This is a genomic window from Kitasatospora sp. NPDC086009, from assembly GCF_044540385.1.
Classification (GTDB): Bacteria; Actinomycetota; Actinomycetes; order Streptomycetales; family Streptomycetaceae; genus Kitasatospora.
The window spans coordinates 168679-224619 of the sequence record NZ_JBITSA010000015.1 but is presented as its reverse complement, the minus strand read 5'-3'; the positions used below and the strand labels follow the sequence as shown (position 1 = coordinate 224619).

Annotated in this window: 50 protein-coding genes and 1 pseudogene (2 of these 51 cut by a window edge); 28 read left to right on the top strand and 23 right to left on the bottom strand. The window is 74.4% G+C overall.

All coding sequences use genetic code 11. From position 1 onward, the window contains the following. Positions 1-1217, top strand: partial view of a phytoene desaturase family protein gene (locus tag ACIF6L_RS29890; RefSeq protein ID WP_396490617.1) — the 3' portion only. Its footprint begins 361 nt before the window's first position; the window shows 1217 of its 1578 coding nt (coding positions 362-1578); the start codon falls outside the window, past its left edge; the stop codon is at positions 1215-1217. A 19-nt stretch (positions 1218-1236) separates the two neighbouring features. On the opposite strand, the gene ACIF6L_RS29885 is transcribed toward ACIF6L_RS29890, so the two are convergent. After that, complete coding sequence (locus ACIF6L_RS29885; RefSeq protein ID WP_396490615.1) at positions 1237-2886, bottom strand: CocE/NonD family hydrolase; 1650 nt, start codon at positions 2884-2886, stop codon at positions 1237-1239. A gap of 443 nt (positions 2887-3329) precedes the next feature. Here ACIF6L_RS29885 and ACIF6L_RS29880 point away from each other — a divergent pair, with 443 nt between their 5' ends. Next, positions 3330-3596 (top strand): hypothetical protein, encoded by a 267-nt coding sequence (locus ACIF6L_RS29880; RefSeq protein WP_329491065.1) that lies wholly within the window; start codon positions 3330-3332, stop codon positions 3594-3596. Positions 3597-3668: 72 nt separating this feature from the next. On the opposite strand, the gene ACIF6L_RS29875 is transcribed toward ACIF6L_RS29880, so the two are convergent. After that, complete coding sequence (locus tag ACIF6L_RS29875; protein ID WP_396490613.1) at positions 3669-4652, bottom strand: alpha/beta fold hydrolase; 984 nt, start codon at positions 4650-4652, stop codon at positions 3669-3671. Positions 4653-4815: 163 nt separating this feature from the next. Between ACIF6L_RS29875 and ACIF6L_RS29870 the strand changes: the two genes are divergently transcribed. After that, positions 4816-5907 (top strand): methyltransferase, encoded by a 1092-nt coding sequence (locus ACIF6L_RS29870; RefSeq protein WP_396490611.1) that lies wholly within the window; start codon positions 4816-4818, stop codon positions 5905-5907. A 7-nt stretch (positions 5908-5914) separates the two neighbouring features. Here the strand turns inward: ACIF6L_RS29870 and ACIF6L_RS29865 are convergent, their stop codons facing one another. Next, positions 5915-6925: a LysR family transcriptional regulator gene (locus tag ACIF6L_RS29865; RefSeq protein WP_396490610.1), complete on the bottom strand. Its 1011-nt coding sequence runs from the start codon at positions 6923-6925 to the stop codon at positions 5915-5917. A 138-nt stretch (positions 6926-7063) separates the two neighbouring features. Here ACIF6L_RS29865 and ACIF6L_RS29860 point away from each other — a divergent pair, with 138 nt between their 5' ends. After that, positions 7064-8224 carry an iron-containing alcohol dehydrogenase gene (locus ACIF6L_RS29860; protein ID WP_396490608.1) on the top strand — a complete coding sequence of 387 codons (1161 nt, stop codon included), beginning with the start codon at positions 7064-7066 and terminating at the stop codon, positions 8222-8224. On the opposite strand, the pseudogene ACIF6L_RS29855 reads toward ACIF6L_RS29860, so the two are convergent. The 5 genes and pseudogenes from ACIF6L_RS29855 to ACIF6L_RS29835 form a co-directional block, all read right to left on the bottom strand. Further along, positions 8215-8448 (bottom strand): annotated as a pseudogene (locus ACIF6L_RS29855) (HEAT repeat domain-containing protein); the annotation flags it as partial. The gene ACIF6L_RS29860 and the pseudogene ACIF6L_RS29855 sit on opposite strands and share 10 nt — an antisense overlap. A 28-nt stretch (positions 8449-8476) precedes the next feature. Next, entirely contained in the window at positions 8477-9448 is a 972-nt protein-coding gene (locus ACIF6L_RS29850; RefSeq protein WP_359811502.1) for a hypothetical protein, read from the bottom strand. Further along, positions 9445-10746 (bottom strand): MFS transporter, encoded by a 1302-nt coding sequence (locus ACIF6L_RS29845; protein WP_396490630.1) that lies wholly within the window; start codon positions 10744-10746, stop codon positions 9445-9447. The genes ACIF6L_RS29850 and ACIF6L_RS29845 overlap by 4 nt, the downstream gene beginning before the upstream one ends. A 2-nt stretch (positions 10747-10748) precedes the next feature. After that, the gene (locus ACIF6L_RS29840) at positions 10749-12056 is read right to left on the bottom strand and encodes a discoidin domain-containing protein (RefSeq protein ID WP_396490606.1); all 1308 of its coding nucleotides are present in this window, start codon (positions 12054-12056) and stop codon (positions 10749-10751) included. Between the two features lie 680 nt (positions 12057-12736). Next, on the bottom strand, positions 12737-13462 hold the full coding sequence (locus tag ACIF6L_RS29835; RefSeq protein ID WP_396490604.1) for a TetR/AcrR family transcriptional regulator: 726 nt from the start codon (positions 13460-13462) through the stop codon (positions 12737-12739). Positions 13463-13606: 144 nt separating this feature from the next. Here ACIF6L_RS29835 and ACIF6L_RS29830 point away from each other — a divergent pair, with 144 nt between their 5' ends. The 5 genes from ACIF6L_RS29830 to ACIF6L_RS29810 all read left to right on the top strand — a co-directional run bounded on the left by ACIF6L_RS29830 (position 13607) and on the right by ACIF6L_RS29810 (position 17901). Continuing rightward, complete coding sequence (locus ACIF6L_RS29830; protein WP_396490603.1) at positions 13607-15343, top strand: amidase; 1737 nt, start codon at positions 13607-13609, stop codon at positions 15341-15343. A gap of 173 nt (positions 15344-15516) precedes the next feature. Beyond that, on the top strand, positions 15517-15927 hold the full coding sequence (locus tag ACIF6L_RS29825; protein ID WP_359811412.1) for a VOC family protein: 411 nt from the start codon (positions 15517-15519) through the stop codon (positions 15925-15927). A 169-nt stretch (positions 15928-16096) separates the two neighbouring features. Next, positions 16097-16648, top strand: coding sequence for a helix-turn-helix transcriptional regulator (locus tag ACIF6L_RS29820; protein WP_396490602.1), 552 nt, complete (start codon positions 16097-16099; stop codon positions 16646-16648). Continuing rightward, positions 16648-17313 carry a glyoxalase gene (locus ACIF6L_RS29815; protein ID WP_396490600.1) on the top strand — a complete coding sequence of 222 codons (666 nt, stop codon included), beginning with the start codon at positions 16648-16650 and terminating at the stop codon, positions 17311-17313. Before ACIF6L_RS29820 ends, ACIF6L_RS29815 begins: the two co-directional genes overlap by 1 nt. 174 nt (positions 17314-17487) lie before the next feature. Beyond that, complete coding sequence (locus ACIF6L_RS29810; protein WP_359811419.1) at positions 17488-17901, top strand: VOC family protein; 414 nt, start codon at positions 17488-17490, stop codon at positions 17899-17901. A 134-nt stretch (positions 17902-18035) separates the two neighbouring features. Here the strand turns inward: ACIF6L_RS29810 and ACIF6L_RS29805 are convergent, their stop codons facing one another. Then, positions 18036-18758 carry an SDR family oxidoreductase gene (locus tag ACIF6L_RS29805; protein ID WP_359811422.1) on the bottom strand — a complete coding sequence of 241 codons (723 nt, stop codon included), beginning with the start codon at positions 18756-18758 and terminating at the stop codon, positions 18036-18038. A gap of 95 nt (positions 18759-18853) precedes the next feature. On the opposite strand from ACIF6L_RS29805, the gene ACIF6L_RS29800 reads away from it, so the two are divergent. Beyond that, on the top strand, positions 18854-19789 hold the full coding sequence (locus ACIF6L_RS29800) for an AraC family transcriptional regulator (RefSeq protein WP_396490598.1): 936 nt from the start codon (positions 18854-18856) through the stop codon (positions 19787-19789). Positions 19790-19941: 152 nt separating this feature from the next. After that, complete coding sequence (locus ACIF6L_RS29795) at positions 19942-20307, top strand: hypothetical protein (RefSeq protein WP_396490596.1); 366 nt, start codon at positions 19942-19944, stop codon at positions 20305-20307. A gap of 34 nt (positions 20308-20341) precedes the next feature. Here ACIF6L_RS29795 and ACIF6L_RS29790 read toward each other — a convergent pair whose 3' ends face one another. The 3 genes from ACIF6L_RS29790 to ACIF6L_RS29780 all read right to left on the bottom strand — a co-directional run bounded on the left by ACIF6L_RS29790 (position 20342) and on the right by ACIF6L_RS29780 (position 23553). After that, positions 20342-21112 (bottom strand): hypothetical protein, encoded by a 771-nt coding sequence (locus tag ACIF6L_RS29790; protein ID WP_396490595.1) that lies wholly within the window; start codon positions 21110-21112, stop codon positions 20342-20344. A gap of 310 nt (positions 21113-21422) precedes the next feature. Continuing rightward, positions 21423-22754 (bottom strand): GH1 family beta-glucosidase, encoded by a 1332-nt coding sequence (locus ACIF6L_RS29785; RefSeq protein WP_396490594.1) that lies wholly within the window; start codon positions 22752-22754, stop codon positions 21423-21425. A 250-nt stretch (positions 22755-23004) separates the two neighbouring features. Next, positions 23005-23553 (bottom strand): RICIN domain-containing protein, encoded by a 549-nt coding sequence (locus tag ACIF6L_RS29780; RefSeq protein WP_396490592.1) that lies wholly within the window; start codon positions 23551-23553, stop codon positions 23005-23007. A gap of 249 nt (positions 23554-23802) precedes the next feature. Here ACIF6L_RS29780 and ACIF6L_RS29775 point away from each other — a divergent pair, with 249 nt between their 5' ends. The 3 genes from ACIF6L_RS29775 (at position 23803) to ACIF6L_RS29765 (ending at position 28635) form a co-directional block, all read left to right on the top strand. Further along, the gene (locus ACIF6L_RS29775; protein ID WP_396492610.1) at positions 23803-24642 is read left to right on the top strand and encodes a TIGR04222 domain-containing membrane protein; all 840 of its coding nucleotides are present in this window, start codon (positions 23803-23805) and stop codon (positions 24640-24642) included. A 271-nt stretch (positions 24643-24913) separates the two neighbouring features. Continuing rightward, complete coding sequence (locus ACIF6L_RS29770) at positions 24914-27772, top strand: AfsR/SARP family transcriptional regulator (RefSeq protein WP_396490589.1); 2859 nt, start codon at positions 24914-24916, stop codon at positions 27770-27772. A gap of 20 nt (positions 27773-27792) precedes the next feature. Continuing rightward, on the top strand, positions 27793-28635 hold the full coding sequence (locus ACIF6L_RS29765) for an MBL fold metallo-hydrolase (protein WP_396490587.1): 843 nt from the start codon (positions 27793-27795) through the stop codon (positions 28633-28635). A 104-nt stretch (positions 28636-28739) separates the two neighbouring features. On the opposite strand, the gene ACIF6L_RS29760 is transcribed toward ACIF6L_RS29765, so the two are convergent. Both ACIF6L_RS29760 and ACIF6L_RS29755 read right to left on the bottom strand, forming a co-directional pair. After that, positions 28740-30203, bottom strand: a complete 1464-nt coding sequence (locus tag ACIF6L_RS29760) for a S8 family peptidase (protein WP_396490585.1) — start codon at positions 30201-30203, stop codon at positions 28740-28742. 189 nt (positions 30204-30392) lie between these two features. Continuing rightward, positions 30393-31220: an SAM-dependent methyltransferase gene (locus tag ACIF6L_RS29755; RefSeq protein ID WP_396490583.1), complete on the bottom strand. Its 828-nt coding sequence runs from the start codon at positions 31218-31220 to the stop codon at positions 30393-30395. Between the two features lie 411 nt (positions 31221-31631). On the opposite strand from ACIF6L_RS29755, the gene ACIF6L_RS29750 reads away from it, so the two are divergent. Next, on the top strand, positions 31632-32189 hold the full coding sequence (locus tag ACIF6L_RS29750) for a sigma factor-like helix-turn-helix DNA-binding protein (protein WP_352293922.1): 558 nt from the start codon (positions 31632-31634) through the stop codon (positions 32187-32189). Next, entirely contained in the window at positions 32186-32887 is a 702-nt protein-coding gene (locus tag ACIF6L_RS29745) for a hypothetical protein (RefSeq protein WP_396490582.1), read from the top strand. Before ACIF6L_RS29750 ends, ACIF6L_RS29745 begins: the two co-directional genes overlap by 4 nt. A gap of 172 nt (positions 32888-33059) precedes the next feature. Here ACIF6L_RS29745 and ACIF6L_RS29740 read toward each other — a convergent pair whose 3' ends face one another. Both ACIF6L_RS29740 and ACIF6L_RS29735 read right to left on the bottom strand, forming a co-directional pair. Further along, positions 33060-33848 (bottom strand): ABC transporter permease, encoded by a 789-nt coding sequence (locus ACIF6L_RS29740; protein ID WP_396490581.1) that lies wholly within the window; start codon positions 33846-33848, stop codon positions 33060-33062. Next, positions 33845-34822 carry an ATP-binding cassette domain-containing protein gene (locus ACIF6L_RS29735; RefSeq protein ID WP_396490579.1) on the bottom strand — a complete coding sequence of 326 codons (978 nt, stop codon included), beginning with the start codon at positions 34820-34822 and terminating at the stop codon, positions 33845-33847. The genes ACIF6L_RS29740 and ACIF6L_RS29735 overlap by 4 nt, the downstream gene beginning before the upstream one ends. 641 nt (positions 34823-35463) lie before the next feature. On the opposite strand from ACIF6L_RS29735, the gene ACIF6L_RS29730 reads away from it, so the two are divergent. Beyond that, a complete protein-coding gene (locus ACIF6L_RS29730; protein ID WP_396490577.1) occupies positions 35464-36315 on the top strand; it encodes a universal stress protein in 852 nt (283 codons plus the stop codon). A gap of 42 nt (positions 36316-36357) precedes the next feature. On the opposite strand, the gene ACIF6L_RS29725 is transcribed toward ACIF6L_RS29730, so the two are convergent. Next, positions 36358-38241 (bottom strand): amino acid transporter, encoded by a 1884-nt coding sequence (locus tag ACIF6L_RS29725; RefSeq protein WP_396490629.1) that lies wholly within the window; start codon positions 38239-38241, stop codon positions 36358-36360. 421 nt (positions 38242-38662) lie between these two features. On the opposite strand from ACIF6L_RS29725, the gene ACIF6L_RS29720 reads away from it, so the two are divergent. The 3 genes from ACIF6L_RS29720 to ACIF6L_RS29710 all read left to right on the top strand — a co-directional run bounded on the left by ACIF6L_RS29720 (position 38663) and on the right by ACIF6L_RS29710 (position 40394). Next, complete coding sequence (locus ACIF6L_RS29720; protein ID WP_396490575.1) at positions 38663-39340, top strand: TetR/AcrR family transcriptional regulator; 678 nt, start codon at positions 38663-38665, stop codon at positions 39338-39340. Positions 39341-39502: 162 nt separating this feature from the next. Further along, positions 39503-39697: a DUF1918 domain-containing protein gene (locus ACIF6L_RS29715; protein WP_329491028.1), complete on the top strand. Its 195-nt coding sequence runs from the start codon at positions 39503-39505 to the stop codon at positions 39695-39697. Positions 39698-39746: 49 nt separating this feature from the next. Further along, complete coding sequence (locus ACIF6L_RS29710) at positions 39747-40394, top strand: DedA family protein (RefSeq protein WP_380389935.1); 648 nt, start codon at positions 39747-39749, stop codon at positions 40392-40394. Between the two features lie 16 nt (positions 40395-40410). On the opposite strand, the gene ACIF6L_RS29705 is transcribed toward ACIF6L_RS29710, so the two are convergent. Beyond that, positions 40411-41154 (bottom strand): PIG-L deacetylase family protein, encoded by a 744-nt coding sequence (locus tag ACIF6L_RS29705; protein WP_329491026.1) that lies wholly within the window; start codon positions 41152-41154, stop codon positions 40411-40413. A gap of 278 nt (positions 41155-41432) precedes the next feature. Here ACIF6L_RS29705 and ACIF6L_RS29700 point away from each other — a divergent pair, with 278 nt between their 5' ends. From ACIF6L_RS29700 to ACIF6L_RS29690, 3 genes are all read left to right on the top strand, one after another. Then, a complete protein-coding gene (locus ACIF6L_RS29700) occupies positions 41433-42077 on the top strand; it encodes an ArsR/SmtB family transcription factor (RefSeq protein ID WP_396490572.1) in 645 nt (214 codons plus the stop codon). Further along, positions 42074-43396: an MFS transporter gene (locus ACIF6L_RS29695; RefSeq protein WP_396490570.1), complete on the top strand. Its 1323-nt coding sequence runs from the start codon at positions 42074-42076 to the stop codon at positions 43394-43396. The genes ACIF6L_RS29700 and ACIF6L_RS29695 overlap by 4 nt, the downstream gene beginning before the upstream one ends. Before the next feature lie 122 nt (positions 43397-43518). After that, positions 43519-45549: an FUSC family protein gene (locus ACIF6L_RS29690; RefSeq protein ID WP_396490569.1), complete on the top strand. Its 2031-nt coding sequence runs from the start codon at positions 43519-43521 to the stop codon at positions 45547-45549. An 82-nt stretch (positions 45550-45631) separates the two neighbouring features. Here ACIF6L_RS29690 and ACIF6L_RS29685 read toward each other — a convergent pair whose 3' ends face one another. After that, positions 45632-47035 (bottom strand): amidase, encoded by a 1404-nt coding sequence (locus tag ACIF6L_RS29685; RefSeq protein WP_396490568.1) that lies wholly within the window; start codon positions 47033-47035, stop codon positions 45632-45634. Positions 47036-47345: 310 nt separating this feature from the next. Here ACIF6L_RS29685 and ACIF6L_RS29680 point away from each other — a divergent pair, with 310 nt between their 5' ends. The 5 genes from ACIF6L_RS29680 to ACIF6L_RS29660 all read left to right on the top strand — a co-directional run bounded on the left by ACIF6L_RS29680 (position 47346) and on the right by ACIF6L_RS29660 (position 53001). Beyond that, positions 47346-48305, top strand: a complete 960-nt coding sequence (locus ACIF6L_RS29680) for a carbohydrate kinase (RefSeq protein ID WP_396490567.1) — start codon at positions 47346-47348, stop codon at positions 48303-48305. Positions 48306-48466: 161 nt separating this feature from the next. After that, positions 48467-50260 (top strand): beta-galactosidase family protein, encoded by a 1794-nt coding sequence (locus tag ACIF6L_RS29675; protein WP_396490566.1) that lies wholly within the window; start codon positions 48467-48469, stop codon positions 50258-50260. A gap of 144 nt (positions 50261-50404) precedes the next feature. Further along, entirely contained in the window at positions 50405-50752 is a 348-nt protein-coding gene (locus tag ACIF6L_RS29670; protein WP_396490565.1) for a GntR family transcriptional regulator, read from the top strand. Then, entirely contained in the window at positions 50749-51723 is a 975-nt protein-coding gene (locus tag ACIF6L_RS29665; protein ID WP_359838005.1) for a DUF1648 domain-containing protein, read from the top strand. Before ACIF6L_RS29670 ends, ACIF6L_RS29665 begins: the two co-directional genes overlap by 4 nt. A gap of 123 nt (positions 51724-51846) precedes the next feature. Beyond that, a complete protein-coding gene (locus ACIF6L_RS29660; protein ID WP_396490563.1) occupies positions 51847-53001 on the top strand; it encodes a serine hydrolase domain-containing protein in 1155 nt (384 codons plus the stop codon). Positions 53002-53049: 48 nt separating this feature from the next. On the opposite strand, the gene ACIF6L_RS29655 is transcribed toward ACIF6L_RS29660, so the two are convergent. The 4 genes from ACIF6L_RS29655 to glmS all read right to left on the bottom strand — a co-directional run. Beyond that, a complete protein-coding gene (locus ACIF6L_RS29655; RefSeq protein WP_329491017.1) occupies positions 53050-53412 on the bottom strand; it encodes a hypothetical protein in 363 nt (120 codons plus the stop codon). A gap of 201 nt (positions 53413-53613) precedes the next feature. Further along, complete coding sequence (locus ACIF6L_RS29650; protein ID WP_042388274.1) at positions 53614-53817, bottom strand: cold-shock protein; 204 nt, start codon at positions 53815-53817, stop codon at positions 53614-53616. A 323-nt stretch (positions 53818-54140) separates the two neighbouring features. After that, entirely contained in the window at positions 54141-55460 is a 1320-nt protein-coding gene (locus ACIF6L_RS29645) for an aldehyde dehydrogenase family protein (protein WP_329491016.1), read from the bottom strand. Between the two features lie 167 nt (positions 55461-55627). Further along, on the bottom strand, positions 55628-55941 hold the final stretch of the coding sequence (glmS, locus tag ACIF6L_RS29640) for a glutamine--fructose-6-phosphate transaminase (isomerizing) (RefSeq protein WP_396490561.1). 1513 nt of this gene lie beyond the right edge of the window; the window shows 314 of its 1827 coding nt (coding positions 1514-1827); its start codon lies off the right edge, out of view; the stop codon is at positions 55628-55630.

Genomic DNA, 55941 nt, shown 5'->3' with positions numbered 1-55941 from the left:
TGACCGGTGACCCGCGCGAGTGGGAGGCCTGGCAGAGCTTCTACGCGGCGACCGGGAAGCTCGCCGAGCGGGTGTTCCCGACGCTCACCGAGCCGCTGCCCGCCCGGGCCGGGCTGCGCCGGCGGGTCGCGGACGACGCCGTCTGGGAGTCGTTCTTCGAACGCCCGCTGGGCGAGACGATCGAGCGGACCTTCACCGACGACCTGGTCCGCGGCGTGGTGCTGACGGACGCGCTGATCGGCACCTTCACCCACGCCCACGACCCCTCGCTGCTGCAGAACCGCTGCTTCCTGTACCACGTGATCGGCAACGGGACGGGCGACTGGGACGTCCCGGTCGGCGGGATGGGCGCGGTGACGGGCGCGCTGGCCGAGGCGGCGCTGGCGGCCGGCGCGGAGATCCGGACCGGCTGCGAGGTCACCGCCGTCGCCACCGACGGCACCGGAGAGGCCGAGGTGTCCTACCGCCACCGGGGCGGCGAGGCCACCGCGGTGGGCCGCCGGGTCCTGGCGAACGCCGCCCCGGCCGTCCTGGCCCGGCTGCTCGGCGAGGACCCCGGGCCCGCCCCGGAGGGCGCCCAGCTGAAGGTCAACATGGTGCTGCGCCGGCTGCCACGGCTCCGGGACCCGGCCGCGGATCCCCGCGACGCCTTCGCGGGGACCTTCCACATCGCCGAGGGGTACCGGCAGTTGGAGACGGCCCACGCCGAGGCGTCGGCCGGCCGGATGCCCTCGATGCCGCCGTCGGAGATCTACTGCCACACCCTCACCGACCCGTCGATCCTCGGGCCCGAGGCGCTCCGGCAGGGGCTCCAGACGCTCACCCTGTTCGGACTGCACATGCCCGCGCGGCTGTTCACCGACCCGGCGGCCAAGGAGCTCGCGCTCGCGGCGAGCCTGGCCCGGCTCGACGAGGTGCTGGCCGAGCCGCTCGCCGACTGCCTGGCCACCGACGCCGCCGGGCGGCCGTGCGTGGAGGTCAGGACGCCGCTGGACCTGGAGCGGGAGGTCGGTCTGCCGGGCGGTCACATCTTCCACCGGGACCTCGCGTTCCCCTACGCGACCGGGGAGCCGGACGGCGCCGCCGCCCGCTGGGGCGTGGCGACGGCGCACCCGAACGTGCTGCTGTGCGGCGCGGGGGCGGTCCGCGGCGGCGGCGTCAGCGGCATCCCCGGCCACAACGCGGCACAGGCCGTCCTGGAGGACCTCGGGCCGTAGCCGCCGAACGGCCGCCGGCTCAGCGCACCGGCAGGTCCAGCACGGCCGGGTCGGCCCGCGTGGAGCCGAAGGTCACGGTGGAGCCGGACGGCGTGCGACCGCCGTAGAGGGCGTCCCGGGTGCCGAGCACCAGCGCGAGCCGGTGACCGGCGGGCAGGTCGTAGGCGGTGGCGAAGAGCGTGACGTCCAGCGGGAACGGCTGCCCCGGCGTCCGGTCGGACCAGCTCTGCGGGCCGTGCGAGATCAGCCGGCCCACGCCCAGCGCGTCCACGTCGTAGAGGTAGGCGACGGCCGTGCCCTGCGGGGCGGAGGCGGTCACCGTGGTGTGCACCCGGGCCGCGCCGCGCACCGCCAGGCCCCGCGGCCGGGGCGGCGACTGCCGGACGACGGCGGCGGAGCGGTCCAGCAGCGGGACGACCGCGGTCGGCGCCCGGTGGAGCACCTGGTCCGCCAGCCCGGACAGCAGGGCGACGCCGCCGCTGGCCCCGGAGGCGGCGTTGCCGCGCAGCGTCGACCGCCAGTCCCCGGCGACCGGTCCGCCGAGGTCCTCGGCCCCCAGCGCCAGCGTCTCGGTCCGGGAGCTGACGGCCTGCCAGTCGGGGCGGGCCTCGTGCGCACCGGTGGGGCGGACCGCCAGGTCGACCGGCGGACGCGAGTCGCCGGGGGCACCCTTGAGGTACTGGTCGAGCCAGGAACGGGCGCTGCTCCAGGCGGCGTTGGAGAGGCCGAGCAGGCCGGTGAACTCCTGGCTGGCATGGTCGCCCGGGCGCAGTTCGAGGCGCTTGGGCCCGGTGAGGCGCTGGTAGAAGGCTGTCACCTGGCCGGGGTTGAAGAAGCTGTCGCCCCAGGCGTTCGCCAGCAGGACGGCGGTGCCGTTGGCGTTGATGCGCTCCAGGTAGCGGGCCGGTGAGCGGGTGTCCGCCCACCGGACGACCTCGGGCAGGTCGCGGTCGGCGAAGAGGTCGTCCAGCACCCGGCTGAACTCGGGGCTCCGGCGGCCGGTCGGCGCCTGGATCCCGGCGAGCACCGCGGCCGCCTGGACGTGCCGGGTCTGCCCGCTGTACAGCGAGTCGGTCAGGTCGGCCCAGCCGCTCAGCGAGGCGACGGCCTTGATCCGGGGGTCGAAGGCGGCGCCGAGGAGGGTGAGGCCGCCGCCCAACGAGAGCCCCACCATGCCGATCCGCTCCGGGTCCGCCGGGGTCCGCGCCAGCGCCCAGTCGATCACCGTGGAGATGTCGGCGACGTCCTTCGGCCCGGCGACGTCGACCTCGCCGCCGGAGCCCCAGAAGCCGCGCACCGTGTAGGTGACGACCACGTAGCCCGCGGCGGCGAGCGCGTGGCCCTGGGCGACGTACTCCAGGTCGTTCTGCCCCCAGCTGGCCGGCTGCACCACCAGCGGGTACCGCCCCCGCGGGTCGGCCCCCGGACTGCCGGGGGCCGGGGCGAACACGTCCGCCTTGAGCACCACGCCGTCGTTCGCCGGGATGTCGGCCAGCCGGAACGACCCGACGGCGCCGGCGGCGGGGCCGGCTGCCGGGCCGCTCGCGGGGGTCGCCTCCGCGGCCGCCGCGGAGGCGGGCCGTGCGACGGCGGCCCCACCGAGCGCGAGCGCCGCCACCAGGACGGCACTGGCCGCCCGGCGGCCGGGACGGGGGTGGGATCGTTCCATCACTGCTCCCTCTGCCTTCGAACCACTGGAATCACGCGAATCCTCGGAGCCCGCTCGGAGCGACTCGGATCGCTCGGATCGCTCGGATCGCTCGGATCGCTCGGATCGCTCGGATTACGGAGGCCACTCGGACCATGCGGACACCACGGACCGCACGGACCTCGCGACTCCGCCCGGCCGTCGAGCCTAGCGAGCTGATGGCCCATCAGAGGAGGTGATGATCAGCCACATTACTCGCCAGTAGCCGTCGATGGATCACCCCACCACCCCGCCCCACCCCCGCCGATCGGCAGGGTCGCCGACCCGCCGAACGTCCGTAATGCGGCGTCCGGTGCCCGGTCATCGGACATGATCACCTACGCTACTGAGCAGTCATCAGTTCGACGGATGACCGAACAGCACATGAACCATCGAACAACCAGGGGGAAACCATGCTCCGTTGCATGTCCGCACTGACCGTCTCGGCCGTTCTCGCCGGTGGCCTGCTCCTCGCCGCCGCGCCCGCCCAGGCCGCGCCCGCCCAGGCCCGCGCCTCCGTCTCGGTCAACATCGGTGAGCTGCAGGTCCAGGCCGCCAAGCTGCGCCAGCAGGCCCAGCGCCTGCGCAGCCAGGGCCACTTCCAGGAGGCCAACGTCACGGACGCCCGCGCGGCCGCCATCGAGGCGCAGATCCGCCGCTACGAGGAGTGCGAGCGCAGCGTCCACTGCTGACCGGTCCACCCGGGAGACCCCCGCGACGCGGCGCCCCGGCGCTGCGACGCGGGGGTCTCTCCGCGTTCCCCGCTACGGCCGGCCCGGGGCGGCGGGGCCGCCCGGCCGGCGGGTGTGGGCGAGGAGCGCCGGGACGACGACGTCCCACGTCCCCTCGGGAAAGACCTCGTGCCCGGTGCGTTCGAGGGCGAGGAAGCGGGCGCCGGGAATCTCCGCCGCCAGGGCGCGCCCGTGCTCGACCGGGAACAGCGGGTCCTCGTCGCCGTGGAGCACCAGGGTGGGCGCGGTGATCCCGCCGAGCCGGTGGCGCCAGGGGCGGCCGGCATCGAGGAGGTAGGGGTTGGTCGACTGGGCGGCGATGTCGGCGGCGTGGTTCACGACCCGGGCGGCCAGCCGGCGCACGGCGTCCTCGTCGAACGGCCGCGAGACGGCGGCGAAGGGACGCTCGCCCTCGACGATCGAGGCGATGACGGCGTCCCGGTCGGACCAGTCGACCCCACCACCGCCGTCCGCTCCGGCCTCGCCGTCACCGTCCTCCACTCCGGGCCCGGGGCCGGGCCCGGCCCCGGAACCGGCCTCGGACTGGGCCTCGGACCGGGCGAAGAAGGCCGCGAGCCGGTCCGACATCGGCGGGAGGTCCGCCTGCTCCTGTCCGGGGATGCCGGGCGTGGACGACGCGCAGGTGAGCGTGGCCACCCGCTCCGGGTGGTCGAGGGCCAGCAGCTGGCCGACCGCGGCGCCCTGCGACATGCCGACGACGTGGGCCGCGCCCAGGCCGAGGGCGCCGATCAGGGCGGCGGCATCGTCGGCCAGGTCCGGCAGCCCGTACGGCGGAGCGCCCACCGGGTAGGTCGTCGATCCCCCCGCGTCGCGGCTGTCGTACCGGATGACGAACCTGCCGCCGTCGGCCAGCCGCCGGACGAAGCCGTCGCTCCAGTTGAGCGCGCAGTGGCCCGCGCCGTGGATCAGCAGGACGGCGGGATCGGCGGGATCGCCGAGGAGGTCGGCGCTCAGCTCCGCGCCGTTGACCTTGAGGATGCGCCGGCCGGTCGCCATCGGGCCGCTCCTTCGAGGATTTCCGTCACGTGTCACGACGACCCTACGGCCAGGCGGGTCGTTCCCCGGCGAACGTCCGCACCCGACCGGTGGGTGGTGCGCTTCGGTCCCGTCGCCCGTGGGCAGTCTTCCCGGGCGGGGGCACGGATGCGAGGAGGACGGCATGCGCCAGGACGAGGCCAAGCACTTCGACGAGCGGACGGCGGCGGGTGACACCGCCGCCGAGCCCGGCGGCGCGGCCGATCCCGAGGCCCGCTACCGCCGTTCCTCGGCCTTCCTCATCGACGAGGCCCTCGGCTTCCTCTTCCCCGCCGCCCTCCGCGCCGCCGCCGACGTCGGCGTGGCCGACCACCTCGCGGACGGCCCCCGCACGCCCGCCGAACTCGCCACCACGACCGGCCTGGACGCCCGCAGCCTGCACCGGGTGCTGCGCCTGCTCGCCACCCGGGGCGTGGTGGCGGAGGACGACGCGGGCCGGTTCACGCTGACCGACGCCGGGCAGGCGCTGCGCAGCGACGTCCCCTGCTCGGCCCGGACGGCCGTGCAGATGCTCACCGACCGCACCATGTGGCAGCCGGCCGGCGAGCTGACGAGCTGCCTGACCGAGGGCACCGCGTCGTTCGAGGCCATCTTCGGCATGCCGTTCTTCGACTGGTTCGCCCAGGACGCGCGGACCGCCGCCGTCTTCCACGGCGGCATGGCGGCGATGTCCGACGCCGAGAACGCGGTCATCGCGGCGGCCTACGACTTCCCGGAGACCGGCACCGTCGTGGACGTCGGCGGCGGCCACGGCGGCCTGCTGCTGGAGGTGCTGCGCCGCAACCCGGGCGTGGCGGGCGTCCTCTACGACCGCGCCCACGTCCTGGCCGGCCATCGCCTCGACACCGACAAGGAGATCGCGGGCCGCTGGACCCTCGCGGAGGGCGACTTCTTCGCGTCCGCACCGCCCGGCGACATCCACCTGCTCAAGCGCATCACGCACGACTGGGACGACGAGACCTGCGTGACCCTGCTGACCAGCTGCCGCCGCTCGCTCCACCCGGGCGGCCGCGTCCTGGTCCTGGACGCGGTGGTCCCCCGGGGCAACGCCCCGCACCAGTCCAAGACCCTGGACCTGATGATGATGGCCTCCCTCACCGGCCGCGAACGCACCGAGGCGGACTTCGCCGCCCTCTTCGACCGCGCCGGCCTACGCCTCTCCCGCCTCCTCCCCACCCCCACCGTCCTTTCCGTGGTCGAGGCCGTTCCGGCCTGACGGATCATCATGTACGGCTCGAAGGCGGTGGTCCCGGCTCCCGGGTCGAGTCGGCGGGGAGGAGTTCGGCGGTGCGGTGGGCGACCTCGTGGTGGAGGGCGTCGCGGACGACCCGGACGGCGGGGTGGGTCACCGCCTCGCGCCGTACGGCCAGCGTGATCGGCAGCCGGATGTCGACCTCGTCCGGCAACAGCCTTCGCAGCAGGGCCCGTTCGGCGAGGAAGGCCGGCAACACGCCGATCCCTGCGCCGAGTCGGGTGGCTTCGACCTGGGCGAAGACGTTGGTGGAGGAGAACGCGGGTGTGACGCCCGGCAGATGGCGTTCGATGTCGAGGTCGCCGACCTGGAGCATCGAGTCGATGTAGAAGATCAGCGGATGCTCCCGCAGCTCGGCGACCGAGCCGGGCGGGCCGCACCGCGCGAGGTACTCGTCGGCGGCGTACAGGCCCAGCGCGTAGTCGGTCAGGTGCTCGGTCACCAGGCGGCTGCGCGGTGGCCGGCCGATTGCCAGGGCGAGGTCGAAGCCGGCCGGGCGCAGATTCAACTGCCGCGTGGCCGTGATGAGTTCGACGCGCAGTCGGGGGTGGCGCCGGCGTACCCGGGCCAGTGCCGGGGTGGCGAAGACGGTGCCGAAGCCGTCCGGGGCGCTCACCCGGACGGTGCCGTGCAGGGACGGCGCGTCCTGACCGGAGACCGCGTCGACGACCCGGACGAGGGCGTCCTCGATCGCGCGGGCGCTGTCCGCGACGGACCGGCCGGCGTCGGTCAGGCCCCAGCCCTCCGTGCCGCGTTCGATCAGCCGTACCCCGAGGCTCTTCTCCAGCGCGGTGATCCGGCGGGACACCGTGGTGTGGTCCACGCCGAGCGCGTCGGCCGCGCTGACCAGCCGGCCCGTGCGGGCGACGGCGAGCAGGTACCGCAGGTCGTCCGCGCGGAGTGCGCGCGGGTCGGGACCGCCGTGCTCCGGCCGCGGCGGCGGCTCCGGGTCGTCGCCGACCGGGCGGGTACGGGAGGGCACCGGGGCAGCGTATCTGCATTCGCGCACACCCCGTCTGCACGATTGGTGCTTGAGCGCACGACTCGGGGGCGGCAGAGTCGGGGCACCGTCGGCCGGCGCACCCGGCCGCCGTTCCTCCCCGCGTCGAGAGGGTCCCCCATGGTCGCCGGCCTGTCCCTGCCCCGGATCGTGCGCGTCGGCCGCGGCGCCGTCGAGGAACTGGGCGACGTCGTCGCCGGACTGGGGCTGAGCCGGCCCCTGCTCGTCACCGACGCGTTCCTGGTCGGGACCGGCGCGGCGGAGCGGGTGACCGCGACACTGGTCCGGGCCGGGCTTAGCCCCCGCCTGTTCGCCGGCACCGTGCCCGACCCGACCACCGACTCGCTGGCCGCGGGCCTGGAGGCGCTGCACGGGCACCGGGCGGACTCGGTCATCGGGTTCGGCGGCGGCAGCCCGATGGACAGCGCCAAGGCGCTCGCCCTGCTGGGCGTCCAGGGCGGTCGGATGCGCGACTACAAGGCGCCGCGCGTCAACCACGGGCCGGCGCTCCCGGTGATCGCCGTCCCCACCACCGCCGGCAGCGGCTCGGAGGCGACCCAGGTCACCGTCATCACCGACAGCGGCACGGACGAGAAGATGCTCTGCCTGGGCCCGGCGTTCCAGCCGATCGCCGCCGTCGTCGACGCGGACCTGACCCTGTCGATGCCGCCCCGGCTGACCGCCGACACCGGCGTCGACGCCCTCACCCACGCCGTCGAGGCGTACGTCAGCCGCAAGGCCAACGCCTTCTCCGACGGTCTGGCTCTCACCGCGATCGCCACCATCGGCCGCCATCTGCGCCGCGTCTACGCGGACGGTTCGGACGCCGTGGCGCGCGAGGCCATGATGCTCGCCGCGACCCAGGCCGGGATGGCCTTCTCGAACTCCAGCGTCGCCCTCGTACACGGCATGAGCCGTCCGATCGGCGCCCACTTCCACGTCGCCCACGGCCTGTCGAACGCGATGCTGTTCCCCGCGGTGACCGCCTTCTCGGTGGCCGCGGCCCCCGGCCGGTACGCCGACTGCGCCCGGGCCCTGGGCGCCGCGAGCGCGACGGACGCCGAGGGCGCGGCCGCCGCCAAGCTCGTCGACGCCCTCCACGAGCTCTGCCACGACCTGGCCGTCCCCACCCCCCGCGCCCACGGCATCGACCCGGCCGCGTGGGCCCGGCTGACGCCCCTGATGGCCGAGCAGGCCCTGGGGTCGGGCTCCCCCGCCAACAACCCCGTCGTGCCCACCGCCGAGCAGATCCAGGAGCTCTACGCCCGGATCTACGCCTGATCACCGCCGACGCCCGCCGGGCTCACCCGCCGCAGGGCCAGCCGCGCGTAGGCCCGCACGTCCGCGTCGGAGTCGGCGAGCCGTTCCCGCGGGCCCGCGGCGACCGCCTGGTCACCGGTCGACCGGGTCAGGGCCCGTACGGCGGCCTCGCGGACGTCCGGGTTGTCGTCGCCGAGCAGGGCGACCAGCGGGGGCAGCAGCCCGGCGGCGCCGAGCGCGCCGGCGGCCGCGGCCGCGGGGCCGGCCCCCGGCTCAGTTCGGCGCCGCGGCCACGGCCACCGGCGACGAGCCGCCGGGCACCAGCAGCCGCGGCGCCCCGCCGCCGTCCGCCGGCACGCTCCAGACGTCGGTGCCCTTGCCGCCCTGGCCGGGCAGCGCGTACCCGAGCGTCTCCCCGTCGAGCCAGACCGCCTGGTCGTCCACGCTGCGCGACTCGGCCAGCGGGTGCTCGCCCATCCCCGCCAGCTCCAGCACGTGGAGCCGCCAGGGCGCCGCCGGGTCGGTCGAGACCTTCTTCTTGAAGGCGATCCGGGTGCCGTCCGGCGAGAGCGAGGGGCACTCCACGTTCTCCCGCAGGGTGCGGGCCGACCAGGCCCGCAGGTCCCCCTCGACCAGGTGGGTCCGGCCGCCGGTCGAGACGGTGGCGTAGAAGCGGTTGTCGTCGGCGGCGAAGCTGACGCCCCAGTAGTTGACGTCGGCGGCGTGGTAGCGGGCGCCGTCGACGGTCAGCGGGATGGACTCGATGGACTTGACCAGGTAGCCGGTACGCAGGTCCAGGACCGACGTCCGGGTGGAGAAGGTGCCCGCCGCGTAGGAGTCCCCCACCGCGAAGGCGGTCCAGGCGAGCAGGTGCCCGGAGGCCGACACCCGGGCCCGGTTCGGGATCCCGGGCACCGTCACCGACTGGAGCTCGGTGAACTTCCGGTCGTACACCACCGCCTGGGTCCGGGCCGGGGTGCCGGGCAGCGCGCGCAGGCACAGCGCCCGGTCCCCCGCGGCGTGGAAGCGGACGCAGGACGGGCCGTCCGCCACCCCCGGACTGCGGGCGACCCGCCCGGTGGCGGAATCCCGGTAGTAGAGCCCGGGCTCGTCCAGGGTGAACGAGCTAGCGGCGGCGACCAGCCGCTGCCCGCCGCCGCGTTCCCTGGCGTGCAGGACGTACCCCAGCGAACCGCCCAGCAGCACCAGGGCCGCGGTGATCAGCACCAGCGAACGCGCTTTCACGAGACCTCCCTCTCCGGCCGCTCCGGCAGGATCCGCCGTGCCGCGACGAGTGCGGCGGCCAGCGCGAGCGCGGCCGCCGCCAGGGCCGGACGCGGCCCCCACCACGTCCAGGCCGCACCGAAGCCCGCCGCGCCGACCAGCCGGGCCAGCGCCTGACCGGTCTGCAGCACCGCGAGCCCGCTCGCCCGGCCGTCGAGCGGCAGGACCGGCCCGGCGAGTGCCATCAGCACACCGTCCGTGGCGGCGTAGAAGACGCCCAGGAGGACCAGGACGAGTACGGTGGCCGGCCAGCCCGGCGGGGCCATCACCACGAGGTAGGCCGCGAGCAGCGCACCGTGCCCCCAGAGGAACGGGGTGCGCCGCCCGGACCGGTCCGCGATCCGGCCCGCCGGTACGGCCAGCAGCAGGTAGCACGCCGCGGCGCCGAGCGGCAGCAGCGGGAAGAGCAGGGCCGGTAGGTCCAGGCCGCGCTGGAGCAGCAGGTAGAGGAAGGAGTCGCCGATCGTCGCGGCGCCCAGCAGCACGGCGGCCGTGACGACCCGCCGGAACACCGGGTCGCCGAGTGCCCTGGGCTTCTTCCCCGTCCTGCCGCGCTCGCCGGTCTTCCCGCCGGCCGGCCTCGGCTTCACGCCGACCGCCGGCCTCGGCTTCACGCCGACCGCCGGCCTCGCCCCGGCCGGGACGAAGAGCACCAGCACCAGCACGCCGAACAGCCCGGTGGCGAAGCTGACCACGAAGACCGCGTCGTACGCGTCCGCCGTCGCCCACAGCACCACGAACGCGACCAGGGGGCCGAGCAGCGCCCCCGTGGTGTCCATCGCCCGGTGCACCCCGAACGCCCGGCCGAGCTCCTCCGGCGGCGCGCTGAGCGAGATCATCGCGTCCCGCGGCGCGGTCCGCACGCCCTTGCCGAGCCGGTCGGCGGCCAGCGCGGCGGCGATCCCGGCGGCCGCGCCGCCGGCCAGCAGCAGCCCGAGCCGGGAGAGCGCCGACAGCAGGTAGCCGACCCCGGCGACCGTCCGGTGCCGGCCGCCGCCGCGGTCGGCGAGCTTGCCGCCGAGCAGCCGGACCAGTGCCGTCGCCCCGTTGAACAGCCCGTCGAGGAAACCGAATTGAAGCGGCGAGAGGCCGAGCCCCAGCACCAGGTAGAGCGGCAGCACGGCGGTGACCATCTCCGAGGAGACATCGGTGACCAGGCTGACCGCGCCGAGCGCGACGACCGTGCCCGGGACGCGCCGTCCCGCCCCGGCGGGGCGGGACGGCGCGTCCGGACGGCGGCCCGTGGTGGCGAGGTACATCATCAGTGGCAGCTGTACTTCGGGCTGGTGTCCTTGACCTGGCCGTCCGTCCCGACGTAGCTCCAGCCGTAGCCGGAGTCGGTGAAGTCCAGCTTCAGCACGCCGTAGTCACCGCTGATCCGCTTCTGGCTGTTCGGCTGGACCTGCTCGATCGGGTAGGGTTCGGCGCCGCCCATCCCGCCGACGATCTCGACGATCCCGTCCGCGGTCGCCTTCCCGTCCGGGTCCTGCGGGGCGAACCGCTCGTAGTGGTGGTCGTGCCCGTTCAGCACCAGGTCGGCCTTGGCCCCGTAGAGGATCTTCCACACCGGCCGGGAGACCGGGTCGTTGCCGTGGCCGCCGGAGGAGTACAGCGGGTGGTGCCAGTAGGCGGCGATGCACTTCTTCCCGTTGGCCGCCAGGTCGGCCTTCAGCCAGTCGATCTGGGCGCTCTGGTCGAAGGCGTTGGAGTCCAGCGCGACGAAGTGCCAGTTGCCCTCGTCGAAGCTGTAGTAGCTCTTCCCCTGCGGGTAGGCGATGCTGCCGAAGTACGCCTTGTACCCGGCGAGCGACCCGGCCGGGTCGTAGGTCTCGTGGTTGCCCGGCACCGGGTGGGTCTTCGCCTTGAACGCCCCCCAGGTCTTGTCGTAGTAGGCCTTGAAGTCCGCCAACCGGGCGTCGTCGTACTGGCTGTCACCCATCGTCAGGTAGAACTTGGGGTTGATCTGCTGGGCCAGCGCGGCCGTCTTCGGGTGCGCGCAGCCGCTGTCCGCGACGGTGCACTGGGCGGCGATGTCGCCCGCCGCCACCACGGTGAACGCCCCGCCCGGCGCGGTACCGGTCGGCGAGGGGGTGCCGGTCGGCGACGGGGTGCCGTCCGGCACTCCGTACACCTGCATCTCGAACAGCGAGTACCCGTACGACGTCGCGCGCGCCGTCCCGTACATCCGGACGTAGCGGCCCTGTCCGGCCAGCCCCGTCCAGTCGTCCGTCCCGCCGTTGCCGGCCTTCTCCTCGGCCACCGCCGTCCAGGTCACCCCGTCCGCCGACACCTCCAGCCGGTACGCCTTCGCATAGGCGGCCTCCCAACTCAGTTTCACCCGGGAGACGTTGGCGCTCACCCCGAGGTCGACCCGCAGCCACTGCGGGTCCTTCCCCTCCACACTGGCCCACCGGGTGGAGGTACTCCCGTCGAACGCCTTCCCCGCCGCGTACGACGACCCCTCGGTGGAGGAGGCCGTCGCGGCCTTCCCCTGCGAGAGCAGCGGGTCGACCGCCGCCCCCGCCTGCCCGGACCAGCCGAGCACCAGGCCGCCGAGCAACGTGATCACAGCGGCGAACACTCCGACACGAACAGGTCTTGCCGAGACACCCAGACGCATCCCTGAACTCCATGACCTTGAGTAGATGGCGAGAGCTGGACTCCGGTCCACAGCACACGAACTCACCGGGCGAGCGGCAACCGCGCCACCGCAGCGGCCGGGTCAGAGCTCTCGCTGAGCACGTCACACCCCCTTCGAGCCGGGGTGCCGTGCCAAGCCGCCGACCGACAGCCTAATGGATAGTAAAGTTCCCTACCAATAGTTCGGCGGCACCGAACTTCCGCCCGCCCAGCGGATCATGGCCCTGTCCGAACGCCTCGCCGGACCCGTCTCCACGGCCCCGACCGACCGCCGGAGTGCCCGCTACCGCCTCGGACCTGCGGCCGCGTACGCCGCGGCGCCGGTCGCGAACAGGGCCCACGCCGTCCCGGTGGACGCCGCCGTGCCGGGCAGAACGGCCATCCAGTGGAGCACCTGCCCGGCGGTGCCGCCCGGCGGCGGTACGAGGAGGGTGAACGCGAGCCCGGCCGCCGTGGGGGCGCCCGCCGGGCCCCGTCCCGCCGGGAGCGCCCTCGCGCGCCGGCCGGTCAGGCCGCACCGGCCGGCCCCCGCCGGTCGTCGCCGGTCCTCGCGCCGCACGCGGTGGCCCTCGGCCCGCCGGACCCGTGCGACGGCAGCGGGGCGCGTCCTCAGGCCCGGCCGGCCGGCCGCAGTTCGCGTTCGAGCGCGGCCAGCGCGAAGGCGTGCGCGGAGGCGTGCTGCCAACGGGCCCGCCCGAACATCACGTCCCCGGAGAGCCCGTTGAGCATGGCCACCGCCCTGATGACGAACTCGGTAGGGTCCACGTCGGCGAACTGCCCCAGCGCCCGCCCCTCCCGGAGGACGGCCTCCAGCCGCTCCTCCCAGATGTCGGACAGGTCGGTGAGGACCTGCCGGCCGGCGTCGTCGTGGCACTGGGCCAGCACCTGCGTCCACAGCGCGTAGCGTTCGTCGCCCGGGTGGCGGGGCAGGTAGTAGCGGACGAACAGCGCCAGTTTCTCGGCGGGGGACGCGGCCTCGTCCGCGGCCCGCTCGAACCGGGAGCCGAGGTCCGCCTCGCTCCACGCGAGGACCTCCAGCAGCAGCCGGTCCTTCTTGCCGAAGTGGTAGAGGATGTGCCCGGTGCTCATGCCGGCCCGCGCGGCGATGTCCGACATCCGCACGGCCGCGGTGCCCTTCTCGGCGATGACGCTGATGGCGGCCCGCATCGCCCGCCCCCGCGCCTCGTCGCCGCTGGGCTGGCGCTTCCGGTCGACCGCGGCCGGGGCGGGCTGGGGAGCGGCGCCCGGTTCAGTGCCCGTCCCAGCACCCGACGCGCCGCCCGCCTCGGCACCCTGCGCGGCACCCGTCACCGGCTCGGTCTCTCGCGTCGACATGGCCGCACCTCGATCCTGGGGGTCTAGATCCGTAGTCTAGACTGAAATTCTAGTCAGTGCGCCGGAGGCGTGGCGGCCGCGAACGCGCGACCGGCCCGCCGCCCGGCGATCCACCTGCCCGACCCCCACCCAGGAGGCACCCGCATGACGCGCGGATTCGACGTTGTGGAGACCTGTATCGCCGACCTGCGCGAGGCACTGGAGAAGGGCCGGACCACCGCGGTCGAGCTGCTCGACGCCTACCTCGCACGGATCGACGCGTACGACCGGCCCGGCACCGCCACCGCCCTCAACGCGATGGTCGTGATGAACCCGGACGCCCGCGCCGAGGCCGAGGCCTCCGACGCACGCCGCGCGCGCGGCGAGACGCTCGGCCCGCTGGACGGCATCCCGTACACCGCGAAGGACAGCTACCTCGCGAAGGGGCTGACGGCCGCCGCCGGTTCGCCGGCCTTCGAGCACCTCGTCGCCCGGCGCGACGCCTTCGCCATCGAGCGGCTGCGCGCGGGCGGGGCCGTCCTCATCGGCCTGACCAACATGCCGCCGATGGCGAACGGCGGCATGCAGCGCGGCGTCTACGGCCGCGCGGAGAGCCCGTACAGCGCCGACTGGCTCACCAGCGCCTACGGCTCCGGCTCCTCCAACGGCTCCGGCACCGCGACCGCCGCGTCGTTCGGCGCGTTCGGCCTCGGCGAGGAGACCTGGTCCTCGGGCCGGGCCCCCGCCTCCAACAACGCGCTGTGCGCCTACACGCCCAGCCGCGGCGTGATCTCGGTGCGCGGCAACTGGCCGCTCGTGCCGACCATGGACGTCGTGGTCCCGCACACCCGCACCATGGCCGACCTGTTCGAGCTGCTCGACGTCATCGTCGCCGACGACCCGGAGACCCGCGGCGACCTGTGGCGCGCCCAGCCGTGGGTGCCGCTGCCCGCCGCCTCCCGGGTGCGGCCCGCCTCGTACCCGGCCCTCGCCCCCGCCGACGCCGGGGCGGCGCGCGCCGCGCTCGCCGGCAAGCGCGTCGGCGTGCCCAGGATGTACATCAACGCCGACCCCGAGGCCGGGACGAACCCCGAGGGCGGCATCGGCGGCCAGACCGGACAGCGGATCGACACCCGCCCCTCGGTGATCGCCCTGTGGGAAGCCGCACGCCGCGACCTGGAGGCCGCCGGCGCCGAGGTCGTCGAGGTCGACTTCCCCGTCGTGTCGAACTACGAGTCCGACCGCCCCGGCACGCCCTCGCTGCTCACCCGCGGCCTGGTCGGCCGTGACTACCTCACCGTCGAGATCGAGGACCTCTCCGCCTGGGCGTGGGACGACTTCCTGCGGGCCAACGGTGACCCGCAGCTCGCCACCCTCGCCGAGGTCGACGGCGACCGCATCTGGCCCGAGCGGCAGGGCGAACTCCCCGACCGCTACGCCGGCTTCGACGACTCGATCGGCGACTACCCGCGCTTCGTCCGCGAGCGCCCGTACGCCTCCTTCACCGACATGCCGCACCTCGAAGCGGGCCTGCGCGGACTGGAGGAGACCCGCCGGGTCGACCTGGAGGAGTGGATGGACGAACTGCGCCTGGACGCCGTCGTGTTCCCCGCGGTCGCGGATGTCGGCCCTGCCGACATGGACGTCTCCGAGGCGTCCGCCGACCTCGGCTGGCGCAACGGCGTCTGGGTCGCCAACGGCAACCTGGTCCCCCGCCACCTCGGCATCCCCACGGTGACCGTGCCCATGGGCACCATGACCGACACCGGCATGCCCGTCGGCCTCACCTTCGCCGGCCGCGCCTACGACGACAACGCGCTCCTGACCCTCGGCGCCGCCTTCGAGGCGACGGCCCCCCGCCGCACGGAACCGCCGCGCGCCCCTCGACTGCCCGCCGAGTGACGTGACGTGACGGGGCGGGGGCGGGGGCGGGGCGGGGGTCTCCCCGCTCCGCCCCGCCGCTGGCGCGGGACGCGAGGGCGCGCCGCCCGACATGTCCGCCGACGTCCGAATGTGTCCCGATCGATCAGGAATCGAGAAGCGCGGGCCACGGCGTTGCCTCTAGCCTCCACGCCATGGACATCAGCATTCACACCACCACCCTTCCGCACGACGACCCGGACGCGTCACTGGTCTTCTACCGCGACGTCCTGGGCTTCGAGGTCCGCAGCGATGTCGGGCAGGGCAGGATGCGCTGGATCACGGTCGGCCCGGCCGGGCAGCCGGGCACGTCGATCCTGCTGGCGCCGCCCGCCGCCGACCCCGGCATCACCGAGGACGAGCGCCGCACGATCACCGAGATGATGGCCAAGGGCACCTACGGCTGGATCCTGCTGGCCACCCCGGACCTCGACGCCACCTTCGAGAAGGTGCAGGCCGGTGACAGCGAGGTCGTCCAGGAGCCGACCGACCAGCCGTACGGCGTCCGCGACTGCGCGTTCCGCGATCCCGCGGGCAATCTGATCCGCATCCAGGAACTGCGCTGAGCCGTACGGGTACCGGCGCGGCTGTGCGAGCCGCCGCGCGACCACCCGTGAGGGGTGCCGGCGGCACGTGGACGCGTCCGGGGGCAGCCGTCTCGGCCACCCCCGGTCGCTCGAAGGCGCCGATGGGCAGGGCAGACGGACAGGGCAGACGGAGAACGAGGGGGTTCCCATGTGCAGGCCGGAATGGCGGCGAGCGCTCGTCCAGGCGCAGCGCCTGGCCGACTTCGCGCGGTTGCGCCGCGTCCGCGATCGGATCGACCGGGAGTACGCGCGGCCGCTGGACGTGGCGGCGCTCGCCCGCGACGCGAACATGCCCGCCGGGCAGCTGAGTCGGGAGTTCCGCGCCGCTTACGGCCGGTCGCCGTACGCGTATCTGATGGCGCGTCGCATCGAGCGGGCGGCGGCGCTGCTGCGGCGGGGCGACCTCGGCGTCACCGAGGTCTGCCGCGCGGTCGGCTGCGCGTCGCTGGGTACGTTCACCACCCGCTTCACCGAGCTGGTCGGCATGCCGCCAGGAGCCTTCCGGCGCCGGGCGGCGGACGCGGCGGGTGCGGCGGGTGCGGCAGATGCGGCGGACGCGGCGGACGCGGCGGCCGGCCGTCCCGCTCCTGCGGCGGGGCCGGCGATCATCCTGGACGGGATGCCCGCGTGGGTGGCGAGGCGGGTCGCGAGACCGGTCAGGAATCGAGAAGCCCCGGCCGCCGGGCAGCGCCTAGCGTGATGGTCATGGCAACCACCGCTTCCACCGCAGCCCACACGTCCCTCGCCTCCGTCACCCTTGAGGTGGCCGACCCCGAGGCCGCCCTCCGCTTCTACCGCGCCTTCGGCGTGGACACGCACATCCGCCTGCGGGCGTCCGGGGCGCACTCCACCGGATTCCGCGGCTTCACCCTGGCGCTCACGGTGTCCGGGCCCGCGACCGTCGACGGCTTCGTCGGCGCCGCCGTGGACGCCGGGGCGACCGTCCTGAAGCCCGCCGCGAAGTCGCTGTGGGGCTACGGCGGCGTCGTCCAGGCCCCGGACGGGACGATCTGGAAGATCGCGACCTCCGCGAAGAAGGACACCGGCCCCGCCACCCGCGAGATCGACGAGGTCGTCCTGCTGCTCGGTGTCGAGGACGTGAAGGCCACCAAGCAGGTCTACGTCGACCGGGGCCTGACCGTGGCCAAGAGCTTCGGCGGCAAGTACACCGAGTTCGCCCCCGGTGGGGCCGGCACCGTCAAGCTGGCGCTGTACAAGCGCCGCGCGCTGGCCAAGGACCTCGGCGTCCCCGTCGACGGCACGGGCTCGCACCGCATCGTCCTCGGCAGCGCCGCCGGGGCCTTCACGGACCAGGACGGGTTCGTCTGGGAGGCCGCCGAGGCGCTCGCCCCCACGCCGTCCTGACGACGGGCCGCGCCTCCGATGGGCCACCGGGTCCTGCGCGCCCAGCCCCGATCGATCGTCCGCGCCGCCGACGACAGCCGGGCCCCGGCCCGGATCGCCGACGCGTACACCCCCACACGTCGCGTACACCTCCACCAGTAGCGCACACACATCCACCAGTACAAGGAGTGAGCCATGAAGGCGCACGTCAGCTCCATCCTCCTCGGCGTCCGGGACATGGACCGGGCCAAGCGGTTCTACACCGAGGGGCTCGGCTGGAAGATCCAGAACGACTACGGCATCTCGGTGTTCTTCGCATCGGACGGCGCCTCGCCGGTCGGCTTCTACGGCCGCGAGGGCCTGGCCGAGCAGGTCGGCACGGACCAGGAGGGCAGCGGCTTCAGCGGCCTGGTCCTGACCTACGTCGTCCGTAGTGAGGCACGGGTCGACGAGATCATGGCGGAGGCCCAGCAGGCCGGCGCCACCGTCCTCAAGCCCGCCGGCGCTCTGCCGTGGGGCGGGTACGGCGGCACCTTCGCCGACCCGGAGGGCTACATCTGGAGCCTCGGCTACAGCGCCCAGGGAACCGACCAGCCCTACGCCGAGTAACCGCGATCGCGGAGGACCTACGAGCGGGTCGCGAGCCCCGTGACCCGCGCCCGCTCGGACGCCCCGCGGCGACCGCTACCGCCGGGACGGCCGCCCCACCCCCGGCGCCTCACGTGAGCCGTCTGCCGACCGGTCTAGACGAGGGACCCGCCGCCGTCGAGCGTCAGCACGGAGCCGGTCGCGAAGGGGTTGCCCAGCAGGAGGAGATAGGCCGCCGCGGCGTCCCCGGGCTGCCCGACCCGACCGGCCGGGAGCCCGCCGCCCTGGCTCCGGAAGAACGCTTCCGGTTCCGGGACGAGGCCGTCCCACAGTTCGGTCCGCACGACGCCGGGGCGTACCGCGTTGACACGGATCCCCCGCGGGGCCAGGTCCAGGGCGAGCGCTCGGGTCAGGGACTCGATCGCTCCCGTCGTGCTGGCGGGGATCGGCGAGCCGGGCAGCGGGCGGGTCGCGACCACTCCGGACGTGACGACGATCGAGCCGCCCGGACGGATGGCCGGCACCGCGTACTTCACGGCCAGGAAGGCTCCCCAGTAACGGACTTCGAAGCCGGCGCGGGCCTCGGCCGAGGTGAGGTCCTCGATCCCCTTCAGGAGCAGGGTGTCTCCGGCCGTGTAGACGAGGTGGTCGAACTCGCCGAGTCCGGCGAAGAACGCGGCGATCGAGGACTCGTCCGTCACATCGATGCGACGGCCCTCGGTGTCGCCGGGCAGCGTGTCCGCGGCCGCGTCCACGCGTTCCTGGCTGCGCGAGGCGACGACGACGCGGGCTCCGTCCTTCGCGGCCTGCTCGGCGACCGCGTAGCCCATGCCCGAGGTGCCGCCGATGACGACGATCTTCTTCTGGTTCAGTGTCATGAGGTGAAGCTATGCCAGTGCCGCGAGACGATGAATGGCCAAGGATCTCGATCCGCTGTCCGATCGTCTCGATCCCCCGGCACTATGATCGCGTCGTGGACATCCTGAGCGACACCCTGGCCGCACTGCGAACGGGACGTCCCAGCGCCGTCCGCACCGAGGCGCGAGCGCCGTGGGGCTTCCGCGTCCAGGCCGTCGTCGGGGCCGCGTTCCATGTGGTCGGCGAGGGCCGGTGCCTGCTCGTACCGCCGACCGGGGACCCGATCGAACTCGGCGCGGGCGACGTGGTCTTCCTGCGCCGGAGCAGCGGCCACGTCCTGACCGACTCGCTGTCGAGCCCGGTCGTGGACTTCGCTCCGGTACCGGTCGACGCGGGTTCGCCGATCGGCCGCCTCGTCGCCGACGGCCCCGGCGCGCGGACCCGCCTGCTGTGCGGCGCCTACAAGCTCGACGTGGACCACCGGCATCCGCTGCTGCGCGAACTCCCGGAGGCCATCCACCTTCCCGCCCGCCCGGGGCGTCATCCGGCGCTCCAGGCGACGGTCGATCAGCTCTGCGTCGAGATGAACGCCCCGCGGCCCGGATCCGACGCCGTCGTCGGGTCGCTGATGGACCTGCTCCTCGTCTACATCCTGCGCTGCTGGTACGACGAGCAGTCGCACGAGCGCGCCGGGGGCTGGGCGGCGGCCCTCACCGATCCGGTGATCGCACCGGCGCTGCATGCCATCCACGAGGACCCCGGGCATCCGTGGACCGTCGAATCCCTCGGCGGCAGAGCGGGCTTGTCCCGGGCGGCCTTCGCCCGGCGCTTCACCGCCGTGGTCGGCGATCCGCCGTTGAGCTACCTGACGACGTGGCGCATGACGACGGCCGGACGACTCCTGCGGGACGGCGACCTCTCCCTGACCACCGTCGCGGCGAAGAGCGGGTACACGTCGGAGCTCGCGTTCGCCAAGGCCTTCAAGCGCCACTTCGGAGCCCCACCGGGCGCCTACCGCCGCGAGGCACGGGCCCGCCGGCCCGGCCGATGACCCCGGCCACGGTGCCGGAGACCCGGTACCGGGAGAGCAGTACGCGCTGCCGGCCGGTCTCCGTCCTGATCCTGCCGAACCCACCTTCCTCCTGAGCCCCCCGACTACGCTTGTCCCGGTCACGGCCAAGACCGAACGAGGGGGGATCACCCATGCCGTACGAGATCGGCGCGAAGGTGAGGCTGACCAGGGATGTGCAGGTCAGCGCGGACGGCATGACGGCCGGAACCGGCCTCCCCGGTCCGCTGTTCCTGGCCGGGGGCTTGACGGGCATCGTCTCCGGCTCGGCAGTACAAGCCGGCGGCGCGTCCCCGGACATGCTCGCGAGCTTCGACCAGCAAGTCCGCGGCAGCCGGTTCGACAGCTTCACCGCCGGCCTGATCGACGACCTCCGTCAGCGGGTCGTCGGGATGGGAGCAGTGGGCGCCGGAGCCGGCGCTCGGACCAGGTACACGGTGCGTTTCGAGAACGGCTTCGTTCTCGGCGGTCTCGAAGAAGACTGGCTGGCCGGAGCCTGAGTGTCCGCCACCGCGCAGGCGCGGTGGCGGACACTCAGGCCGGGTAGCCGATCGAGCCCAGCGGTGGGCAGGGGATGAGTGTGGTGCCGGCGCCGGGGCGTTCGACGAAGGCCCTGGCCTCGGCGGCCTGTTGGCGTCGGGTCTCCAGCTCGTCGGCGTGCCAGGCGTCGATCCGGGCCCGGGGGTAGTCCCACGAGTCGTCGATGAGACTGAGGCTGGTGTTGCCGGCGCTGCGCTGGAACTCCGCCTTCACGGCGGCTTGTTGGAGCGCGGTCTGGACGGCGGCGAGATCGATGCGGGTGATCAGGACGCCGAGGGTGTTCGGTTCACGGGTCGGCATGGGGGCCTGCGGGAGCAGCGACACCCCGGTGTCGAGGCGGCCGATGTTGTCGACGCTCGCGTCCTGGGCCTCCCGCACCGCGATCCGCATCTCCTGGTGCAACCAGAAGAACTCGTCGAGGTCGGCCTGGGTGATGCGCATCCGCTCGTACAGGGCACGAAAACGGGGGTCCTGGTGCAACGGGACCAGGACAGCCGCGTGGAGTGCCACGCAGTCGTTGAAGCCCCCTGCCACGGCGGCCTCGAAATGGAGGATGGCCAGTTCCGCATCTCCCTGCGCGCACGCCAGCTCACCGAGGCTCGCACGGCCCGACGCGGCGAGCCACGCACCGTCGGGGCCGAGCGCCGCGGCACGCGCGACGAGGTCGTGGAGGCCCCTGGTCCCCGCCGCGGCGGGTCCTTTGGTCAGGAACTCCACCAGCACTTCGTGCAGACGGGTGGCCAGCGAGCTGACGGTGTCGACCATGGATCCTCCTCGGGCCTCGGCAGTTCATCGTCGATTCTGCGGTAGCCCCTGGAAAGGACGGGCGGACGGAAGGAGCGGTTCCCGCCGCCGGGACCCGTCGGGCAGGAGAGCGGGTCGAGAACGAGAACGCCCTCCTGCTCACCGCGGACAGCACGACGATGCCGGGCCCCCGGCCGCATCACGCCCCGATCCGACCGGAAGCGACCCGCGCACCGTCCCTCCCCCTGACCTGAGCCCAGACTTATCTCCCCATCACCCCATGGATCAACCGCCCGTGGCCGGGCGAACGTTGTCCGATGCGGCACCAGCCTCATTCATTCGCTCGATGAGTGGCGATCAGGTCGCGGTACCAGGCGTACGAGGCCTTCGGCGTGCGCCGCTGCGTCTCGAAATCGACGTGGACGAGGCCGAAGCGCTGGTGGAACCCCTCGGCCCATTCGTAGTTGTCGAGCAGTGACCAGGTGTAGTAGCCGCGCACGTCCACGCCGTCGGCGACCGCTGCGGCCACCGCGTCGAGGTGGCCGGCGAGGTAGTCGATGCGGGGCTGGTCGTCGAGGGTGTCGGTGGTCGAGCAGCCGTTCTCGGTGATGGTGACGGGTGGGAGGGCGGCGCCGTAGCGCTGCCGCAGGCCGACGAGGAGTTCGCGCAGGCCGTCGGGGACGACAGGCCAGCCGAAGGCGGTGCGGGGGACGCCCTCGATGGGGGCTTCGGCGAAGGGGAGGCCGGGGTCGGTGGGGGCGGCGATGCGGGTGGGGTTGTAGTAGTTGACGCCGAGACCGTCGAGGGGCGTCCCGGCGATCAGCTTCAGGTCGCCGTCCCGGACGCTGCCCCCGAGGTCGGGGCCGACGCCGTAGGCGGCGAGGTCGGGGTAGCGGCCGAGCAGGAGCGGGTCGGTGAACAGGCGGTTGTGCAGGGCGTCGTAGGCCTGCGCGGCGACCAGGTCGGCTTCCGAGGAGGAGTCGGGCCAGACCGGGGTGAGGTTGTTGGCGATCATCACCTGCAGGCCGCGCTCGCGCAGGGCGGCGGCGGCCAGGCCGTGGCCGAGCAGTTGGTGGTGGGCGGCCGGGAGCGCGTCCAGCATCAGGGTCCGGCCGGGGGCGTGGATGCCCATCGCGTAGCCGTAGACCATGTGCACGAAGGGCTCGTTGAGGGTGATCCAGGCGGGTACCCGGTCGCCGAGCCGGTCCGCGGCCACCGCCGCGTACTCGGCGAACCGGTACGCGGTGTCGCGGTTCAGCCAGCCACCGGCGTCCTCCAGGGCCTGCGGGAGGTCCCAGTGGAAGAGCGTGGGCAGCGGGGTGATGCCGGCGGCGAGAAGGGCGTCCACCAGCCGGTCGTAGAAGTCGAGCCCGGCGGGATTGACCGGGCCCGCGCCGGTCGGCACGATCCGGGGCCAGGCGATCGAGAACCGGTAACCGTCCAGCCCGAGGCCCCGCATCAGCGCGATGTCCTCGGGATACCGGTGGTAGTGGTCGCAGGCCACCGCCCCGGTGTGCCCGTCCCGCACCGCACCGGGCCGGGCGGCGAACACGTCCCAGATTGAAGGCCCGCGGCCGTCCTCCTCGACGGCCCCCTCGATCTGGTAGGCCGCCGTGGAGACGCCCCAGCGGAACCCGGACGGCAGTTCAAGTCGAGCCTGCATGACAACCTCCTACAGAAACGCGAGGAGGGCTCATGTTACTGGCCGGACGCCGAAGCACCAGAGGTGGACGGCCAGGACATCCGGAGGTTGACGTGCCACCGCGGACCCGTCGGCATCGGCGACCCCGCGCCGACATCGCCCCGAAAGCCTGACCAAGCCCCGGGCGCGGGCGCGTTGCGCCGACCGCACCCGTCCGGCAAGGGCGGCCGCCCGGCCCGGCGGAAGCGCCGGGCCGGGCGGCCGGGGCGGGTCAGTCGACGGGGTTGAGCGCCCACTGCTGGTTCGTCTTCGCCGGGCCGCCCGGGGACCACTGGATCACGGGCGTGGTGTCACTCGGGTCCCCGCCGGAGACGTCGAGGACGAGGCCGCTGTGGAAGTTGACGACGGCCGAGGTGGCGCCGTTCACGTTGACCTTGCCCCAGCGCTGGTTGGCGCCGCCGTTGCACGTCCACTGGTTGACCGCGGTGCCCTGGTCGGTGCTCCAGCCCGGCACCTCAAGGCACTTGCCGCTGTACACGTTCACGAGGAAGCCGTCGCTGACCCGCCACTGCTGCGCGGTGTCGGAGCACCAGGACGACTGGCGGACCGGCGCACCGTCGTCGGTGCGGAAGTCCACGACTCCCAGGCACTTGCCGGTCTCGGCGTTCTGGAGCGCCACCGTGGAGTCGGCCGAGAGCGGGACGTAGGACATCCCGGACGCCGAGGCCGGGGCGGCGGCCAGCAGCCCGGCGCCGAGCCCGAGGGCGACCGCAGTGGCGGCGGAGCCGAGACGGCGCTTGGCAAGGACGTGGTTGTTCATGGTTCCCCCATGGGATCTCTGTACCTGTGCTTCGGATCGAGACACCCGGGCTTCCCGACCGTCTCAACCTCATAGACGTGCCGACCCCGGCGAGGTTGCAGGTGTCCTGGACGTACTTTTGACGCCCCGTCGGAACCCCGCGTCCCCTTACCGCCCGGGCAGCCCGGTCGCCGGGGGCTCCGCCGTGTCGGGCGCGACCGGGCAGGGTAGAGGGCGGGTGGCCTGTCGGTGGGGTGGAGGGACTGTGCCGTGCCTTGGTGGGTGCTGCTTGTCGTCGCCTACGGGTCGACCGCGGCCTGCGCCGTCCGGTACCGGCGCGCACTCCGCGTCTTCCTGGACGCTCCGGTCGTTCCGCGGGCGCCCGGCGAGGAGTTCACGCTCTACGAGGTGGCCTTCCTGCAGCTCTACGAGGACCGGGTCGCCCGGGCGGCCATGGCCGCGATGGTGCCGGGCGGGCGGCTGAGGGCGCGGGACAAGGTGCTCACCGTCATCGATCCCGTGCCGCGCGACGCGGTCGAAGCCGACGTGATCAAGGTGATCGGGCTTTCGCCGAGCCGCCGGACCTGGCGCCGGATGGACCGGTTCCAGTGGAGCCGGGCCGTCCTCGCGATCGGTGACCGGCTCGGCGACCAGGGGCTGGTGCGGCACCCCGGCCGGTCCCGGGCGGCGCAGCGGAGCCACACCTGGCTGGTGTGGGCCCAGGTGGCGTCCGTCGCGATGGGACTGACCGCCGTCGGCCTGGCCGCCGCCGAGGGAGGCCGCGCGTTCCTGGTCCCGCTCGTGGCCACGGCCGTCCTCCTCGCGGTCGGCTGGAAGGCCGCCGCCCCGCCGGTGAGCGGCCACTACTGGCACTGCAGCCGGACGGACGCGGGGCGGGCCGCGCTGGAGGCCCACTACGCCGACCACGAGCCGTGGATCCCCCGCACCAACGACGATCTCTCCGCGCACGACGCCGAGTTGCTCGCCACCGCCGTTCGTCGGGGCGGCTTCACCGGCAGGCTCGGCCCCCTCTCCGGGGCCGTCTCCTGGCCCGAAGGCCCACGCACCGGGCCGCCCGTCGACGACCCCCCGGGGCTCGGCAGTCTCTGACGCGACGCCGGGCCCGGCGCCCGACCTGGCACCCGGAACGGCGCCCGGCCCGGCCCCCGGGGCGGGCGCCAGGAGGTCGCCCGCCCGCCGCCCCTCCCCCGTCGGACGACGGGTGCCACCGGGATGCTACCCGTCGGTAGGATGCCACCCCTGCACGGAACAGGCACAGCACAGCACAGCAGGGGCACCGCAGGGCACAGCACAGCAGGGCACAGCACGGCACAGGCGGGACGGGGACGATGGGGATACGGCTGCTCGGACCGGTCGAGCTGTGGCGCGCGGACGGCGAGGCGCCGCGGTCGGCGGTGCGAAGCGGCGGGCGGTGCTCGCCCTGCTCGCGCTGGAGCTGGGCCGGACGGTGGCGGTCGAGCGGCTCTTCGAGCTGATGTGGGGCGACGAGCCTCCGATCCAGGCGAAGGCGGCGTTGCAGGGGCACGTCGCGGCGCTGCGCAAGGTGCTGGCCGGCTCGGGGTTCACGCTCACCACCCGCGCGCCCGGCTACCGGCTCGACGGCGACCCCGGGGCGGTAGACGCCCTCGCCGCCGGGGCACTGGCCGCGCGGGCCGCCGAGACCGCCGACGACGCCACCGCCGCCGGGCTGCTCCAGCGGGCGCTCGGGCTCTGGCGCGGCGCCGCCCTGGCCGATCTTCCGGCCACCCCGCTCTGCACCGATCTGGCCGGCCGGCTCGACGAGGGCCGGACCGAGGCCCTGACCGCGTGGGCGCGGCGCCAGCTGCGGCTCGGCCTGGGCCACGCGGCCGTCCCCGTCCTGGAGCAGAGCGTCCGCGCGGACGGACTGCGGGAGCCCACCGCGGCCCTGCTGATGCGCTGTCTGCACCAGAGCGGGCGCGGTGCGGACGCACTGCGCGTCTACCACCGGGCCCGTGTCCGGCTGGACGAGGAACTGGGCGTCGCACCGGGGCCCGCGCTGCAGGAGGCCCTGGCCGAGCTGCCGGCCACCGACCCCCCCGGCCGGGGCGCCCCTACCCGTCAGGCCCCCGACACCCCAGACACCCCAGACACCTCCGACACCTCCGACAACACGGCCGCCGTCGGGCCGCCGGCGGCCGTCGGGGACCTGCCCGGGCCGCCCCGGGGCTTCGTCGGGCGCTCGTCGGAGCACCACTGGCTCGACCGGCAGTGCGGGCCCGACCGGACCGGGGACGGCCTGGCCGTGGTGACCGGCCCCGCCGGGGTGGGCAAGACCGCGACGGTGCTCCACTGGGCCCACCGCGTCGCGGCGGGCTTCCCGGACGGCGTCCTCTTCGCGGACCTGCGCGGCTTCGACCCCGCCGGTCCGGGCGACCCGGCCCAGGCCCTGGGCCGCTTCCTCCGCGCGCTCGGCCTCCCCGAGCAGGCGATCCCGGAGGACCGGGCCGTGCGCGCGGCACTGTTCCGTGACCGCACCCAGGGGCGCCGGCTGCTCGTCGTGCTGGACAACGCGCGGTGCGCCGCCGAGGTGGCCGACCTGCTGCCGTCCGGGCCCGGCTGCGCCACCGTGATCACCAGCCGGAACAGCCTGGAGGACCTGGTCGTCACCGACGGCGCCGCGCTGCTCCAGCTCGCCGCCCTGCCGTCCGCCGACGCGCACCGGCTGCTGGAGCGCCTGCTCACCGCCGAGCGCGTGGCGGCGGAGCCGGAGCCGGCCGGGCGGCTGATCGGTCTCTGCGACCGGCTCCCGCTGGCGCTGCGGATCGTGGCCGCCCGGCTCGCCGCCCGCCCGGGCTGGCGGATCGCCGACCTGGTGGACGAGCTGAGCGACGAGGGCACCCGGCTGGCCGCGCTCGGCACCCAGGGCGGGGCGGTCAGCGTCCGGGCGGCGCTCACCCTGACGCACCACCATCTCCCGGACGGCGCGCGGAGCCTGCTCGCGCTGCTGACCGTGCACCCGGGCAGCACCACCGACCCGTACGCGGCCGCCGCGCTGCTGGACACCGACGCCGAGGGCGCCCGGCACGCGCTCGGCCCGCTCACCGCGCACCACCTACTGGCGGAGCAGACGCCCGGTCGCTTCGGCCGGCACGACCTGGTCCGGCTCTACGGTTCGGAGCTGTTCGCCCGCTTCGCCCCCGAGCGGCGACGGGCGGCGTTCCGGCGCCTGGTCGACTACGAGCTCGTCGCGACCGGCCTGGCGGTCCGGCGGATCAACCCGTACCACGAGCCGTTCCGGTTGGCCGGGCCCGGGCCGCGCGCGCTGCCGCGGCTCGGCGACGTCCGGTCCACGCTCGCCTGGTGCCACGCCGAGGAGCCGGTGCTCCGCGCGCTGGTGACGGCCGCGACCGATCGCGGCGAGTACGAACGCGCGTGGCGCCTGGCCCGGTCGGCCTCGATCCTCTACTACGGCGCCGGGCGGGTCGCCGACCGGCTCGACTGCCTGCGGGTCGGGCTGCGGGCCGCCCGGCTGGACGGCGGCCGGGAGGGGCTGGCCGCCATGGAGGCGGCGACGGCCTGCGCCCTCGGCTCCAGCGGACGCGTCGCCGAGGCGCTGCCGCTCGCCGGGCGGGCCGTCGGCCGGACCACCCCGGACGACGGCGAACTGCACATCCACGCCCTCTCCGTACGGTCCTCGATGGCCGCCCTGTCCGGCGACCCGGCCGAGGCGGACCGGATCGCGCGGGCCGCCCTCGCCCTCATCCGGGCGAGCGGACTGCGCGAGCACGCCGCCACCGTGCTCAGCAACGCGGCGGCGATCAAGGTGGTGATGGGCGAGCCGGTGGCCGCGCTGGAGCACGCCCGCGAGACGCGAGCGCTGCTGTCCGACCGTCCGACCGCCAACGCCCACCTGTGGGCGATGGTCAGCGAGGCCCTCGCCCGGCAGGCGCTGGGCGAACCGGAGGCGGCCGAACGGGTCTGGCGGGAGGCGCTGCACCTGTGCGGGTCGAGCGGCAACGTCCGGCTGCACGCCCTGGCGCGGCGTCACTTCGCGGACTTCCTGGCGGGGACGGGACGCACCGAGGAGGCCGGCGACCAGCTCCGGGCGGCGGGCGAACTGTACACCGCGCACGGGGACGTCCGGCTGGCCGAGGACCTGGACGGGCGGCTGGCCGGACCGGCGGGCCGCCGGACCCCGGCGGGCCCGACCGCGATCGCGCCCACCCCCCGGGCCCGCCACGGCCTGCGACTCGCTTAGCACGGGACACCGGAGACGAGATGACCATCCATCACCTGAACTGCGCGACCATGTGCCCCGTCGGGGGCCGACTGCTCCTGGGCAGCGGCGGACCGCTGATCGGCCGGCTGACGGCCCACTGCCTGCTGGTGGAAGGCACGGACGGACTGGTCCTGGTCGACACCGGGTTCGGGACCGCTGACGTCGCGGACCCGCGGCGGCTCGGGCGGTCCTTCCTGCGGACGGTCCGGCCCCGGCTCCGGCCGGCCGCCACCGCGGTGCACCGGATCCGCGCGCTCGGCCACGACCCGCGCGACGTCCGCGACATCGTCCTCACCCACCTCGACCCCGACCACGCCGGCGGGATCGGCGACTTCCCGCACGCCCGGGTCCACGTCCTGGCCGACGAGCTCCGGGCCGTCGAGGCCCTGGCGACCCGCGGGGAACGCGACCGCTACCGCCCGGTCCAGTGGGCCCACGGTCCGCGCTGGGTGGAGCACCGACCGGACGCCGCCACCGAGAGCTGGTACGGCTTCCGCGCGATCCCGGCGCCCTGGCGCGGGGCCCCCGACCTGCTGCTCGTGCCCCTGCCGGGGCACACCCGCGGCCACTGCGGCGTCGCCGTCCGGGAGGCCGACCGCTGGCTGCTGCACTGCGGCGACGCCTACTTCTCGCAGACGGACGTCGACCCCGCCGCACCCCGCCGCCCGCCCGGGCTGACGGCCTTCCAGCGCATGATGGCGTTCGACAACGGCGCCCGCCTGCAGAACCGGGAACGCCTGCGCGAACTGCGCCGCGCGCACCACGACGAGGTCCGACTGATCTGCGCCCACGACCCGGCCGACTTCCCCCGCCCGCCGGCACCGCACCCGGGACGGCCCTGACCGGCGGTGGGTCCGGGCGCCGGCGGGTGCGTCGGGGCACCGGCGGGCACGCCGGGGCGCGGCGGGGCACGGCGCCCCGACGACGGCCCCGGACCGCCGGGTCGCTACTCCGGGGAGCCGCCGGCAACGGCCACCGGCCGCCGCGTGGCGGCGACGGCGCCGCCGACCGCCTTCAGCGCGTCGACCTCGCCCTTGCCGAAGAAGCCGTTGTCACCCTCGGTGCCGACACAGCGGGTGTCCGAGGCGGGACACGGCTGCGGGTCGGCCTGGGCGGCGAGGCGTTCGCGGATCCCGGCCGGGGTGAGCGACGGGTCGGTGCTCGCGATGAGCGCGGCGACACCGGTGACGTGCGGGGAGGCCATCGAGGTGCCGCTCATCATGCCGTAGCCCCCGCCGGGCACGGTCGAGTACACGTCGGCGTCACCGTCGCCGCCCGGCGCCGCGAGGGCGATGACGCCCTCGCCGTAGTTGGAGTAGGACGCCCAGCCGCCGCCGACGGCCGTGGAGGCGACGGCCACCACGCCCGGAAGCTCGGCGGGGACGTCGAGGCAGGCCTTGGTGACGGTCCGTTCGAAGGGCTCGGAGTCGCTGGGGCTCGACGTGTCCGTCGGCGTTCCGGCGAAGTCCTGGTTGGCGTTGCCGGCGGCGGCGACCTGGAGCGATCCCCGGCTCTCGGCGTACTCCTGGGCGCGCCTGACGCCCTCGATGATGGCGGCCTGGTCCGGGTTGTCCGGGCAGTTGAACAGCCACGGGTCGGTCTCGTTGCTGCTGTTGGTCACCCGGAAGCCGTGGTCACCGGCCCAGACGAGCCCGCACACGGCGTTCTCGGCGTAGGTGAGGCTGCCCGGCTCCGCGGTCCGGACCGAGGCGATCTCCACGCCCGGGGCGACGCCGACGACGCCCACGCCGTTCCTGGCCGCGGCTATGATCCCCGCGACGTGGGTGCCGTGCGAGCCGATGGCGCGCCAGGATCCGGCCCGGGTGTCGGTCCTGCCGTAGGCGCAGGAGACGGAGTCGGCGGCGTCGAAGTTGGGCGCGAGGTCCTGGTGCAGGTCGTCCACACCGGTGTCCAGCACGCCGACCTTGACGGTGCGGGAGCCGGTGGTCACGTCCCAGGCCTGGTCGGCCCTGATCTGACTCATGTTCCAGCCGACGGTCTCGTCGGGGGCCTCGTCCGACTCGTCGGGGGCGGCCGGCACCGCCGGGGCGTAGGCGTCGGCCGGCACGTCGGCGGTGCGGGTGGCGCCCACCTGCTGGATCCCGGGCACGCCCCGCAGCGTGGTGGCGAAGTCGCCGGTGGTCGAGTGCGCGACGACCACGCCGATCGCGTCGTAGGAGGCGAAGACCGTGCCCCCCTTCGCCACCACGGCGGCCTTGGCGGAGTGGACGTCGGCGGGTGCGCTGATCACCAGGTACGAGCGGATCCCGGCGGACCAGCCGGGCGGGGCCGCCTCCGGCGTGGAGGCGGGGATGGCCGTGAGCACCGCGGGGACGCCGACCGCCACCGCGGTCAGGGCGGCGACAGCGAGGACCCGACGACCGGTCCGCCGACGTACCAGGGGTGACATGTGTTCTCCGATCAGCCCGTCTGCAAGGCGTTCGCACGAGGTCTCGACGCAACGTGCCAGGGCAATGATCCCTTGAACCGGGGACCGCTCACGACACACCCCTGTCACCCGCCGAAACAGCACCGCTCTCCGGCCCCGCGGCCGGCCCTCTCCCACGGCCGGCCCCTCCCCCGGGCGGCCGCGCGCCGGTCAGGGCTTGACGGCCACGGCGGCGTAGGCGGAGGCCTCGGCCTCGGTGATCTCCGGGCCGGAGCCGTCCGGATCGGGCCGCCAGCGGTGGGTGGCCACCACACCGGGGTCGCGGATCTCCCAGCCGTCGAGGAAGCTCCGGACCTCCTCGCGGCCGCGCATCCGCACCGGGGTGCCGGCGGCGGCGTACACCTGGCTGACGCGCTCGGCGGCGGCGGGCGCGAAGTCCGCCGTGCCGTGGCTGATCACGAGGGCGCTGCCGGGGGCGAGCGCGCTCTTGAGCCGGTCCACCACGGCGTGCGCCTGCCGCTCGTCCGGGATGAAGTGCAGGAGCGCCACGAGGCTGAGGGCCACCGGCCGCGCCAGGTCCAGGGCCTCCCGCAGCTCCGCGGACTCCAGGATGGCCTCGGGCTTGTGGATGTCGGCCTGGAGGTAGACCGTGCGGCCCGCCGGGTTGGAACGCAGGAGGGCCTGGGCGTGGGCGAAGACGATCGGGTCGTTGTCCGTGTAGAGCACCCGGGCCTGCGGGTTGACCTGCTGGGCGACCTCGTGGAGGTTGGGGCTGGTCGGGATGCCGGTACCGATGTCCAGGAACTGGTCGATCCCCGTACCGGCCAGGAAGCGGATGGACCGGTGCATGAACGCCCGGTTCGCCCGGGCCGCGACGGGCGCCCAGGGAAAGACGGCCAGGGCCTGCCCCGCGGCCTCGCGGTCGGCCGCGAAGTTGGTGGTCCCGCCGAGGTAGTAGTCGTACATCCGGGCCGAGTGCGCCCGGTGCAACTGCAGATCGACCTCGACGCCGTCGTGACTTCCCCTGCTCCCCGCCATCTGTCCCCCCGCCTTGTCGGCCCGTGGCCGCGCCACCCCCATGCGCCATGCGGCGCGCGCTCAGGCGCGCCAGGGCGCACCTCTCAATGGAGACATCTGCCCACGACCGATGCCGGTCAACCGGCGCGGCGGCCGCTGCGACCGGCGCCTCACTGAACCGGTCCAAGCTATGCCACCGGCATGTGACGATCCATCAGTATCGTCTGCGTATTCATCATATTACTTTCAGTCAGTATTCTTGATTCTCTCTTTGCACACAGCCGCCCCTGCTGCGCTTGCATGTTCCACGGGGGCCTCAACCGTTCCCTCGCTCAGGCTCGGTGGCCCCACACCGCAGACACGAGGAGGACCGACATGACGATCGACCGGCAGGCGCCGCCCCCGACGGGCGGGCGCAGGGGAGGGCAAGCCATGAACGACAGCAGCGCACCGGACGGTCCCCGCTTGCGGCTCACCTTCGAGGCGTTCTGCGCCACCCACGAGCGGGCCTGGTCGGGCTTCGCCCGCACCCAGGTCGGCGCCGACCACGGCGCCGCCGAACTGATCGTCGCCGAGATGAAGGCCCACCTGCGTCGCAACTGGTCCCTCGCCCTGCGCCAGGAGATCCCCGCCGCCTACGCCTGGCGCCTGCTCAAGGAGCACCTCGGCGCTTGGCTGGACGCCCAGAGCCAGCCCACCGCGGTGCAGATCGCCGCGATGGACGCCGTGATCGGACACTTCTGCCGACAGGCCCGGCTCAGCCTGGAAACCCTGCCCGAGCAGATCGGCCTGCTCACCGCGATCCTCGCCCTACCCGAGCGCCAACGCGACATCATGGTCCTCACCTACTGCCTCGACCTGGACGACGACGAGGCCGCCGCCTACCTCGGCACGCCGACCGCCACCCTGCGGTCCAACCGCCGCCACGCCCGCCGGCGGATAGCCAAGGCCATCGGCCGACCCGACCTCTCGGACAGGGAGTCCCGGTGAACCGCAATCTCGACCACCCCGGCCTCACCTCCTGGCTCGACGGCGGCCCGGCCTGCAACGGCTGGCCGACCGACACGGAAGCGGGAGGCCGGACCGAGGTCTTCACCGGCACCGCGGCCGCACCGCCCGTGCAGCCGCCGCGGATCACCGTCGCACCGGCACCCTTCCCCTCCGCCCACGAGCAGGCCGCCCACGAACTCTCCCTCGCCATCGCCCTGGTCCTCAACGCACCGCAGGCCGGCGCGTCCCTGAAACAGCTGGTCAACGGGTCCCGGATCCACCCGGAGGGCGCGCTCGTCCTCGCCTGTCTGCTGGCCCTCACCGGCCGGGTGGACGCCGCGCAGTTCTGGTGGCAGTTCGCGGCCGGCTCCGGCAGCACCACCGCCGCGTACCTCCTCCACCTGCACCACCAGCAGGCGGGCGAGACGCGGGACGCCGCCTACTGGCGCGCCCAGGCGGAGAACCTGGCCGAGAACTCGCGGCACCGCGCCGGACCCCACCGCCCCGCCACCGCGCTGCTCCCCGAGCAGGTGCGGCACGACATCCTCGCCCGCTGCCACGACGGTCTCGCCCCCCGCCTCCCGCCCCGGCTGCAGGCCGTCCTCAACCAACTCGTCGTGGACGGCGAGGACGAGGACTTCGGCGAGATCCCCCAGCCGTCCGCCAGCCTGGTCGAGGACCTCGCCGCAGCCCGGTGACGCGACCCGGTGAGGCAGCCCGGACGACGCGTCAGCCGGGTGCGGCGGCCCCGGGTGGCGCGGCCGAAGGGGCGCCGCGCCGGCCGCCACCCCCGGCCACGGGCCACCGCCACCGGGGCGGGGTGCGCCGACGCGGTGTCCGCGTACCCCACCCCACCCCGGCCGCCCGGCGCTACCTCGGATCACGGTTGAAGACCGACTTCGACCAGAGGTAACCAAGGACGGTGAGCGCCAGGCACCAGGCGACGGCGAGCCAGCCGTTGTAGCCGATCCCGCTGCCGAGCAGCAGGCCGCGCAGGGTCTCGATGGCCGGCGTGAACGGCTGGTACTCGGCGATCGGCTGGAACCAGCCCGGCATCGCGTCGACCGGGACGAAGGCACTGGAGATCAGCGGCAGGACGATCAGCGGCAGCGCGTTGTTGCTCGCCGCCTCGGCGTTCGGGCTGACCATGCCCATCCCCACCGCGATCCAGGTGAGCGCCAGGGCGACGAGCGCGAGCAGACCGAAGGCGGCCAGCCACTCCAGGGCGGTGGCGTCCGTGGAGCGGAAGCCGATGGCCACGGCGACGGCGCCCACGAGGAGGACACTGGCGACCGACTGCAGGACGCTGCCGATGACGTGTCCGACGAGGATCGACCCGCGGTGGATCGCCATGGTGCGGAAGCGGGCGATGATGCCCTCGGTCATGTCGTTGGAGACGGACACCGCCGTCCCGACCACCGTGCCACCGATGGTCATCAGCAGGATGCCCGGCACGACGTAGGCGATGTACGCGGAGCGGTCGGCGCCGCCGCCCATCCCCGCGCTCATCACGTCCCCGAACACGTAGACGAAGAGCAGCAGCAGGACGATCGGGGTGAGCAGCAGGTTCAGGGTGAGTGACGGGTAGCGCCGGGCGTGCAGGAGATTGCGGCGCAGCATCGTGGAGGAGTCGCGCACGGCGAGGGAGAGGGAGCTCATCGGACGGTCTCCTTGGACTGGTCGGTGCCGCCGGTCAGGGCGAAGAACACGTCGTCGAGGTCGGGGGTGTGGACGGTGAGTTCGTCGGCCTCGATGCCGGCGGCGTCCAGCCGGTCGAGGACGGCGCGCAGGTCGCGCTGGCTGCCGTCGCTGGGGGTCCGCAGGGCCAGGGCCTCGTCGTCGCGGGTGACGTCGCGCAGGGCGAGGGCGGCGGACCGGTAGGCCGCCGGATCGGCGAAGCGCAGCCGCACGTGGCCGCCGGGGATGAGTCGCTTCAGCTCGTCGGCGGTGCCTTCGGCGGCGATCCGGCCGTCGTTCAGGACCGCGATGCGGTCGGCGAGTTGGTCGGCCTCCTCCAGGTACTGGGTGGTGAGGAAGACGGTCACGCCGCCGGTGACGAGTTCGCGGATGATCTGCCACATGGTGTGGCGCGAGCGCGGGTCGAGGCCGGTGGTCGGCTCGTCGAGGAAGATGACCCGCGGGCCGCCGACCAGCGTCATGGCGATGTCCAGCCGGCGCTTCATGCCGCCGGAGTAGGTGGAGGCGGGCTTCCCGGCCGCCTCCACCAGGTCGAAGCGTTCCAGGAGTTCGGCGGCGACCCGGCGGCCCTCGCGCTTGGACAGGTGGTGCAGGTCGGCCATCAGGAGCATGTTCTCCTCGCCGGTGATCAGGCCGTCGACGGCGGAGAACTGCCCGGTGACACCGATCGCGGCGCGCACCGCCTGCGACGCGGTGGCGATGTCGTGGCCCGCCACCCGGGCCTGCCCGCCGTCGGCCCCGATCAGGGTGGAGAGGATCTTGACGACGGTGGTCTTGCCGGCCCCGTTCGGGCCGAGCAGCGCGAACACGGACCCGGCCGGGATCCGCAGATCGATGCCGTCGAGGACGGTCTTGTCGCCGTAGGACTTGCGCAGACCGACGGCGGAGACGGCGACCGGTGGCAGGTGACCGTCGGCCCGCCTGGGTGTGGGCATGGCGGATGAAGGCATGAGCCCTCCCGTTCGAGAACTGAAGTGACTGGGGCGTGTGCGAGGTGGCGGTGCCGGGGCTCAGGCCGCGGCACGGAGGAGGTCGATGGTGCTCTGCCGGGTGTGGTTCTTTCGGCCCACGACGTCGTCGATCGTCTCCGGGATCACTGACGTCGCGAGGCCGATGACGCTATGGTGGCACCATGATGGCGCCATACGCAAGCCTTTATGGCACCCACCCTGACATCGGCCTCGTGCCACGCATTCCCGGGCCTCCCATCGGCCCGATCCCGGAGCAAGCACCCCCCAACGACCGGGCACCCCGCACCCCGCAGCCCCTGGAGACAGCACCCGGGGCGCCTCATGACGTCTCATGACACCAGATGACACCAGATGGCACCACCCACGCGCCAGGCGATGCCACGACGCCACCCGCAGGCACCCCACCGGCCCGCCCGACATCCGCCCCGGCCCCGGCCCCCGGCCCCGGACGAGCACCCGGCCCCCGACCCGCGACCCCCGGCCCGCGACCCGCCCGCCCTGCCACCGCGCGGGTCGCGGCATAGCCTGGACGCAGGACCGGACGCGGTGCCGTGCGAGCACCGGGCTGCCCCGCGACGCCGCCCCGCAGTCAGGAGGAGCCGGCCATGAGAAACCCCGTCGTCGTGGGCGTCGCCGCCTCGCAGTCGAGCCTGGAGGCCGTGGACTGGGCGTCGGACGAGGCCTGGCTGCGCAACGCGCCGCTCCGCGTGGTCCACGCCTGGTTCGGTGAGGCGGCACACGCTCCCGCGGGTCAGGAGACCCGGCTCAGCAAGGACGCGGGCGCCAGCCTGCTCGACGCGGCCCGCGAACGCGCCCTGCTGAGGCACCCCGGCCTCGCCATCGTCACGGAGCTGGTGGACGACCATCCGCGGCAGGCGCTGGCGGCAGCGGCCGAGGAGGCCCTGCTCCTGGTCCTGGGCGCCCGGGGTACGGGGGGCTTCCCCCGCCTGCTGCTCGGCTCGACCAGTCTCCGGGCCGCCGGCCACGCCGCCTGCCCGGTCGTCGTCGTGCACGACACCGGGGCCGGCGCCGGCGGCGGCGTGCTGGTGGGCGTCCAGGGCAAGGGACACGACGACGAGGTACTCGCCTACGCCTTCGACTCCGCGCGGCGCCGGAACCTCCCCCTGTTCGCCGTCCACGCCTGGGCCTATCCGCTGGTCGCCGGGCCCGCGCACGACCTCCCGCTGGTCTACGAGGAGGCGGACATCGCCGCCGAGCACGACCGGCTGCTGGCCGAGGTGCTGGCCGGCCCGCGCGAACAGTTCCCGGACGTCACCGTCACCGCGACCGCGGTGCGGTCCAACCCGGCCCGCGAGCTGGTCGCCGGGTCGCAGACCCAGCGACTGGTCGTCGTCGGACGCCACGGTGAGCAGCGCGGACCACTCGGCAGGCTGGGCTCGACCAGCCAGGCGGTCGTCCGGCACGCCGGCTGCCCGGTCGCGGTCGTTCCGGTCTGAGCGCCCGGCCCGCCTCGACCCCCGCAGCCCCCGGAGTCCCGCTCACCCGACGTGGACGCGGGGGCGCCGGCCGCGGTCCGGCTCGGCCTCCCGCAGCACCTCGCGGGTGACCGGCGCGACCTCGCCGTGGCCGAACAGGAAGAACCGCAGGAACTGGGCGAACGGGTTGCCCTCGGTCCATTCGAAGTAGATGTGCGGCTGCTGCCCCGTCCGGTCCCGGACTTCCATCAGGAGGGCCGCCAGGGCGTTCGGCACGCTGGAGCTCTCCAGGGTGAGCACCCGGTAGCGGTCGTGCAGGACCTCCCCGCGGACGTTCAGGACGGTCTCGAACTCCGACGGGTCGAGCACGGTGACCTCGACGAAGACCAGGTCGTCCTCGGCGGGGATGTCGTTGTCCGCCCGGATCTGGCGCTTCTTCTCCTGGTACTCCGCGAGGTCCCGGCTGTTCGGCTCGTTGGCGATCAGGCGCAGCGGGCGGTGCGTGTAGTCGCGGACGAACCGCTCGGCGGCCTCGTCGAACGCGACGTCCGTCACCCGCAGCTCGAAGGCCCGCTTGAGCCGGGAGAGCAGCGACAGCAGGATGATGCCGGCGATGAAGCAGGCACCGATCTTGACGCCGTCCGGCCGCTCGGCGATGTTCAGCGCCGTGGTGTAGACGAAGACCGCCGCGATCACCGCGAAGCCGATGGTCCAGTTGCGCTGGCGGGCCTTGTGCGCCGCGATGGTGACGGCGATCGCGGCCGAGCTGATCAGCACCAGCACGCCGGTGGCGTACGCGCCGCCCTGCGCGTCGACGCTCGCGTCGAAGATCCAGGTCACCAGGAAGGCGATCAGGGTGAGCACGATGACCATCGGCCGCACCGCCCGCGCCCAGGCCGGCGCCATGCCGTAGCGCGGCAGGTAGCGGGGCATCAGGTTGAGCATGCCCGCCATCGCCGACGCGCCGGCGAACCAGAGGATCAGGATCGTGGCCAGGTCGTAGACGCTGCCGAAGGCGCTGCCCAGGTACTCGTGCGCCAGGTAGGCCAGGGCCCGGCCGTTGGCCTCGCCGCCGGGCTCGAACGCCGCCTTCGGGATCAGCAGGGTGGTGATGAAGCTGGTGGTGATCAGAAAGACGCTCATGATCAGCGCGGCCGTGGTCAGCAGCTTCCGGGCGCCCCGGATCCGGCCGGTCGGCCGTTCCTCGGTGTCCTCCGGATCGCCCTCGATGTGCGGCATCACCGCGACGCCGGTCTCGAAACCGGACAGGCCGAGCGCGAGCTTGGGGAAGGTGATCAGTGCGACGCCGATCATCGCGACCACGTTGCCGTGCTCGGTGGTCAGCGCGTCCGACCAGTCGGTGACCAGGTGCGGGGAGCGCGCGACCTCCCAGAGCCCGGTGGCCACCACGACCACGTTCAGCGACAGGTAGATCGCGACCAGCACCACGGCCAGGCCGATCGCCTCGCTGAAGCCCTTCAGGAAGACGCCGCCCAGCAGCGCGACCAGGACGAGCGTGATCAGCACCTGCCGGCCGCTCAGCGCGCTCTGCAGGTGCGGGTTCTCCACCAGGTGCGCGGTGGCGTCGGCGGCCGACAGGGTGATGGTGATCATGAAGTCGGTGGCGGCGAAGCCCAGCAGCGCGAGGACGAAGAGCTTGCCCTTCCAGAACGAGAGCAGCCGCTCCAGCATCGCGATCGAGCCCTCGCCGTGCGGGGACTCCTTCGCGACCCGCCGGTACACCGGCAGGGCGCCGAACAGCGTCACCAGCACCAGCACGATGGTCGCCACCGGGGACAGCAGGCCGGCCGCCAGCGCGGCGATGCCCGGCTGGTAGCCGAGCGTCGAGAAGTAGTCCAGACCGGTCAGGCACATCACCCGCCACCAGCGGGCGCCCTGGTGCTCGACGGGCGCCTGCGCGTGCGGCCCGGGGTACTGCTTGGCCATGTCGGCCAGCCCGTCCAGCAACCACGCGCGCAAGCGCTGCCGCCCCGACGCCGCGGCCCCCGGATCGGCTGAACCCGACGAAACCAAGCCGCACCCCTGTCCACCGACCCACGCCGCCTCACCGTCGGGCGACGGCAAGGCGACAGGGTATGCGGCTCGGATCATCGGACCGGGCAGCGCCGGGGCGATGTCGCCGCAATGGCGGAACACTCTCCCCCGGCCGCAGGCACACGCGGCCGCCCGGCCACGGCTGCCCGCGCCCGGCCCCGGCAGCAGGCGTCGCGGTCCCGGCGGCCGGACGGCGACGACCCGCCGGCGACCGGGCGACGGACAGCTCGGCCGGGGCGCCGCGGCGAAGAATATGAGCACGGCTCACAGCGATGATTCGCCCGTGGAACACCCGATGCGGCACAGTGGCCCCATGAGCGCGGACACGAGGAGTCACCGGGTGGCCGGGCAGGGCGGACCGGGCCGGCGGCGGCCGGTGCAGCAGCGCAGCCAGGAGCGCTACGAGCGGCTCCTGGACGCCTGCGCGGGACTGCTCGACGAGGTCGGCGCGGCCGCGCTCACCACCAAGGAGGTCGCGCACCGCGCCCAGGTGCCAATCGGCACGCTGTACCAGTTCTTCGCCGGCAAGGAGGACCTGCTGGCCGCGCTCGCAGGCCGCAACCTCGACCACTACCTGGAGCGCCTCGACCGCCGGCTGCTCGACGCGGCGCCGACCGGTACCGCGGGGTTCACCGACCTCGCGGTGGACGAGTTCGTGGCGATGAAGCGGGCCGTCCCCGGTTTCGGCCAGGTGGACTTCGGGCTGGCCGGCACGGCCGTGCCCGCCGGGGTCCGGGACGACCTGCACCTGCTCGACACCGACCTCGACAACAACACCGCCGTCGCGCTGCGCCTCCAGGCCCTCGGCGGCGACCTGTTCGCGACGGCCGACCCGGCGGCGCTCACGCTCGCACTGCGGGTGGCCCTGGAGGCGGCGGACGCCGTGCTCAAGCTCGCCTTCCGGAGCGCTCCGGACGGGGATCCGGCGCTGATCGGCGAGTGCAAGCGACTGGTCCGCTGCTACCTCGCCGAGCAGTTCGGCTCCCACTGACCGGGCCCGCCCCGTGCCCCGCCCGGCGACGTCGACCGGCCCACGACGACACCCGCCCCCCGCACCGGCCGCACGGCCAAGCCGTTGCGGGCCCGCCCCCGCCGCAGCAGAGTGGAAGCAGAACGGCCGCCCGCGCGGCCATCGCGACCCGAGGAGCAGACCATGCACGCAGCGGTAGGTGACCAGCTCCACATCCACAGCAGGGCGGTGGGCATGGTCGACCAGAAGGGCGAGATCATCGAGGTGCGCGGCGCGGAGGGCGAGCCGCCGTACATGGTCCGCTTCGAGGACGGCCACACGGGGCTGATCTACCCCGGCCCCGACTGCAACATCGAGCCCCGCCAGGCGCTCCGCTGACCCATCCGGCCGCCACCCCGGGCCCGACCGGCGCGGGGTGGTGAGCCACGTGTCCGAGCCCGCACTGCCCGGCCCGCTCGCCGGGCTCGCCCCGCTGCTCGACGAGTACGGCTACGCGGCCGTGGCGCTCTTCGTCCTGCTGGACAACTGCGGCATCCCCGCGCCCGGCCAGACCATCCTGGTGCTGGCCGCCGTCTACGCCGGCGCCGGGCACCTCGACCTGGCCGCCGTGGTCGGGATCGCCTTCGCGGCCGCCGTCCTCGGGAACAGCCTCGGCTATCTGATCGGCAGCACCGGCGGCCGCGCCTTCGTCCACCGGTGGGGCCGCTACGTGCTGCTCACCCCCGCCCGGATGGAGCGCGCCGACGGCTTCTTCGCCCGGCACGGCGGCAAGGTCGTCACCGTGGCGCGCTTCGTGGACGGGCTGCGCCAGACCAACGGCATCATCGCCGGCACCACCGAGATGCCCTGGCGGCGGTTCCAGCCGTTCAACGTGCTCGGCGCAGCGCTCTGGGTGGGGGTCTGGTCCGCCTTCGGCTACCTGGCCGGGGCCAACATCGGGGCCGTGTACCGGACGGCGGTCCGGTACCAGCTGTGGCTGCTGGTCGCCGTCGGCGTGCTCTGCGCGGCGCTCGCCGCCCGGCAGCTGCTGCGCCACCGGCGGCGCCGCCGCGAGCACGCCGACCACGGCTCCTGATCCCGCGCGGCACGCCTCAGCGCAGCGGGAACACCTCGAAGGGGACAGCGAACCGGGTGCCGAGCCGGCTGCCGGCGCCCCGGCCGAAGCCCTCCAGGAACTCCTGCGGATCGGCCATCGCACCGCCCAGCCCGGCCAGGTACGCCTTGTGCTCGGCGAGCGAGGCGACGCCCTTGTCGAAGTGCTCGGTGGTGTCCACGGCGTGCCGCGACTCGGGCGAGCCGGCCGCCCAGACCGCCCGCACCCCGTTCCACGGCTCGTACCCCTCGGCCACCAGCTCGCGGAACACCCAGCGGTTGGCGGCGTCCCGGACCGCGTCCAGGGTGGCCCGGCCGACCGCGATGTGGTCGGCCTGGTTGAGGAAGACCCCGCCGTACGTCTCACGGAAGTTGCTGGTGATGACGATGTCCGGGCGGTGGCGGCGGACGGCCCGGGCGATGTCCCGGCGCAGCGGCAGCCCGTACTCCAGCACCCCGTCCGGGTGGCCGAGGAACTCGACGGTGTCGACGCCGACGACGGCGGCGGAGGCGATCTGCTCGGCCTCGCGGAGCGGGCCGCAGTCCTCGGGGCTCATCGAGTCGATGCCGGCCTCGCCGCTGGTGACCATCACATAGACCACCTTCTTGCCCTGGGCCGTCCAGCGGGCGACGGCGGCGGCACCGCCGTACTCCATGTCGTCGGGGTGGGCGACGACCGCCAGCGCGGTCTGCCAGTCCTCGTCGACGGGCTCGAACGGCTCGGGTGCCTGCTGGTCGTTCATGGTGGTGCCGCCTCTCGGTGTCGCGCTCCGCACAGTCTCCGGGACCGCACGGTGGTCATACAGTCGTACCGCTGGCGACTCTAGAAGATCACCGAGTCGATCGACCGCCGGCCACCGCCCCGGGCAGGCCGGCGTCCCCGGAGGACGTCACTCCGGTTCTCTACCCGCCCGCTCCGCACGCTCCCCACACTCCTCCGGGCATCACTCCGAGGCAACTTGCAGAGAGTTCTCTGCAGAGACGCCTATGCAGAGAACTCTCTGCACCCTACGATGGCGCCATGACCGAACACCCCGCCCCCACCGAGCCGCCGGACCCGACCGAGCCGCAGCCGCAGCCGCAGCCGCCGGCCGACCGGCCGCTCCGCCGGCTGGACGCCCGCAGCCTGCGCGGGCTGGCCCATCCGCTGCGGATGCGGATCTTCGAGCTGCTGAAGCTGGACGGTCCCGCCACCGCCACCCGGCTCGCCGAACGGCTCGGCGAGAACACCGGCACCGTCAGCTGGCACCTGCGCCACCTCGCCGAGCACGGCTTCATCGAGGAGGACACCGGACGCGGCACCAAGCGAGAGCGCTGGTGGCGGCGGATCCCCGTCCGCAACGAGCTGAACACCGCCGAGTTCCGGGACGACCCGGACAGCCGGGGCGCGGTCGCGCTCTACACGCACGAGCTGGTGCAGCAGTACTTCAACCGCGTCACCTCCTACCTCAGCGAGGACTGGGCGGGCGACTGGCGCAACTCCGGCACCATCGCGGACTGGACCAACCTGCGCCTGACGCCGCCTCAGCTCAAGGCCCTCAACGAGGAGTTGTTCGAGGTGATCGGCCGCCACACCCCCGCCCCGGACGCCGACCCGGCGCCGGACGCGCTGCCGGTCGTGGTGCAACTGCAGTCCTTCCCCCGTACCTCGCGCGGTGCCGAATGAGCGCCGGCGCCCCCGGCTCGCTGCTCCGCCGCAACCGGGACTTCCGGCTTCTCTTCACCGGCGAGGTCGCCGGCAGGTTCGGCGGCGCCCTCACCAATCTGTCGTTACCGCTGATCGCCGTCGGTGTCCTGCACGCCGACGCCTTCGAGGCCGCCCTGCTGGTCGCCGCGAAGTGGGTGCCCTGGCTGCTGATCGGCGTGCCGGCCGGCGCCTGGGTCGACCGGATGCGCCGACGGACGGTCATGCTCGTCTCCACCGCCGTCTCCCTGGTGCTCCACCTCACCGTCCCCGCCGCCGCCGTGCTCGGCGTCCTCACCACCGGCCAGCTCCTCGCGGTCGCCGCGGCGACCGGCGCCGCCGAGGTCTTCTTCCAGACCGCGTACACCGCCTACCTCCCCACCCTCGTCGCCGAACCGGACCGCGCCGAAGGGAACGCCGCCCTGCACGGCAGCGCCTCGGCCGCCCAGATCGTCGGGCTCGGCGCCGGCGGCGCCGCCGCCCAGACCTTCGGCCCGGTCAACAGCCTGCTCGCGAACACCGCCACGTTCCTCCTCTCGCTCCTCTCCACCGCCGCCATCCGCACCCGCGAGCCCGCCCCGGCGGCACGCCGCGGCGACCACCCGGGCACCGCCCCGAGCCCCCGCCCGAACCTGCGGCGCGAGGTCTCCGAGGGCCTACGCCTGATCACCGGCGACGTCTGGCTGCGCACCTTCGCCCTCCACGGGGCGCTGGCCAACATGGCCCTGATGGCCTACCAGTCGATCCAGGTCGTCTTCCTGGTCGAGCAGGCCCGTCTCTCCGACGGCGCGATCGGCGCGGTGGTCGGCGCCGCCGGTGCCGGCGGCGTCCTCGGCGCGGCCGTCGCCCGCCGGGTCGGAGCCGCGATCGGCACCGCCCGCGCCCTGATGCTCTTCCTGTTCTGGGTGCCGATGCTGGCCCTGCTGATCCCGCTGACCGGGCCGGGCGCCGGTGTCGCCTGCTACGTCCTCGGCGGTTTCGCCGTCTCGGCGGGCATCGTCGCCGGCAACGTCCTCCGGGCCACCTTCCAGCAGCGCCACGTCCCCGCCCGGGTGCTCGGCCGGATCAGCGCGAGCGGTTCCTTCCTCAACTACGGCGCCATCCCCCTCGGCGCCCTGGCCAGCGGCGCGACCGCCTCCGCCGTCGGGGTGGTGCCCGCGATGTGGCTGGCCACCGCCGCCGTCCCGCTCGCCGCCGCCGTCCTCTGGCTGTCCCCGCTGCCCCGCCTGCGCGACCTCCCGGACGGCTCCGCCGCGCCGGCCACCCCGGCCGCCTCCCCCACCCCGGTCGGCCGACCCTGACGGGGCGGCACCCCGCCCCCCGGCACCCCGCCCCCCGGCACCCCGCCCCCGGCGCCGCGACACCGAGCCGTCCGGCGCGCCGACACCGGGCCCGCCCCGGCCCGGAGCCGTACGTTTCTCGTATGGCACGGAGCGCACGAGCCGGCCGGCTCGCACCCCCCAGCTGGATCACCGCGGGCCTGCGCCCACAGCCCGCACCGATCCCCTGGGCGGCCGTGGCCCGCGCCGCCGTCGCCCTCTCCGCGCCGCTCGCCGTCGGTCTCGCGGCCGGGCAGCCCCAGTACGGCGCGCTGGCCTCCATGGGGGCGCTCTCCGGAGTCATCGGCGACACCGCCGACGCCTACCGGATGCGGGTCTACAACATCGCCGTCCCCCAGCTCTTCGGCGCCGTCGGCGTCACCCTCGGCACCCTGGTGTACGGGGAGGGCTGGCTCGCCGTCGTCGTGCTCACCCTGATCGCGCTGGTCTCCGGCATGATCTCCTCGATCGGTTCGGTCGCCTCGGTGTCGGGGCTGCTACTCCTGCTCAACGCCGTCGTCGGGGCCGGCCTGCCGATGCCGGCGCCCTGGTGGAAGCCGCCGCTGCTGCTCCTCCTCGGCGGCCTGGTGGTGCTCGCGCTCACCCTGTTCGCCTGGCCGCTGCGCGGTGGCGTCCCGGAGCGGACGGCGGTCGCGCAGACGTACCGGACCGTCGCCGACTTCCTCCGGGCGGCGGGCACCCCCGCGCACGACGAACGGCGCCTGGCCGTCACCCACTCGCTCAACCGGTCCTACGACCTGCTGCTCGCCCACCGCACCCGCCGGCACGGCCGCTCCCCCGGCCTCACCCGGCTGCTCGCCCAGCTCAACGCCGTGATCCCGGTCGTGGAGGCCGCCTCGGCGGCGAAGCTGCGCCCGGCCTCGCTCGGCCCGCTGCCGGACGCCTACCAGGCGGCGGCCCGGGCCCTGGCCGACACCGTCGAGCGGGGGCGGCCCGGCGAGCCGCACACGCTGGACCTGCCACCGCCGACCGGTCCCTCGGAGCGGGCCGTCGACCAGGCGCTGCGGTACGCGGCCGCCGTCGCCGGGGAGCCCGCGCCGGACCCGTTCGGCGGGGCCGACCGGCTCGGCCGCCCCGCCGTGCTGCACGTCCGGGCCCGCCGCACGGCCCGCGCGGCCCTGCTGTCCGGGGCGTCCTGGCGCTACGGCCTGCGGCTGGCCCTGTGCATCGGCGTCGCCCAGACGCTGGTCTCGGTGATCGCCGTGCCCCGCTCGTACTGGGTGGCGCTGACCGTCACCTTCGTGATGAAGCCCGACTTCGGCTCGGTCTTCTCGCGCGCCGTCCTGCGGGCGTTCGGCACGGCGGTCGGCCTGCTGATCGCCATCCCGGTCCTCGCCGAGGTGCCGCGCGGGTGGTGGGACGTGCCGACCATCGCCCTGCTCGCGATGCTGATCCCGGCGTTCTCCGCGAAGGGCTACGCCTTCCAGACCGCGGCGATCACCCCGGTCATCCTGCTCCTCTCCGACCTGCTCAACCACCAGGGGTTCCGGCTGGTGGCGCCCCGGCTCTACGACTCGCTGATCGGCTGCGGGGTCTCGCTGATCGCCGGCTACCTGCTCTGGCTCGAGTCCTGGCACACCCGGATCGGCGACCGGCTCGCGGACGCCGCGGCGGACACCGCGGCCTACGTCAGGCTGGCGTTCGACGCGGACCCCGGCCGGGACCAGTCGGCCCGGCTCCGCCACCGGCGCAGGCTCTACCGCGACCTGTCCGCCGTGCGGTCGGAGTTCCAGCGGGCGCTCACCGAACCCCCGCCCACCGGGGCGCGGGCCGCCGCGTGGTGGCCGCTGGTCATCGCCGTCGAGCGGATCGTGGAGGCCACCACCGCCACCCGGGTCCGGATCGACCACGGGGTGCCCCCGCCGCCGCCGGCCGAGGTCGCCGCCATCACCCGTGAGCTCGACGAGCTCGCGGCGGCCCTGCGCGCCGACGCTCCGCGACCCGCGACCCCTCCGCCGTCCGACCCGGCCGCCGGCACCGGGCGGACCGGCGGAGAGACCGGGCCGGAGACCGGCGAGGAGTCCGGCGGAGAGTCCACCGAGGACGGCGTGCTGGCGCCGCTGCGCCAGGAGGTGCGGGCCGCCCGGGCGATCGCCTCCCCGGGCCCGGGCTGAGCACCGGCACCCCCCTCACGCGGGACGCCTCCCCCGGCCCGGCGTGAGCACGCACCACGCGGGACGCCTGCCGACCCCGCGCTCAGTCCTGGATCCGCCGCCAGGGCCGGTCCGCCTCCAGCGCGAACGCCAGCTCCAGCAGCAGCCGCTCCCGGCCGTGCGCGGCCGACAGGTGCACCCCGATCGGCAGCCCGTTCCCGGCCGACTCGGCGGGCAGCGAGATTCCCGGACCGCCCGTCACGTTGTTCACCGGGGTGAAGGCCACGTACCGGCCCAGCCGGTCCAGCAGCTCGTCGAACGCCACGTTCGGGCTCAAGTGCCCTATCGGCGGCGCGACATGGGCCAGCACCGGCGAGAGGATCACGTCGTGCTCGCGGAACAGTCCGCCGTACGCCGCCTCCGCCTGCCGGAGCCGGCGCAGCACGCCGGGCGTGCGCAGGAACTCCCGGTGGAAGCGCCGCCGCAGACCCGTGGTCAGACCGTCCAGCTTCCGCGCCTGGAAGCCCGGGTCCAGCAGCAGCCGGCCGGTGGTGGCGATCATGAAGGCGATGCAGCCCCAGTAGAGCGTGAAGTCGCGGGAGAAGTCCTCGCCGAACGGCAGCGTCGCGGGCGTGACCTTGTGCCCCATCGCCTCCAGCCGCGCCGCCGTCCGCTCGACCGCCTGCCGGGTCGGCCCGTCGGTGACGGCGATCGGGGAGTCCACCACCAGGCCGACCCGCAGCGGCCGGTCCCCCGGGCCCTCCACCAGTCCGAGCGGCGGCAGCGCCGGATTGCGGTGGTGGAGTTCGGCGGCGGCGAAGAAGGCGGCGGTGTCCCGGACGGAGCGCGTCACCACACCGTCCGTCACCAGGTCGATCGGCAGCCGGCGGCCCTGGTCGTTGGCGACCAGCCGGCCGCGGGTCGGCTTCAGGCCGACCAGGCCGCAGCAGGCGGCCGGTATGCGGATCGACCCGCCGCCGTCGTTGGCGTGCGCGATCGGCACGACGCCCGCCGCGACCAGCGCGGCCGCGCCGCCGGAGGAGGCCCCCGGCGAGTGCGAGGTCCGCCACGGGTTGCGGACCGGCCGGGCCTCGGCGAACTCGGTCGAGGCGTTGAGCCCGAACTCCGGCATCCTGGTCTTGCCCAGCACCGCCAGGCCGGTGCTGAGGAACTGCTCGGCGAAGCCGGCGTCGCGCCGTGCCGGCTTGGCGCGGAACGCCGAACTGCCCTGCCCGGTGGGCATCCCCCGCAGGTCCACGTTGTCCTTGAGGTAGCTCGGGACCCCGAACAGCGGGGCCCCACCACCGGCCGGGGCGCTGCGCGGCTGCCCGTACGACGCGAACGCGACGGGTGCCAGCGCCGCGTCGACCCGCTCGGCGCGCGCCGCCGCGGCGGCGGCCAGCTCACCGGGAGCGACCTCGCCGGACCGTACCAGCGCCGCCAGCGCGACCGCGTCGTGCTCCCCCAACGCGTCGTCCCCGAACGCGTGGACCCGCTCCTCGGCCATCCGAACTCCCCATCCCTACCGGTCGGTAATACCGCGCGAGTTCCGCAGTCTAGGCGTGCTCCGCCCGCCCGGACACCCCACCGGACGGCCGGGGCGGGCGGGCCCGGCCGTCCGGCCCTGGTCCGGGATGCCCGATCCGACGCGCCGAGGGCAACGCCGTGAGCAACGCCCGCCCGACGCCGTGCGGGCCTTCGGTGCTCCCGCCCCGGCGGCATCCCCCCGTACGCTGAGGTGCCCCGGGAACACCCCTGCGGTGTCGCCCGGGACGCCCGGCAGCACCCAACGAGCCCTCTCCCGAAGGCGGTCCGCCATGACCCGACTCCCGGTCGCCGTACTCGGCGAGTGCGTCGCCGACGCGTTCACCGACTCCTCCGCCGAGCGGCGCCCCGGCGAACTCGCGCTGCGCGTCCTGCCCGGCGGCGGCCCCGCCAACACCGCCGTCGCGCTGGCCCGGCTGGGCACCCCGACCCGCTTCCTCGGCCGGATCTCCGCCGACCCCTTCGGGGCGCTGTTCCGACAGCACCTCGACTCCTCCGGCGTCGACCTCGGCGGCAGTGTCGCGGCGGCCGAACCCAGCACCCTGGCCATCGCCACCGTGGACGAACTGGGCCAGGCCCGCTACTCGTTCCACGCCGAGGGCACCGCCGACTGGGCCTGGACGGCGGCCGAGCTCGGCGCCCTCCCGCTGGCCGGCGTGGGCTGTCTGCACACCGGCTCGCTCGCCCTGGTCCGCGAGCCCGGCGGCCCCCGCGTCGAGGAGTTGCTGACCCGGGCCCCCGGCCGCCCGACCGTGTCGATCGACCCCAACGTGCGTCCGCTGCTGGTCGATCCGGCACGCTACCGGTCCCGGCTCCCGCACTGGTGCGCGGCCGCCGACATCCTGCGGCTCAGCGCGGACGACCTCGACCTGCTGCTGCCCGGCGTCAGTCCCGAACGCGCCTGCGACGACTGGCACCTGGCCGGTGTCAGACTGGTCGTGATCACCCTGGGCGGCCGGGGCGCGCTGGCCTCGCTGGACGGCGAGCGGCTGACCGTCGACGCCCCGCGGACCGACGTGGTCGACACCATCGGCGCCGGCGACGCCTTCACCGGCGGCCTGCTGCACCACCTCGGCGGGATCGGCCGGCTCGGCGGCCGCCTCGACGCGCTGACCCCGGAGGAGGTGCACGACGCCTGCCGCTTCGCCGCCCGGGTGGCCGCCCTGACCTGCTCGGTCGCCGGCCCCAACCCGCCCTGGCACGCCGACCTCCGGGACCGGGCCGACTCGTAGCCCGACGCCCCGCACCGGTGGCCCGTGCTCCGGCATCCCGTCGGCCGCCCCGGGTAGGCTCCGAAGATCACCCGTACACCGACCGTCGGCCCCTCGACCCTCGCCCGGCACACCACGATCACTCCGCGATCCCACCGTGTTCCCACCGAAGGCAGGCCCCCTTGCTCGACTACGACGACACCGGGTTCCGCCGCGCCGGCGCCCCGCACCGGATCATCTCCGGCGCCCTGCACTACTTCCGCGTCCACCCCGACCTCTGGGACGACCGCCTGCGCCGGCTGCGCGCGATGGGCGCCAACACCGTCGACACCTACGTCCCCTGGAACTTCCACGAACTGTCCTCCGGCGAGGTCGACTTCACCGGCTGGCGGGACATCGCCCGGTTCGCCGGGCTGGCGCGGGCGAACGGCCTGGACGTGATCCTGCGCCCCGGCCCGTACATCTGCGCGGAGTGGGAGTTCGGCGGCCTCCCGGCCCGCCTGCTCGCCGCCGACGGCTTGCGGCTGCGCTGCGCCGACCCGGCGTTCCTGGCCGAGGTGGACGGCTGGTTCGACGCCGTGGTGCCCGAGATCCTGCCGCTGCTGGCGAGCCGCGGCGGCCCGGTGGTCGCCGTCCAGATCGAGAACGAGTACGGCAGCTACGGCGACGACGCCGGGTACCTGGCCCACCTGCGCGACGGCCTGCTCGGCCGGGGCCTGGACTGCCTGCTCTTCACCACGGACGGCGCCGAGGACGCCCTGCAGCAGGGTGGCGCGATCCCCGGCCAGTTGGCCACCGCCACCTTCGGGTCGCGGGCCGCCGAGCGCTTCGCCGTCCTGCGCCGCCATCAGCCCAAGGGCCCGCTGACGGCGATGGAGTTCTGGATCGGCTGGTTCGACCGGGTCGGCGGGCCGCATCACGTCCGCGACGCCGGGGAGTCCGCGCGCTCCCTCGACGAACTCCTCGCGACCGGTGCCTCGGTCAATCTCTACATGGCCCACGGCGGCACGAACTTCGGCTTCTGGTCGGGCGCCAACCACTTCGGCGCCCATCCGTACGACGCCGGGTACGAGCCCACCTCCACCAGCTACGACTACGACGCGCCGATCGGCGAGGCGGGTGAACTGACCGAGAAGTTCCACGCGTTCCGGTCCGTCATCGCCAAGTACGCCCCACTGCCGGACACGGCGCTGCCGGAGCCCGCCCCGCGCGTCGCGCCGCAGCGGCTCGCAAGCCCGACCGGCCGTGCCCGCCTGCTGGCCTCCCTCGACGCGCTGTCCACGCCGGTCCGCAGCGCGACGCCGGAGCCGATGGAGCGGGTCGGCCAGTCCCTCGGCCTGATCCACTACCGCACCCGGGTGCCCGGCCCCCGCCCGGCCGCGGCGCTGCGGATCGACGGGATCGGCGACCGGGCCCACGTCTTCGCCGACGGCGTGCCGCTCGGCGTCCTGGACCGCAATGCCCCCGGCGGGACGCTGCCGCTGGAGAGCGGCCCGGCCGGTGCGGCGCTCGACGTCCTGGTGGAGGCACTCGGCCGGGTGAACTACGGCCCTCAGCTGGACGACCGCAAGGGCATCGGCCGCGGCGTCTCGCACGGCTCCCAGCGCCTCTTCGACTGGGAGATCCGCCCGCTCCCGCTCGACGACCTGGGCCCGCTCGCCTTCGGTGACGCCACCGCACCGGCCGCCGACGGCGACCCGGTCTTCCACCGCTTCGAGGCCGCGCTGGACGCCCCCGCCGACGCCTTCGTCGCCCTCCCGGACTGGGGCCGGGGCCTGCTCTGGCTGAACGGCTTCCTGCTCGGCCGCTACACCCGGCAGGGCCCGCAGCGCACGCTGTACGCGCCGGCCCCGCTCTGGCGGGCCGGCCGCAACGAGCTGGTCGTCCTCGAACTGGAGACCCACGGGGAGGCGGTCGAACTCCGCGACACGCCGGACCTCGGCCCCACGGCGGCGGCGCCCAGCGCGGACTACTGAGCCCCCCGGAGCGCCGAGCCCCCGGCGCCCGGAATCCGGCGGGCCTGCGGCCCCGTGAACGGCCTCGGCCGGCGCGGACGCGGCGGTCCGGCCGCTCCCTCGGCGATGGCACTATCGCCACATGGTGCTACTGTCGATATCACCATGTTGCTCAAGCTGGACCTCACCGACAACCGCCCCCTGCACGAGCAGGTCGCGGGTGCGATCCGGCGCGCGATCGCCGAGGGCGAGTGCGCGCCGGGCGACCGACTGCCGCCCGCCCGGGAGCTCTCCCGCGCGCTCGGCGTCAACGCCAACACCGTCCTGCGGGGCCTGCGGTCCCTCCGGGACGAGGGAGTGCTGGAGTTCCGCCGGGGGCGCGGCGTGACCGTCGCCGGCGGCGCCGGCCAGCGCGCCGAACTGGCCCGGCAGGCGGCCGAACTGGTCGCCGAAGCGGCCCGCCTGGGGTACAGCCGGGCCGATCTCGTCGAACTGATCAGGAGGCTGCCGTGAGCAGTGGGGGGAACCGGAATCGTGGAGCGCGCTGGAGCGCGGCGGCCTGGGTGGCCGGCGTCCTGGCGGCGCTGGTCGCCCTGCCGGTGAGTGCCGCCGGGCGGCTGCCCGAGCGGGTGGCCACCCACTGGGGCGACGGCGGGCACCCGGACGGCTCGCTGCCCCGCTGGGCCGTCCCGCTCTTCCCCGCCCTGATCTGGGCGGTCCTGGTGCTGGTCCTCGCCCTGCTGACCCGGCGCACGACCCCGCCGGCGCGCCCCTGGTTCGGCGCGACGCTGCTCTTCACCGGCGTCCTGCTGACCGGCGCCCAGGCCGCCATCGTGCACGCCAACCTGGACCGCGCCGACTGGGCCGAGGCCGACGGGGTCGGCGCCGCGGTCGCCCTGACCCTGGGCGCGGCCCTGCTCGCCGGTCTGCTGGGCCTGCTCGTCGGCCGGCGCGGTACGACGGCCGCCGCGGCCCCGGCCGGCGGACCGGTGCTCGACGTCCCCGTGGGAGAGCGGTTCGTCTGGCTCTCCTGGACGACCAACCCCTGGCTCCAGCTGACCGCCGCCGTGTTCGGTCTGGCCGCGGCGGCCGGGGCGATCGCCGCGGCCGGCGGGCTCATCGACGCCCCCTGGGCGGCGATCGCCCCGCTGGCCCTCGCCGCCGCGGCGGTGCTCGGCTGCTCCTCCGTCCAGGCCCGGGTGACGCCCGAGGGCCTGGAGGTGGCCTTCGGCCCGGCGGGCTGGCCAGTCCGGCGCTGGCCGGTCCAGGACATCGAGTCGGCCCGCGTCGAACAGCGGACGCCCGCCCAGGTCGGCGGCTGGGGCTACCGGCTGAGCGGGCTGGGCACCACCGTGATGCTCCGGCGCGGCGAGTGCCTGGTCGTCCACCCGCGCACGGGCGCGGAGTTCGCGGTCAGCGTCGACGACGCCGAGCGCGGAGCCGCCCTGCTCAACACCCTCGCGGCGCAGCGGGCCGACAGGTGACCACGCCCGGCCGGCCCCGAAGGAACCGCGTGCCCGGCAGGAATGCGCCCGGCCCACCGGTGGTTGACGCTTCGACAGGCCGATGATCAAGGCCTGACCAAGTGCGCGACCCCGGGGGAACCAATGCCGAGCAGTACCACCGTCCATGGCAGCGTGGCGCCGGGATTCGAGGGGGTGCGCGCGGAGTTCGCCGCCGTCGTGGCCACCGATCCGGGCCACGGCGGCGCCCAGCTGGCCGCCCACCTGGACGGCCGCCGGGTGGTGGACCTCTGGACGGGCGAGGGCATGGCGGGTGACTCGCTGCTCTCCCTCTACTCCTCGGCGAAGGGCGCCGCCCATCTGGTGGTGGCGCTGCTGGTGCAGCGGGGCGTGCTCGGCCTGGACGAGGAAGTGGCCCGTCACTGGCCGGAGTTCGCGGCGGAGGGCAAGGCCGGGATCACCCTGCGGGAGGTACTGGAGCACCGGGCCGGACTGATCGGTGTCGACGGCGGCTTCACCGTCGAGGAGTTGGCGGACGACCGGCGGATCGCCGCCCGGCTGGCCCGTCAGAAGCCCTACTGGGAGCCCGGGACGGCCTACGGCTACCACGCCTTCGTCATCGCCGCGCTCACCGGCGAGGTGGTCCGCCGCCGCACCGGCCGGTCCATCCAGGAGCTCTACGAGGAGGAGGTCCGGGCGCCGTACGGGCTCGACTTCCACTTCGGCCTGCCGGCCGGTCTGGAGCCGCGCCACCTGCCGGTGCTGGCCGCCCGCCCCACGCCGGAGCAGCGCGCGGCGGCCGGCGGGCCGCCCGCTCCGGACAGCCTCACCGGGATCGCCTTCAACCTGAACGCCGACCCGCCCACCGACCTGGTGGAGTTCGCCGGCACCCCCGCGGTCCGCGCCCTCGGCCCGGCCTCCGCCGGCGGGGTGGGCAGCGCCCGCGGGCTGGCGGCGATGTACGCGGCGGCCGCCTTCGGGCTCGACGGCCGGCCGCCGCTGCTGACGGCGGAGACGATCGCCGAGTTCGGCCCGGTCCGGACGACCGGCGTCGACCTGGTCACCGGTGAGCGCGACCACTTCGGCCTCGGCTTCGAGGCGCAGGGGTCGCGCTACCCCTTCCTGGGGCCGGACGCCTTCGGGCACAGCGGCGCGGTGGGCGCCCAGTCGTTCGCCGATCCTCGCAGCGGAGTGGCGTACGGCTACACCCGCCGCAGGTTCAGCACCGAAGGCGGTGGTGCGCCGGAGAACCACGCGCTGGCCGCGGCCGTCCTCCGCGCCGCCGCGGCGGTGCGCTGAGGACGGGTGCCCGGCGGGCCTGCGCGACCGGCCGGGCACCCGCCGCCGTCACTGGTCCGAGTAGCTGAGGTCCCCCAGGGTCCAGCTGCTGACGTCGTCGATCGCGATGCGGTACATCCCGCCGGTGTGCGGGAGGCCGAAGCTGCCCTGCAGGATCTTGGCGAGGTGCAGGTGCAGGTGGGTCACCGGGGCGTCGGCGTCCGTCACCGCATCGGCGAACAGCGGCGCGAAGGGTTTGAGGTGGTCGGACGCCTCCAGGACTTCGGCGACTCGTTCCCGCCAGACAGTCTCGGCGGCGAGCCGCCCGGTAATGACTGCGCCGGGGACGACCACGGTGATCGGCATCTGATTACTGCCCGTCGACTCCACCATCGCGGTGATACTGATGAGCAACGGATCCGGGTTCGGCATACCGCCAGGCTAACGGACCGGACCCGGCGGAGTCAGGGTCCCGGGCCCGCCGGCTTCGCTCCGGCCGGTCCCGGCGCCGCCTGTCGGCCGCGGGCGCCCACGGCCGCCCGGCCCGCCCACGGGAACGCCGAAGGGCCTGCACCGTGCGCGAAGCGCAGTGCAGGCCCGTGCTGTTCGGCCGGGGCCGCTCAGCGGTGCGTACTACAGGGGGCGAATGTTCTCCGCCTGCGGGCCCTTCTGGCCCTGCGTGACGTCGAACTCGACCTTCTGGCCCTCGAGCAGCTCACGGAAGCCCTGGGCGTTGATGTTCGAGTAGTGGGCGAAGACGTCCGGGCCGCCACCCTCCTGCTCGATGAAGCCGAAGCCCTTCTCCGCGTTGAACCACTTCACAGTGCCATTAGCCATAAAAATTCTCCTTGAAAGGGCAAATCCGGAGCTTCGCACCTCGCGAAGTCCCGCGTCGCCGCGATGAGGCCCACCCGAGGAAAATCCGGGGAAAACAAAAATGCGCCAGCGGTTACAACCGGCAGGCGCACACAGAGTTCATGGGAACCAAAACTGCAACTGACGTCGACTCTAGCAGGTGCGGGCGCGAAACGGGGTCCTTTTCCGGCCACGTCCGCGGTGTGGCATCCGGCACCGTCCGGCCCGGCCGCGCGCGGGCGCTTCCGAACGCGGGCGCCGCCCGCCCCGGGAGGCGGGCGGCGCCCCTGGACGGGCCCCCGGGCTCAGCCCAGCGGCTTGTCGAGCACCGCCTTGGTGTGGCTGAACGTCGCCAGCGAGTACTCGCCGTGGTAGTTGCCCATGCCGCTCTCCCCGACGCCGCCGAAGGGCAGTTCGGGCACGGCCAGATGGGACACCGGAAGGCCGAAGACCAGGGCGCCGGAGGAGGTCTCCTCGGCGAGCCGGCGCTTGGTCGTCTCCGACTCCGTGAAGGCGTAGAGCGCGAGCGGCTTCTCCCGCGCGGTGATGAAGGCGATCGCCGCGTCGAGATCGGCCACCTCCAGCACCGGCAGCACCGGGCCGAAGATCTCCTCGCGCATCACCGGGGCGTCCGGATCCACGTCGGCCAGCACGGTGGGCTCGATGAAGCGGGTGGCCCGGTCGTGGCCGCCGCCGGTGACCACGCGGCCGTCGCCGAGCAGCGCGGCCAGGCGGTCGAAGTGGCGGGTGTTGACGATCCGGCCGTACTCGGGATCAGCCGCCGGGTCCTCGCCGTAGAGCGCGCGGACGGCCTCGGCCAGGTGCCCGGCCAGCGCGGGGCCGGTGCCGCCCACGGCGAGGACGTAGTCGGGGGCCACGCAGGTCTGGCCGGCGTTGAGGAACTTGCCGGCGGCCAGCCGCCGGGCGGTGACCTCCAGGTCGGTGTCCGGGTCGACCACCACCGGGCTCTTGCCGCCGAGTTCCAGGGTCACCGGGGTCAGGTGGCGAGCGGCGGCGGTCATCACGATCCGGCCGACCGCGCCGTTGCCGGTGTAGAAGATGTGGTCGAACCGCTGCTCCAGCAGGGCGGTGGTCTCCGGGACGGCGCCCTCGACGACGGCGACGGCCTCCGGGTCGAGGTAGCGCGGGAGCAGCCGGGCCAGCGCGGCGGAGGTGGCGGGGGCCAGCTCGCTGGGCTTCACGAGGACGGCGTTGCCGGCCGCCAGCGCGCCCACCACCGGGGCCAGGGCGAGCTGGAGCGGGTAGTTCCAGGGCGCGATCACCAGCACCACGCCGAGCGGCTCCCGGACCACCCGGGCGGTGGCCGGGCGGAACGCCTCGGGGACGTCGGCCGGCCGCGGGCTCAGCCACTCATCCAGGTGCCGGACGGTGTGGTCGAGCTCGTTGAGGGTGAAGGCGATCTCCGTGCGGTACGCCTCGGCGGGTCCCTTGCCGAGGTCGGCGTGGAGCGCCGTGAGGAAATCCTCGCTCCGCTCGGTGAGCAGCGCGCGCAGGGCGCCCAGCTGCTCCCGGCGCCAGGCGACCGGGCGGGTCCGGCCGCTCGCGAAGGCGGCGCGCAGCCCGGCGACGACGGTGGCGGGATCGGATTCGGTGATGGCCTTCATGAGAGTACTCCCGACAGGAAATTTTGAAGCGCTTGATAGTTGACAACATCAAGCTTCTGTCGACAGTAGGCCGAGATGGTTGGCAAAGTCAATCATCTCCGGGACCGGCGCGGCCGCCCGGGCGCGCGACGCACCCGGGCGGCCGGTTCCGTGCGGCCGGGCGGCCGCTACTCGACCGTCACGCTCTTCGCCAGGTTGCGCGGCTTGTCGACGTCGCGCTTCAGGGCCACCGCGGCGTAGTAGGCCAGCAGCTGGAGCGGGATGTTGAGGAGCAGCGGGTCCAGCTCCGGCTCGCTCTTGGGCACCAGGATGCAGTGGTCCGCGAGCTTGGCCTCGGGCCGGCGGTGGGCGACGGCCAGCACGCGACCGGAGCGGGCCTTGATCTCACCGAGGGTGGTGAGGTTCTTGTCGAGCAGCTCGTCGTCCGGGACCAGCGCGACGGTCGGCAGCTCGGGGCTGATCAGCGCGAGCGGGCCGTGCT

Excerpts from the sequence above, each read along its gene's own strand:
- ACIF6L_RS29670 (WP_396490565.1), top strand. The coding sequence starts at position 50,405 with ATGTTGCTCAAGCTGGACCTCACCGACAACCGCCCCCTGCACGAGCAG.
- ACIF6L_RS29860 (WP_396490608.1), top strand. The coding sequence starts at position 7,064 with ATGGTCGCCGGCCTGTCCCTGCCCCGGATCGTGCGCGTCGGCCGCGGC.
- ACIF6L_RS29750 (WP_352293922.1), top strand. The coding sequence starts at position 31,632 with ATGAACGACAGCAGCGCACCGGACGGTCCCCGCTTGCGGCTCACCTTC.
- ACIF6L_RS29835 (WP_396490604.1), bottom strand. The coding sequence starts at position 13,462 with ATGTCGACGCGAGAGACCGAGCCGGTGACGGGTGCCGCGCAGGGTGCC.
- ACIF6L_RS29870 (WP_396490611.1), top strand. The coding sequence starts at position 4,816 with ATGCGCCAGGACGAGGCCAAGCACTTCGACGAGCGGACGGCGGCGGGT.
- ACIF6L_RS29685 (WP_396490568.1), bottom strand. The coding sequence starts at position 47,035 with ATGGCCGAGGAGCGGGTCCACGCGTTCGGGGACGACGCGTTGGGGGAG.
- ACIF6L_RS29720 (WP_396490575.1), top strand. The coding sequence starts at position 38,663 with ATGAGCGCGGACACGAGGAGTCACCGGGTGGCCGGGCAGGGCGGACCG.
- ACIF6L_RS29650 (WP_042388274.1), bottom strand. The coding sequence starts at position 53,817 with ATGGCTAATGGCACTGTGAAGTGGTTCAACGCGGAGAAGGGCTTCGGC.
- ACIF6L_RS29725 (WP_396490629.1), bottom strand. The coding sequence starts at position 38,241 with ATGGCCAAGCAGTACCCCGGGCCGCACGCGCAGGCGCCCGTCGAGCAC.
- ACIF6L_RS29885 (WP_396490615.1), bottom strand. The coding sequence starts at position 2,886 with ATGGAACGATCCCACCCCCGTCCCGGCCGCCGGGCGGCCAGTGCCGTC.
- ACIF6L_RS29755 (WP_396490583.1), bottom strand. The coding sequence starts at position 31,220 with ATGGCGGGGAGCAGGGGAAGTCACGACGGCGTCGAGGTCGATCTGCAG.
- ACIF6L_RS29735 (WP_396490579.1), bottom strand. The coding sequence starts at position 34,822 with ATGCCCACACCCAGGCGGGCCGACGGTCACCTGCCACCGGTCGCCGTC.
- ACIF6L_RS29875 (WP_396490613.1), bottom strand. The coding sequence starts at position 4,652 with ATGGCGACCGGCCGGCGCATCCTCAAGGTCAACGGCGCGGAGCTGAGC.
- ACIF6L_RS29740 (WP_396490581.1), bottom strand. The coding sequence starts at position 33,848 with ATGAGCTCCCTCTCCCTCGCCGTGCGCGACTCCTCCACGATGCTGCGC.
- ACIF6L_RS29845 (WP_396490630.1), bottom strand. The coding sequence starts at position 10,746 with ATGTACCTCGCCACCACGGGCCGCCGTCCGGACGCGCCGTCCCGCCCC.
- ACIF6L_RS29765 (WP_396490587.1), top strand. The coding sequence starts at position 27,793 with ATGACCATCCATCACCTGAACTGCGCGACCATGTGCCCCGTCGGGGGC.
- ACIF6L_RS29795 (WP_396490596.1), top strand. The coding sequence starts at position 19,942 with ATGCCGTACGAGATCGGCGCGAAGGTGAGGCTGACCAGGGATGTGCAG.
- ACIF6L_RS29760 (WP_396490585.1), bottom strand. The coding sequence starts at position 30,203 with ATGTCACCCCTGGTACGTCGGCGGACCGGTCGTCGGGTCCTCGCTGTC.
- ACIF6L_RS29785 (WP_396490594.1), bottom strand. The coding sequence starts at position 22,754 with ATGCAGGCTCGACTTGAACTGCCGTCCGGGTTCCGCTGGGGCGTCTCC.
- ACIF6L_RS29815 (WP_396490600.1), top strand. The coding sequence starts at position 16,648 with ATGGTCATGGCAACCACCGCTTCCACCGCAGCCCACACGTCCCTCGCC.
- ACIF6L_RS29730 (WP_396490577.1), top strand. The coding sequence starts at position 35,464 with ATGAGAAACCCCGTCGTCGTGGGCGTCGCCGCCTCGCAGTCGAGCCTG.
- ACIF6L_RS29700 (WP_396490572.1), top strand. The coding sequence starts at position 41,433 with ATGACCGAACACCCCGCCCCCACCGAGCCGCCGGACCCGACCGAGCCG.
- ACIF6L_RS29820 (WP_396490602.1), top strand. The coding sequence starts at position 16,097 with ATGTGCAGGCCGGAATGGCGGCGAGCGCTCGTCCAGGCGCAGCGCCTG.
- ACIF6L_RS29680 (WP_396490567.1), top strand. The coding sequence starts at position 47,346 with ATGACCCGACTCCCGGTCGCCGTACTCGGCGAGTGCGTCGCCGACGCG.
- ACIF6L_RS29830 (WP_396490603.1), top strand. The coding sequence starts at position 13,607 with ATGACGCGCGGATTCGACGTTGTGGAGACCTGTATCGCCGACCTGCGC.
- ACIF6L_RS29790 (WP_396490595.1), bottom strand. The coding sequence starts at position 21,112 with ATGGTCGACACCGTCAGCTCGCTGGCCACCCGTCTGCACGAAGTGCTG.
- ACIF6L_RS29655 (WP_329491017.1), bottom strand. The coding sequence starts at position 53,412 with ATGCCGAACCCGGATCCGTTGCTCATCAGTATCACCGCGATGGTGGAG.
- ACIF6L_RS29880 (WP_329491065.1), top strand. The coding sequence starts at position 3,330 with ATGTCCGCACTGACCGTCTCGGCCGTTCTCGCCGGTGGCCTGCTCCTC.
- ACIF6L_RS29705 (WP_329491026.1), bottom strand. The coding sequence starts at position 41,154 with ATGAACGACCAGCAGGCACCCGAGCCGTTCGAGCCCGTCGACGAGGAC.
- ACIF6L_RS29805 (WP_359811422.1), bottom strand. The coding sequence starts at position 18,758 with ATGACACTGAACCAGAAGAAGATCGTCGTCATCGGCGGCACCTCGGGC.
- ACIF6L_RS29780 (WP_396490592.1), bottom strand. The coding sequence starts at position 23,553 with ATGAACAACCACGTCCTTGCCAAGCGCCGTCTCGGCTCCGCCGCCACT.
- ACIF6L_RS29660 (WP_396490563.1), top strand. The coding sequence starts at position 51,847 with ATGCCGAGCAGTACCACCGTCCATGGCAGCGTGGCGCCGGGATTCGAG.
- ACIF6L_RS29825 (WP_359811412.1), top strand. The coding sequence starts at position 15,517 with ATGGACATCAGCATTCACACCACCACCCTTCCGCACGACGACCCGGAC.
- ACIF6L_RS29810 (WP_359811419.1), top strand. The coding sequence starts at position 17,488 with ATGAAGGCGCACGTCAGCTCCATCCTCCTCGGCGTCCGGGACATGGAC.
- ACIF6L_RS29645 (WP_329491016.1), bottom strand. The coding sequence starts at position 55,460 with ATGAAGGCCATCACCGAATCCGATCCCGCCACCGTCGTCGCCGGGCTG.
- ACIF6L_RS29690 (WP_396490569.1), top strand. The coding sequence starts at position 43,519 with ATGGCACGGAGCGCACGAGCCGGCCGGCTCGCACCCCCCAGCTGGATC.
- ACIF6L_RS29695 (WP_396490570.1), top strand. The coding sequence starts at position 42,074 with ATGAGCGCCGGCGCCCCCGGCTCGCTGCTCCGCCGCAACCGGGACTTC.
- ACIF6L_RS29715 (WP_329491028.1), top strand. The coding sequence starts at position 39,503 with ATGCACGCAGCGGTAGGTGACCAGCTCCACATCCACAGCAGGGCGGTG.